Source organism: Clostridium sp. HBUAS56010 (assembly GCF_007115105.1).
Lineage (GTDB): Bacteria > Bacillota > Clostridia > Lachnospirales > Lachnospiraceae > Lacrimispora.
On sequence record NZ_SULJ01000001.1, the window covers coordinates 115,343 to 173,013 of the forward strand.

At 43.0% G+C, this 57,671-nt stretch carries 44 protein-coding genes (2 of these 44 running past the window's edge); 39 read left to right on the plus strand and 5 right to left on the minus strand.

The features are described from left to right. On the plus strand, positions 1-187 hold the 3' portion of the coding sequence (locus FAY33_RS00545; protein WP_143318819.1) for an LTA synthase family protein. 1,730 nt of this gene lie to the left of the window's left edge; the window shows 187 of its 1,917 coding nt (coding positions 1,731-1,917); its start codon lies beyond the left edge, outside the window; the stop codon is at positions 185-187. A gap of 33 nt (positions 188-220) precedes the next feature. Here FAY33_RS00545 and FAY33_RS00550 read toward each other — a convergent pair whose 3' ends face one another. Next, positions 221-1,327 (minus strand): DUF362 domain-containing protein, encoded by a 1,107-nt coding sequence (locus tag FAY33_RS00550; protein ID WP_143318820.1) that lies wholly within the window; start codon positions 1,325-1,327, stop codon positions 221-223. A gap of 161 nt (positions 1,328-1,488) precedes the next feature. On the opposite strand from FAY33_RS00550, the gene cls reads away from it, so the two are divergent. After that, on the plus strand, positions 1,489-3,039 hold the full coding sequence (gene cls, locus FAY33_RS00555; protein WP_143318821.1) for a cardiolipin synthase: 1,551 nt from the start codon (positions 1,489-1,491) through the stop codon (positions 3,037-3,039). Positions 3,040-3,119: 80 nt separating this feature from the next. On the opposite strand, the gene FAY33_RS20030 is transcribed toward cls, so the two are convergent. The 4 genes from FAY33_RS20030 to FAY33_RS00575 all read right to left on the minus strand — a co-directional run bounded on the left by FAY33_RS20030 (position 3,120) and on the right by FAY33_RS00575 (position 10,038). Beyond that, positions 3,120-4,502, minus strand: a complete 1,383-nt coding sequence (locus tag FAY33_RS20030; protein WP_143318822.1) for a hypothetical protein — start codon at positions 4,500-4,502, stop codon at positions 3,120-3,122. Positions 4,503-4,718: 216 nt separating this feature from the next. Further along, positions 4,719-6,527, minus strand: coding sequence for a heparinase II/III family protein (locus FAY33_RS00565; protein WP_143318823.1), 1,809 nt, complete (start codon positions 6,525-6,527; stop codon positions 4,719-4,721). A 12-nt stretch (positions 6,528-6,539) separates the two neighbouring features. Beyond that, positions 6,540-8,156, minus strand: coding sequence for an AraC family transcriptional regulator (locus FAY33_RS00570; RefSeq protein WP_143318824.1), 1,617 nt, complete (start codon positions 8,154-8,156; stop codon positions 6,540-6,542). Positions 8,157-8,160: 4 nt separating this feature from the next. Then, complete coding sequence (locus tag FAY33_RS00575) at positions 8,161-10,038, minus strand: sensor histidine kinase (RefSeq protein WP_143318825.1); 1,878 nt, start codon at positions 10,036-10,038, stop codon at positions 8,161-8,163. A gap of 330 nt (positions 10,039-10,368) precedes the next feature. Between FAY33_RS00575 and FAY33_RS00580 the strand changes: the two genes are divergently transcribed. The 37 genes from FAY33_RS00580 to FAY33_RS00760 all read left to right on the plus strand — a co-directional run. Further along, entirely contained in the window at positions 10,369-11,718 is a 1,350-nt protein-coding gene (locus FAY33_RS00580) for a sugar ABC transporter substrate-binding protein (protein WP_143318826.1), read from the plus strand. 88 nt (positions 11,719-11,806) lie between these two features. Continuing rightward, positions 11,807-12,874 carry a sugar ABC transporter permease gene (locus FAY33_RS00585; RefSeq protein WP_207705986.1) on the plus strand — a complete coding sequence of 356 codons (1,068 nt, stop codon included), beginning with the start codon at positions 11,807-11,809 and terminating at the stop codon, positions 12,872-12,874. Between the two features lie 15 nt (positions 12,875-12,889). Then, positions 12,890-13,726 (plus strand): carbohydrate ABC transporter permease, encoded by an 837-nt coding sequence (locus FAY33_RS00590; protein ID WP_143318827.1) that lies wholly within the window; start codon positions 12,890-12,892, stop codon positions 13,724-13,726. A 178-nt stretch (positions 13,727-13,904) separates the two neighbouring features. Then, entirely contained in the window at positions 13,905-15,086 is a 1,182-nt protein-coding gene (locus FAY33_RS00595) for a glycoside hydrolase family 88 protein (protein ID WP_143318828.1), read from the plus strand. A 26-nt stretch (positions 15,087-15,112) separates the two neighbouring features. Further along, the gene (locus FAY33_RS00600; protein WP_347562635.1) at positions 15,113-16,822 is read left to right on the plus strand and encodes a DUF2264 domain-containing protein; all 1,710 of its coding nucleotides are present in this window, start codon (positions 15,113-15,115) and stop codon (positions 16,820-16,822) included. Positions 16,823-16,896: 74 nt separating this feature from the next. Further along, positions 16,897-19,923: a glycoside hydrolase family 2 TIM barrel-domain containing protein gene (locus FAY33_RS00605; protein ID WP_143318829.1), complete on the plus strand. Its 3,027-nt coding sequence runs from the start codon at positions 16,897-16,899 to the stop codon at positions 19,921-19,923. Between the two features lie 30 nt (positions 19,924-19,953). After that, positions 19,954-20,313, plus strand: coding sequence for an MmcQ/YjbR family DNA-binding protein (locus FAY33_RS00610; protein ID WP_143318830.1), 360 nt, complete (start codon positions 19,954-19,956; stop codon positions 20,311-20,313). 377 nt (positions 20,314-20,690) lie between these two features. Further along, on the plus strand, positions 20,691-22,433 hold the full coding sequence (locus FAY33_RS00615) for an ABC transporter ATP-binding protein (protein WP_143318831.1): 1,743 nt from the start codon (positions 20,691-20,693) through the stop codon (positions 22,431-22,433). After that, positions 22,409-24,232, plus strand: a complete 1,824-nt coding sequence (locus FAY33_RS00620; RefSeq protein WP_143318832.1) for an ABC transporter ATP-binding protein — start codon at positions 22,409-22,411, stop codon at positions 24,230-24,232. The genes FAY33_RS00615 and FAY33_RS00620 overlap by 25 nt, the downstream gene beginning before the upstream one ends. Positions 24,233-24,254: 22 nt before the next feature. After that, entirely contained in the window at positions 24,255-25,136 is an 882-nt protein-coding gene (locus FAY33_RS00625; RefSeq protein ID WP_143318833.1) for a patatin family protein, read from the plus strand. A 3-nt stretch (positions 25,137-25,139) separates the two neighbouring features. Next, positions 25,140-27,416: a DNA helicase PcrA gene (gene pcrA / locus FAY33_RS00630; RefSeq protein WP_143318834.1), complete on the plus strand. Its 2,277-nt coding sequence runs from the start codon at positions 25,140-25,142 to the stop codon at positions 27,414-27,416. Positions 27,417-27,561: 145 nt separating this feature from the next. Then, a complete protein-coding gene (locus FAY33_RS00635) occupies positions 27,562-27,855 on the plus strand; it encodes a DUF4366 domain-containing protein (RefSeq protein WP_143318835.1) in 294 nt (97 codons plus the stop codon). Between the two features lie 90 nt (positions 27,856-27,945). Further along, positions 27,946-29,304, plus strand: coding sequence for a 23S rRNA (uracil(1939)-C(5))-methyltransferase RlmD (gene rlmD / locus FAY33_RS00640; protein ID WP_143318836.1), 1,359 nt, complete (start codon positions 27,946-27,948; stop codon positions 29,302-29,304). A gap of 302 nt (positions 29,305-29,606) precedes the next feature. Then, positions 29,607-31,274, plus strand: coding sequence for a DUF2207 domain-containing protein (locus tag FAY33_RS00645; protein WP_143318837.1), 1,668 nt, complete (start codon positions 29,607-29,609; stop codon positions 31,272-31,274). Beyond that, positions 31,231-31,389: a hypothetical protein gene (locus FAY33_RS19210; RefSeq protein WP_185967444.1), complete on the plus strand. Its 159-nt coding sequence runs from the start codon at positions 31,231-31,233 to the stop codon at positions 31,387-31,389. Before FAY33_RS00645 ends, FAY33_RS19210 begins: the two co-directional genes overlap by 44 nt. A 922-nt stretch (positions 31,390-32,311) precedes the next feature. Further along, positions 32,312-32,770 carry a GNAT family N-acetyltransferase gene (locus FAY33_RS00650; protein ID WP_143318838.1) on the plus strand — a complete coding sequence of 153 codons (459 nt, stop codon included), beginning with the start codon at positions 32,312-32,314 and terminating at the stop codon, positions 32,768-32,770. A gap of 79 nt (positions 32,771-32,849) precedes the next feature. After that, on the plus strand, positions 32,850-33,167 hold the full coding sequence (locus FAY33_RS00655; RefSeq protein WP_143318839.1) for a nuclear transport factor 2 family protein: 318 nt from the start codon (positions 32,850-32,852) through the stop codon (positions 33,165-33,167). A gap of 154 nt (positions 33,168-33,321) precedes the next feature. Then, on the plus strand, positions 33,322-34,020 hold the full coding sequence (locus FAY33_RS00660; RefSeq protein ID WP_143318840.1) for a class I SAM-dependent methyltransferase: 699 nt from the start codon (positions 33,322-33,324) through the stop codon (positions 34,018-34,020). Between the two features lie 30 nt (positions 34,021-34,050). Further along, the gene (locus tag FAY33_RS00665; RefSeq protein WP_143318841.1) at positions 34,051-34,548 is read left to right on the plus strand and encodes a GNAT family N-acetyltransferase; all 498 of its coding nucleotides are present in this window, start codon (positions 34,051-34,053) and stop codon (positions 34,546-34,548) included. Positions 34,549-34,831: 283 nt separating this feature from the next. Next, positions 34,832-35,260 carry a hypothetical protein gene (locus tag FAY33_RS00670; protein ID WP_143318842.1) on the plus strand — a complete coding sequence of 143 codons (429 nt, stop codon included), beginning with the start codon at positions 34,832-34,834 and terminating at the stop codon, positions 35,258-35,260. Positions 35,261-35,527: 267 nt separating this feature from the next. Further along, positions 35,528-37,294, plus strand: coding sequence for a type I phosphomannose isomerase catalytic subunit (locus tag FAY33_RS20115; protein WP_347562636.1), 1,767 nt, complete (start codon positions 35,528-35,530; stop codon positions 37,292-37,294). Between the two features lie 28 nt (positions 37,295-37,322). Continuing rightward, positions 37,323-38,915 carry a response regulator gene (locus FAY33_RS00685; protein WP_185967445.1) on the plus strand — a complete coding sequence of 531 codons (1,593 nt, stop codon included), beginning with the start codon at positions 37,323-37,325 and terminating at the stop codon, positions 38,913-38,915. After that, positions 38,875-40,167 carry an extracellular solute-binding protein gene (locus FAY33_RS00690; protein ID WP_243126508.1) on the plus strand — a complete coding sequence of 431 codons (1,293 nt, stop codon included), beginning with the start codon at positions 38,875-38,877 and terminating at the stop codon, positions 40,165-40,167. Before FAY33_RS00685 ends, FAY33_RS00690 begins: the two co-directional genes overlap by 41 nt. Continuing rightward, positions 40,164-41,963, plus strand: a complete 1,800-nt coding sequence (locus FAY33_RS00695; protein WP_143318845.1) for a sensor histidine kinase — start codon at positions 40,164-40,166, stop codon at positions 41,961-41,963. Before FAY33_RS00690 ends, FAY33_RS00695 begins: the two co-directional genes overlap by 4 nt. Positions 41,964-42,115: 152 nt before the next feature. Further along, positions 42,116-42,610, plus strand: coding sequence for a PTS sugar transporter subunit IIB (locus FAY33_RS00700; protein ID WP_143318846.1), 495 nt, complete (start codon positions 42,116-42,118; stop codon positions 42,608-42,610). Positions 42,611-42,613: 3 nt separating this feature from the next. Continuing rightward, positions 42,614-43,483, plus strand: coding sequence for a PTS sugar transporter subunit IIC (locus tag FAY33_RS00705; protein ID WP_143318847.1), 870 nt, complete (start codon positions 42,614-42,616; stop codon positions 43,481-43,483). Then, positions 43,476-44,345, plus strand: coding sequence for a PTS system mannose/fructose/sorbose family transporter subunit IID (locus tag FAY33_RS00710; RefSeq protein WP_207705987.1), 870 nt, complete (start codon positions 43,476-43,478; stop codon positions 44,343-44,345). The genes FAY33_RS00705 and FAY33_RS00710 overlap by 8 nt, the downstream gene beginning before the upstream one ends. A 71-nt stretch (positions 44,346-44,416) precedes the next feature. Continuing rightward, positions 44,417-45,049: a hypothetical protein gene (locus tag FAY33_RS00715; RefSeq protein WP_143318848.1), complete on the plus strand. Its 633-nt coding sequence runs from the start codon at positions 44,417-44,419 to the stop codon at positions 45,047-45,049. Then, complete coding sequence (locus FAY33_RS00720) at positions 45,033-46,844, plus strand: DUF2264 domain-containing protein (RefSeq protein ID WP_185967446.1); 1,812 nt, start codon at positions 45,033-45,035, stop codon at positions 46,842-46,844. Before FAY33_RS00715 ends, FAY33_RS00720 begins: the two co-directional genes overlap by 17 nt. A 1-nt stretch (position 46,845) precedes the next feature. Beyond that, on the plus strand, positions 46,846-47,982 hold the full coding sequence (locus tag FAY33_RS00725) for a glycoside hydrolase family 88 protein (RefSeq protein WP_143318850.1): 1,137 nt from the start codon (positions 46,846-46,848) through the stop codon (positions 47,980-47,982). Further along, complete coding sequence (locus tag FAY33_RS00730; RefSeq protein ID WP_143318851.1) at positions 47,976-48,809, plus strand: Cof-type HAD-IIB family hydrolase; 834 nt, start codon at positions 47,976-47,978, stop codon at positions 48,807-48,809. Before FAY33_RS00725 ends, FAY33_RS00730 begins: the two co-directional genes overlap by 7 nt. 79 nt (positions 48,810-48,888) lie before the next feature. After that, positions 48,889-50,505, plus strand: a complete 1,617-nt coding sequence (locus FAY33_RS00735; protein WP_143318852.1) for a glycoside hydrolase family 43 protein — start codon at positions 48,889-48,891, stop codon at positions 50,503-50,505. Beyond that, a complete protein-coding gene (locus FAY33_RS00740) occupies positions 50,502-52,721 on the plus strand; it encodes an alpha-galactosidase (RefSeq protein WP_243126510.1) in 2,220 nt (739 codons plus the stop codon). Before FAY33_RS00735 ends, FAY33_RS00740 begins: the two co-directional genes overlap by 4 nt. Next, positions 52,699-53,595, plus strand: coding sequence for a nucleoside hydrolase (locus FAY33_RS00745; RefSeq protein WP_185967447.1), 897 nt, complete (start codon positions 52,699-52,701; stop codon positions 53,593-53,595). Before FAY33_RS00740 ends, FAY33_RS00745 begins: the two co-directional genes overlap by 23 nt. A 512-nt stretch (positions 53,596-54,107) precedes the next feature. After that, a complete protein-coding gene (locus FAY33_RS00750; protein ID WP_143318854.1) occupies positions 54,108-54,791 on the plus strand; it encodes a hydrolase in 684 nt (227 codons plus the stop codon). A gap of 256 nt (positions 54,792-55,047) precedes the next feature. Next, positions 55,048-56,925 carry a beta-glucoside-specific PTS transporter subunit IIABC gene (locus FAY33_RS00755; protein WP_143318855.1) on the plus strand — a complete coding sequence of 626 codons (1,878 nt, stop codon included), beginning with the start codon at positions 55,048-55,050 and terminating at the stop codon, positions 56,923-56,925. Between the two features lie 21 nt (positions 56,926-56,946). Then, positions 56,947-57,671: the 5' portion of a glycoside hydrolase family 1 protein gene (locus FAY33_RS00760; RefSeq protein WP_347562652.1), read on the plus strand. 691 nt of this gene lie beyond the right edge of the window; 725 of the gene's 1,416 nt are visible here — the first part of the coding sequence; it begins with the start codon at positions 56,947-56,949; its stop codon lies beyond the right edge, outside the window.

Sequence of the window (57,671 nt, forward strand, 5' to 3'; positions counted from 1 at the left end):
TACTTATTCGAAGATCTGTCTGGATGGAAAGACGGTGGAGACTACCTTTGTATCTCCGGAATTAATTATAGCCAAAGGTATTTCGGAAAGCAAAGCAGAGGATGCCAAGATATCGGTGTGGCAGATTGGAAAGGACAAAGTCCCATTAAGTGAGGCGGGAACATTCCGGTTTCATGAGAAAGATTAAAAAGGGAAGTGCAGACCAGCACTTCCCTTTTTATCAAAGTGTAATTAATTCATATTCTGAGCTGCCAAGACCGATTTTCACTCCATGCTCAATAGAAGAGAGCCAGTTGGTGTTGGGGTGAGTGTCTTTAAAGTGATCGTGATGATGGCTGCCGTGTTTTTCTAAAATACTTCCTGCCATGACAGGCTGGCGGTTTACTGCATCGGCACAGGCAATATCCAGTGCCACCGGGTCAAAGGATGCAAACATTCCCACGTCAGGAATAATCGGGATATCATTTTCAGAATGGCAGTCACAGTAAGGGGACACATCCATAACCAGACTGATGTGAAAATTAGGGCGGTCTTTGATAACAGCCTGGGTGTATTCTGCTATTTTACAGTTTAAGATGTCGTTGGATTCATCGCAATTGGATTTAACCGCATCTACGGGGCAGACACCGATACAGCGACCGCATCCCACACAGAAGTCATGGTTAATAAATGCTTTTTTCTCCTTAAAGGTAATGGCACTGTGAGCACAGTTCTTTTCACAGGCATGGCAGCTAATGCAGGTGTCTGGCTCCACATAAGGCTTTCCTGCATTGTGCATCTCCATCTTTCCTGCTCTTGATCCGCAGCCCATTCCAATATTTTTAAGGGTCCCTCCGAATCCGGTACTTTCATGCCCTTTAAAATGTGTCAGGGAAATAAAGATATCAGCATCCATAACAGCTCTGCCGATTTTGGCTTCTTTTATGTACTCTCCATTTAAAGGAACAAGAGCTTCGTCCGTTCCTTTCAGTCCATCTGCAATTAAAACATGACAGCCGGTGGAGAAAGGAGAAAATCCATTTTCATAAGCAGTATCCAGATGGTCCAGTGCGTTTTTCCGGCTGCCTACATAGAGGGTATTACAGTCTGTTAAAAAAACTTTTCCTCCCTGGGATTTCACAAGATCAGCTACCACCTTTGCATAGTTGGGGCGAAGAAATGAAAGATTGCCTAATTCACCAAAATGAATCTTAATTGCAGTGTATTTGTTCTGGAAATCAATTTGATCCAGCATCCCTGCTGTTTTTAATAACCGTGCCAGTTTCTGTGGAATGTTTTCCCGAAATGTCGTGTGAAAATTCGTATAATAAACCTTTGATTTCTCCATAAACGGTCTCCTTTTGATAATAATTATTATCTTTTTATTATACTGTAAACAGAATGGTAATTCAAGAAGTAAGTCATTTGGTACTTTATTTCCAATTGTATTTGTGTTAAACTAGAAGAATCACAGTAAGAGATATGGACTTGCCTACGGAGGTTGCAAAGATGAAACAAATCAGGGGAATGATGCGGGTTGTTTTTGGAAGAACCACATTTGGAATTGTGGCACTGATCGCTCAGATTGCCATATTCTTAGCGGCATACCGGTTCTTAAACCGCTATATTACATATTTTTACGGTGCCTTTACCCTTCTTAGTGCATTGATCATTATTTACATTCTTAACAAGGAAGAAAACCCAGCTTTTAAGCTGTCATGGATGATACCGATTGCTGCTTTTCCAGTGTTTGGAATGTTTTTTTATCTTTTTGTTCAGTTTCAGATTATAGGAAAACTCATTGATAAAAAACTAAAAGTTAATCGGGAGAAAACGGAGCCTTATCTGTCCCAATCCCCTCGTGTCATGGAACGTTTGTCGGGAATCAGTGTGCACAATGCAAACCTTGCACGGTTTGTGAAGAATACTTCCCACTATCCGGCTTATGGCAATACCAATGCCTCTTATTTTCCAGTTGGGGAAGTAATGTTTGAAGCGATGAAAAGAGAGTTGGAGCAGGCAGAACGTTTTATTTTTTTGGAATTTTTTATTATTGAACGTGGAGAGATGTGGAACGAAATTCTGGAGATTCTGGAGAGAAAGGTGAAGGAGGGAGTGGAGGTCCGGCTGCTTTATGACGGAATGTGCTCGATTACTCTTCTTCCTCATGGATATACAGGTGAATTGAAAGAAAAGGGAATTCATGCAAAGGAGTTTTCTCCTGTGAAACCTGCACTTACAACGTACCAGAATAACCGGGATCATCGGAAGATTGTGGTGGTGGACGGGCATACCGCCTTCACCGGAGGTATGAATCTGGCGGATGAATATATTAACCGAAAGGTTCGGTTTGGTCATTGGAAAGATACGGGAATTATGTTAAAGGGAGATGCGGCAGTCAGCTTTACCATGATGTTTTTGGAGATGTGGAATATTTCCGAGAAAGAGCCAGACGATTATAGCAGATATTTAAGAGATCCGGAGTATTTTTATCCATTGGAACTGAACATGGATGGATTTGCAGTTCCATATGCCGATAATCCTTTGGATGGGGAGAATGTAGGAGAGCAGGTTTATCTGAATATCATTCATTCTGCCACCCGGTATGTACATATTATGACCCCATATCTGATTTTGGATTATGGTATGGTAAAAGCTCTGACCTTTGCAGCGAAGCGTGGAGTGGAGACCGTTATAATTATGCCGGGGATCCCGGATAAGAGGTATGCGTTCCTTCTGGCAAGATCCCATTACAGAGAATTGATCCGTGCTGGAGTTCATATATACGAGTATATGCCGGGATTTGTTCATGCAAAGGTTTTTAGCAGTGACAACACAAAGGCTGTGGTAGGAACCATTAATATGGACTTTCGCAGTCTGTATCTTCATTTTGAATGTGCGGTGTATCTATATTGCAACGAGGTGGTGAAAGACATTGAACGTGATTTTCAGAATACATTAGCCTGCTGCAGAAAGATTGATGAAGATATTATTTCCAGATTTCCATGGTATGAAAGGTTTGCAGGACGGGCATTAAGGCTGTTTGCACCTTTGATGTGACAGAATAAATAATATGCGCCGGAACTTTAGATTCCGGCGCATATTTTTCTGTGGAATATTTTCGGACGGGTGCGTAGTGGTTATGCCAGTTCTATGATAGAGAGGTTTGCAAGTACCGGAGTTGCACCATAGAAAACGGGTTGACCAGTTGTATTAACAAGCTGAATCGTTGCAGGAGCTACTCCTACGGTGATAAAAGCTGTGCCACTTAACTGACCGCTTACAATTGGTGAACTTGCAGATACGCCGCCGCCGCCATTAACCTGAATAGTAAAGTCTACAAAGGTGGATGGACCAGCACCGTCTGTAGATACCCACCAGGTCACATAGTAGTTGCCAGCAGCACTGATTGTTGCAGTGCCAGTAGCCGGATCATAAACAATGTTAGGACTCTGGTTATTTAAGATAGTGTTAAATAGAACAGGGCTTCCGCTGGCAACCTGGGTTCCAGCAGCAACTGGTGTAAACTGTGCCTGGAATCCGCCAAGAAGAGCAGGTGGTCCAGTTGGTCCAGTAGCACCGGTCGGTCCAGTCGGTCCTGTTTCTCCGGCAAGGCCAGTCGGTCCGATAGGTCCTGTATCGCCGGTCGGTCCAATCGGTCCAGTAGCACCGGTCGGTCCAATCGGTCCGGTAGCGCCGATAGGTCCAATTGGTCCTGTAGAACCAGCAAGACCAGTCGGTCCGATAGGTCCTGTATCACCAGTAGGCCCAATCGGTCCGGTAGCACCGGCAGGTCCAATTGGTCCTGTAGCACCAGCAAGACCAGCGGGTCCAGTTGGTCCAATGAGCCCCTGAGGTCCAGTCGGTCCAATAAGTCCTTGCGGTCCCTGAGGTCCGGTAGGTCCGGCAATTCCCTGAGGCCCCTGAGGTCCGGTAGGTCCGGCAATTCCCTGAGGTCCCTGAGGTCCGGTTGCTCCGGCAGGTCCAGCGATTCCCTGAAGTCCCTGAGGTCCGGTCGGTCCAATAAGACCCTGAGGTCCCTGAGGTCCGGTCGGTCCGATAAGACCCTGTGGTCCCTGAGCGCCTGTTGGTCCAATAAGACCCTGAGGTCCCTGAGCGCCTGTTAGTCCCTGAGGTCCAGTCGGTCCGATAGGTCCCTGTGGCCCCTGGGCACCGGATGGTCCCTGAGGTCCGATAGGTCCAGTTGGTCCCTGGATTCCCTGAGGTCCCTGCTGTCCTTGTAATCCCTGAGGTCCGGTAGGTCCGGTTGGTCCCTGAATTCCCTGAGGTCCCTGAGGTCCGACGGGTCCCTGAGGCCCAACGGGTCCGATTGGTCCCTGTGGTCCGGGAGGTCCCTGAAATCCTCTAGGTCCCATTGGTCCCATTGGTCCGGGACAGCCTCTTGGTCCGGTTGGTCCAGTTGGTCCAGGGCATCCTCTTGGTCCCTGAGGACCTACGCCGCCGCCACCGTTACCGCCGCCACAACCGTAGCGATTACTGTCCCAATCTCTACAATTATTCATTATAACTCCCTCCTGTCAAGGTGTAATATTTCTTGTATGATATTTTGTAGGTGCATAAATCTTTATAAAGGTCTTTTTTCCTTTATAACATATCATATGTATAAAGTCTCAAGTTTGTTAGAGACAAAATAAACTTAAATTACTAAATGGCATAAAAAAAGAGAAGTATTTCTTGTAATGAAGAAGCACTTCTCTTTTTTGAGGCTTGTATTCTGATTAAGATAGGGTAATCGTGAGGTCTTGTTTTTCCATTTTAATTAGCAAACGGTATAAGTCATGTTTCCAGGCAGTCTTTAAACGATTATCGGTAATTGGAATGGTTTCCATTTGAATAGAAGAAAAACCTTCGATTGTAACGTTGCCCAGGGAACCAATTGCAATCGAGCTTCCTGTAATGGCTGGTTCCTCATAACAGAGAAGAGAGAGCACAGGAGGCATAAGCTCCCCATTGTAATGATCGCTTATTACAATACCGTTTCCTTTAGTGATTGTGGCAGTTCGCAGATAAGAATGGATCCGCTTGTCTGGATAAGCAGAAGCTAAATCCATGGAGATGCTGCATTCATCTGATCCCAAATGATAGGAAACGTCTCTTGCATGGTAGTGTGCTCCGTTTTTTTGCATAATTTTTTTCTCACCATCAAAAAAGGTAGGAAGATTATGATATTGAGACTGCATCGTCCAGATCTCATAACGCTGCGGGGAAAACGTTTTTTTGGTATAGGTTTCGACACCTACATCAATAAGAAGAGGAAGCCCCTGTTTATATACGGTAAAACTTCCGGTATCGTTGTGATTGTGGCTGTCATTGTTATTGCCTGCCTTTACTGCGAGACATAGGCGGTCATCTCTGGCAATGAAGATACCGACGCTTTCATACCAGATATCTTTATGGAAAATGGCAGGATTCTTCTCATAAGACATCATCTCCTTATGGGTAAATATGGTTTGAAGGCGGTAAAAAAGATTGTGTTCGTCAAGAGTTAAGGGATCTTCACTATTTTGATAATCGGATGCAGCGAAACGCATCAAGTCTTTGTTCCTGGTTCTTTTTCCGAACAAAAATTCTCTTGCTCCGCATCTTCCGGCTACGGGAGAACAGTCAGCGAAATTCACATAATAAATATCATCCACATGAACATTTAAAATAAAGGAAGCAATATTTTTAATCTTTTCATCCTCATAAGCAGAAACAAATGCCTGATTTCCTACTTCATTAAGTATCTCCAGACAGTTAAACAAACACAGACCTGCATGGCGGTAATAATGGGCACCTTCATCGCAGCAGCCATCCTGACCGTATTCAGCCAGGAAATAATCAATGCTTTTTGCGGCTTTTTTAAGAATTTCTTCTTTTACTTTCTCTGGAAGATCTCTGGAAAGGGCAGAAAGAAGAATGTTCTGGGTGCACCACACGGTCCAGTTATTTAGTTTGCTGATTCCATCCCCCATCCACCAGAAATGCTCTTGCATATAAGGCGTGAAGATTCGTTCTTCCAGATTTTTATTGATCATTTTTGAAAGAAACGGACTGATTTCACAGAGTTCCTGACGCAGGAGATATTCAGCGATGGAAAGCACGGAAGCGGTTTCCGCGGCAAATAAATCAATCACAGGTTTTGTAACATCTGGAAGAATGAATTGGGGCGTGTCCCGGATATAGGAATTATGAGGTGGGAGCTGCCACGCATTTTCTTCACAGATCAGATAGAGGCCATTAATAATATCATCCAGAAAACGACCTTTATATTCTACACATTCAGCCAGAACAAGCGCATTAAGAGCGATTCTCCTTAAAAACTGTTTTTCCTCAAACTGCTGACGGTTTCCCGTTCTGGAAAATTCCATAAAATCAGTGGCAGTGAGAGAGGGATATTCAAAATGAAGGTATTTTTCCCCGGATTTTATCAGTTGTTCTTTCAACTCGCCAGAGAGCTGTTCCCATTCCATGCGGTCAGAGGCAGTGGGATAAGGGGTAAAACAGGATCTTGTTAGGTTCACATTGTTAGCCAGTTCTGTAATCATGATACATGCTCCTTATTCTTTTTCGTAAGTTGTGATTGTATTCTGATGGATGAATTCACGAGGGGATATTCCAGTGACTTTTTTAAAGACTTTACTGAAATAGAAGGCACTTTCAAATCCAAGCTGGTCAGCCGCCTCGTAAATCTTCATATCCTGTTCCAAAAGCAGATTTTTTGCTTTTTGTATCTTTGCCTGAGCAATATACTCAGAAAAGCCAAGTTCACAGTTTTTCTTAAAAAGGATGCTCAAATAGTTGGGACTTAATCCAAATATTCCTGCGACTTCATTTAAACTTAGTTTTTCATCAATATGATTGTTGATATATTTCTGTACATTGGTGATTACGTGGGCTTTATAAGTCTTTCGCTTGGATTTCAGTACATTGCACAGACCATCCCGGAATAAAGTCATCCATTCCGCTATTTGTGTCACATTGGTAAAACGGTAAATGGAACGATATCCATCATTATAAGAGGAAAATATCTCTGTCATGTTCTTTTCTCCATCGGGCAGAAGAGAAAGGGCAAGATATAGAATGTTACATGCTCCATCGGCTGCCTGGGAAAACCGCATAGGGTTGGATTCGAACAATTCAATGATTTCATTCAGAGTTCTGTAGAGCACATCTGTATCAAACTCGTTAAAAGCTTTTGTGATCTCATTTTTAAAGACAGAGATATTAAAGGCATTGCGCATGGAAGCGATGTCAGCGGGAGTAAAGATCACAGCAGGGGTCTGTACGGAAGCTTTAAAAAATGCCTGCCGCGCTTCCTGATAGGAATCACTGATTTTTAAAGGCTGTGACACCGGACTGCCAACGCCTGTAAACAGTGTCACGTTAAAATAGTTATGCACCATTTCTGCCGTATTGCGAAAACAATTAGAAATCATATCTTCTTTAAAATCCGTTGATTCCGGCAGATGGAATACGGCTGCAAAGTGTTTCATATCCAGAGAAATCACATAGGCAGGAAGGTGTTTTCCTATGATTTCTTTTGCCATCTGTAAGGTACTGTTATAAAGATTCATTAACTTGGCATAATCCAGATCCCGGTTCCCGTCTTCCCGTATCTCACAAAATGCAACAAAATAGCAATGTTCCTGAAAATTCAGTTTTAAATCTTTGGATTGAAGCCAGAACTGTTCATCGCTTTCAAACAGATTATGTAAAAGACGCATAAAAAACTTTTCGTAATAACTCTGCAAAAGGGGACGCCCTGAATTCTTATATTCCTGGGATACCTGCAGAGTATCCAGACGGGAAAGGGCTTTCTTTATTGCTACCGATAAGGATTCGGCATTCAGTTCCAACTTGATCAGATAATCCACTGCTTCATAAGCCATGGCTTCTTTAATAAGCTGGAACTCTTCGTAACTGGTTAAAAAGATAAAAAGAGGAATCTTTCCATAAGTTTCCCTGCTGGTTTTTGCCAGTTCCAGGCCGTTCATAATGGGCATTCGGATATCCGAAATGATAATCTCCGGCGAATATTCAGCAATCATTTCAAGTGCGTTCTTTCCATTCATGGCAGTTCCACAGATCTCGATCCCGTAATCTGCCCAATTTAACATGGATTTTATTCCAATCTGAACCAGAGGTTCATCATCTGCAATTAATAATTTCTTCATAAGCTCACCTTTCTGCTGACTGGTTATCTGAATGAAGTACATATGGAATGCGAATCGTCATGGTAGTAAATGATCCTGGTTTGCTTGTTATGGTTATACCGTATTCAGAACCAAAATCATATTGAATCCGTTTATTTACATTGCTGATACCGACATGTTGGAAGAATTCGGTCCGGCTGTCATTACCGGCATCGCTGCATAATACCTGCCGGATCATTTCCTCACTCATTCCTACCCCATTATCTGTAATATCAACTCTGAGAATTTTTTCCCCGGCAATGCCTTCTGTTTTGGCAGAAACTTTAATCTGACCTGCAGTCTTTGTCGGCTCAATTCCATGGAACAGAGCATTTTCAATAATAGGCTGTAGGGAAAAACGGTGTATCTCACATTCATATAAGTCTTCGGATTCTATGTCGTATTCAATGGAGACACTGCCTCCGTAGCGGTACTGCTGAATAAGAAAATAGTCTTTTACAAGCGCAAGCTCTTCCCGCAGAGGAATGAGAGAGGCGGTTCCTTTTGATACATTTTTAAGAAGCCTTGCCAGAGCCGTGGTCATATCTGCAATTCCGGATGCATTTTGTATGGTCGCCATCCATTTGATGGAATTGAGTGTATTGTATAAAAAGTGAGGATTGATCTGACTTTGGAGAATCTGATATTCCAAATCCTTTTTCTGTTTCTCATCAGCCAGTTTCTTGTCCAGTAAATGGAGAATATTCCCGGACATCTGGTTAATTCCGCTTCCAATCTGCCCAAGTTCATGATCCCATTCAATTGTAAAATCCCTTGAAAAGTCTCCCCCGGAGATTTTGTCAATCTTATTACTTAATTTGCGAATCGGTCCCATAATAATCCGGTTCAAAAGAAACGTTAACAAAATTCCTAAAGAAACAATAATCAGGCATATTCCAAGAATCAGAAGCATGTACAGTTTTTTCTGCTGTTGAAACTGCTGTTCAGACAGGATCTGTGACAGATGCAGACCATTCATCCCGTCTATCTGCCGTTCTACAATGATCCGTTTTCTTCCGTCTTCACCTGTAGCAGAAAATACCCGGGTACCTTCAGAGAGGGATTCATTTTCCGACATGGGAATCGGATCCTTGTAGGGAATTTGGGTTTCCTCCCATCTTCCGGAATGAAAATCATAGGTTTTATTTCCCATAGTCAAAAGGAGCACACTGTCGCCTGCAAGAGGATAGGAAGACAGATAATCAGTAAAAAGTTTGGAGGAGACCTCCACATAGTTCCAGCCAATGATCTTGGAATTAAATTTATTATAAATAGGGCGCACAATCGGCAGAAACGTATCTTTGCTGATTTTAGAAAATGGATCTTCAATCATGCCTTCCCATAGAAAATCCCCTGACTCATACAAGTGGGAATAAAAGGGTTGTTCTTTGATGATCGTTGCAGCATAGCCAGAAGAGTTGTTGGCGGAAGCGGACATCTGTAGGAAGTTATTTTTATTGGTAGAGGAAATGATCACTCTGGAGATGTATTCGTTAGACCGGGTATTATAGTACTCTTCTTTTAAGCGGTTGTGGGTGGAGAGTGCCAGCGGCCGGAGGTTTTCTGTATCTTTATCCGCAGTAGGAAGTCTTGATTCATCTTTAAATGCTTCCAGATAGTCAAGAATTGCTTCGTTGGAACAGCACCATTTACTAAAGTAAATGATGTCTTTCATGTCGGCTGCTATGTTATTATTTGCCACTTGAAGGCTGAATTCGGCAGATTGGATCTGGTTTTTCCTTAAAAAGGACTGGAAAACTGAGAAGCAGACCGATGTGGTCAGAATGGTAATAAGCAGGGTCAGAGAGGCGGTAAGTGCCATGAGTTTTCCCCGGATGGTTTTTGGAATGAACTTATTTAACATGATAAAGACAGGTACCTTCTTTCCTATTACAGTATTATGGTATAGGTTCACCTACAAAGTTAGCCTATTTCTTGTAAAATGTCAATGAAAAAGCAGGGGTGTTTTTTTATAATACAGGGTATAACATACGAGAGAGAGAAATATTACCGTTTATCGTAAGAAATTACATGTTTAGAAAAGTTTAAAAAAGCCGATGAATAAATAGTGAATCTTTTCCAAGAGAAATTCCATTCTTAATGGGAGAGATATCATTTATAATTTTAGTATAGTAAATTTCTGCAATTTATGTGGTTTTTACTTTTTCATCAATACAAATCAGGAGGGATTACAATGAAAAAAAGAAAGCTAAGTTTGTTACTGGCCTGTGCCATGGTAATAACCAGTCTTGCTGGTTGCGCCGGAAGCACGAAAGAGACTACCGCAGGTTCTCCAGATGGAGCAAAGGAAGAAACGAAAAAGCAGGAGGCAGCAAAATCAGCAGATGGCAGAACAACTTTAAAGTGGTCTGTATGGGATATCAGCACAACGACTTACTATCAACCGCTGATTGACGCATATGAAAAAGCGCATCCAGATGTGAAGATTGAAATGGTAGATTTAGGCTCCACCGATTATTCGACTGTTCTCGCCACCGAGTTAACCGGAAGCGGCTCTGATTTTGATATTGTAATGGTAAAAGATGTTCCTGGATACATGACACTGGTCAACAAAGGAGTATTAGAGCCTCTGGATGCCTATATCCAGTCATCGAATGTAGATCTGACCCAGTATAAAGGACTTACTGATCAGATAACGGTAAAAGATCAGCTTTATGAGCTTCCATTCCGGAATGATTTCTGGGTAATGTTCTATAACAAAGATTTATTTGACAAAGCAGGCGTTGCTTATCCAACCAATGATATGACATTTGAGGAATATGATAAATTAGTAAGAAGTGTCACAGTTGAAACACCAGGGCAGGAAGTTTACGGTGCCCATTACCATACATGGAGATCAGCAGTTCAGCTCTTTGGTATTTTAGACGGAAAAAATACGATTTTAGACGGAAAGTATGAATTTTTAAAACCATATTATGACATGGTGTTAAAAGAGCAGGAAGACGGCGTTACTCAGGATTATGCAACACTTAAAACCAGTGGTTTACATTATTCCGGTGCTTTTGCACAGGGAAATATTGCTACCATGAACATGGGAACATGGTTTATCTCAACTCTTATGGAGAAGATCCGTATTGGTGAATATACAGACTGTACCAATTGGGGAATTGCAAAATATCCTCACGCAGAAGGGGTTGAACCAGGGGCTACTCTTGCAACAATTACGTCTCTTGCCATTCCTTCCAATGCACCTCATAAAGATCTTGCATGGGAATTCATCAACTTTGCCAGCGGCAAGGAAGGTGCAGAGATTCTGGCTGCTACAGGAACCATTCCAGCAGTTATGAATGATACTGTTGCTGATCTGGTTTCCAGTGCAGACGGATTCCCTAAAGATGATTCCACCAGCACAGAAGCACTGAACACTTCAAAGCTTTACCTGGAGATGCCTGTGAATGAAAAGAGTTCTGAAATTGAAATTGTATTGAATGAAGCACATGATGCCATTATGACGGGAAGTATGTCCGTTGACGATGGAATTGCTGAAATGAATGAAAAAGTCAGTGCGATCTTAGGTCAGTAAAGATCTGAAATGATAAAACAGGCGGGCAGCAAAAGCCCGCCTTATTTAAAAAACTTCTGATGCACATAGAAAAAGGAGGAAGAGTAAAATGGCGAAGACAATAACAGAATCGCAAAAACAGGAAAAAATCGCTGCTTTGCAAAAACGGCGGGATTCGTTAAGTCTATTGCTTTCGGATACTGGAAGCAATAGAAGACGTGACAGCCTGATTGCGAAGATCGAAAAAATAGATGAAAATATTAAAAAAATCCGTACCGGACAGCGCTTTACAAGACAGGAGAAGAGGAATCTGGTTGCTTACTCCTTCATAGCCCCCAACTTTATTGGATTTGCAGTCTTTACGCTGGGACCGATTATTTTTGCTTTTGTTCTGGCTTTTATGGAATGGGATGGAAACAGCTCTATGAAGTTTGCAGGACTTAGTAATTTTGTTGCTATGTTTGTGAATGCGAGATTTCAGGCATCTTTCATTAACACCATTGTTTATTGTGCAGCCACGGTTCCTTTAACGCTTGTGTGTGCTCTTTTATTAGCGGTTGTTTTAAACCAGAAGATAAAAGGGAGAAACTTTTTCCGTACGGTCAGTTTCTTTCCTTATGTTGCATCATTAGTTGCGGTGGCGGCCGTATGGAACATGTTATTCAGCCCCATGAAGAGCGGACCGGTTAATATGATTCTTTATAATCTGGGTGTCCATGCGAAAAGTCTTCCCAAGTGGGCAGCCGATCCCCACTGGGTCATGTTTACCATTATATTATTCAGTGTCTGGAAAAACATGGGATATTATATGATTATATATCTGGCAGGTTTGCAGGGAATTAACGGCGAGCTTTATGAGGCGGCAGGCCTTGACGGCTGTAACACATGGCAAAAATTCCGGTACATTACCTGGCCCCAGCTTCAGCCTACAACGTTCTTTGTAACCATTATCCTGACGATCAACTGCTTTAAGGTATACGATATTGTTTATATGCTGGCAGGAGGTTCCAATGGTATTGTAAGTTCCCAGGCGATGGTACTTGTTTATCACATTTATGAAGAAGCATTCCGTAACTGGAATCTGGGATATGCAAGTGCGGTAGCAATGGTATTATTCTTAATGGTTCTTGCTGTAACACTGGTTCAGTTCCGTGGCGAAAGAAAATATGCAAACTAAAAAGGAGGATTCGTTATGAGAAATAAAAGTACAAATTCAGCAATAAGCAAATGCCTCCTTTACGTGGTTTTGATCATTTTGACATTTGCCATGCTGGTTCCGTTTGCCTGGATGCTTTCCGCTTCCTTAAAATTTGATAAGGATGTTTTTATCTTCCCAATTAAGTGGATTCCCCAAAATCCAAAATGGAGAAATTATCTGGATATCTGGACGAAGATTCCTCTTATGACCTTTGTATTAAATACTGTAAAAATTACGTTGATTGTTACCTTTTTGCAGCTTTTGACCAGCAGTTTTGCTGCATATGCGTTTGCAAAATTAAAATTCCGTTATAAAAACTTTTTATTCATGGCATATATTGCAACCATTGCGGTGCCCTGGCAGGTATATATGGTTCCTCAGTTTATGATGATGAGAAACTTTGGACTGAATAATTCCCATCTTGCAATTATTTTTCTTCAGGCGTTTTCTGCTTTTGGTGTGTTTATGATGCGGCAGTTTTATCAGGGAATTCCGGATGAACTTTGTGAAGCAGCAAGAATTGATGGGATGAGTGAGTATCAGATCTATGCAAAGATTATGCTCCCTCTGTCTAAACCCGCACTTTCTACATTAACCATCTTTACCTTTGTAAATACCTGGAACGATTTTTTGGGACCGTTAATCTATTTAAAAACAGAAGCGAAAAAGACCCTGCAATTAGGATTAAAGATGTTTATCAGCCAGTATAGTTCGGAATATGGATTAATCATGGCAGCATCGGTTCTTTCTCTTGTTCCTGTGCTGATTGTATTCCTGTCTCTTCAGAAACACTTTGTAGAAGGGGTGGCAGCAACTGGAGTGAAAGGATAATCAATGAAGATGATAAAGAATTTTGTGGACCAGTATGATAACTGTCTGAGAGCAAACTGGTTTTTAAAAGAGTAAAACCGGAATATTTTTATTGAGGGACCGGCGGTATATAGCCGTCGGTTCCTTTTTGAGAAAATAGAAAGGGATAGATTTTAGTTTCATGAGGAGGAAAAAAACAATGAACAGACAAGTTGAGCAATTGCTGAAAGAAAAGCCGGAATTGTCAGAAGAAATGTGCCAAAAAGCTATGGATTTTGCCGTTGACCAGGTGAGCAGCAATTTAAAAGAATTTACGCATTCTTTTAAGAAGGCATTTAGCGAAGACGGTTTTTATAAACCAACCCCCAATGTAAACTGGACGACAGGTTTCTGGACCGGGCAGATATGGCTTGCCTATGAATGGAAACAATCAGAAGAATTGAAAAATGCAGGGCAGATTCAGATTGAAAGCTTTTTAGACCGGATTAACAGAAAAGTAGAAGTAGATCATCATGACATGGGATTTTTATATTCACCTTCCTGCGTGGCTGGTTACAAGCTGATAGGGGATGAAAAGGGCAGGGAAGCAGCAATAAAGGCGGCGGATCAACTCATAAGCCGTTTTCAGCCGGTCGGAGGATTTATTCAGGCATGGGGACCTATGAACCAGCCGGAAAATTACCGGTTTATCATTGATTGTCTTTTAAATCTTCCGTTATTATATTGGGCAACCGGGGAGACAACAGATGAAAAGTACCGGGAAGTGGCAGAAAAGCATATTCACACCGCAATTGCAAATGTGATCAGAGATGACTATTCTACCTGGCATACTTTTTTCATGAATATGGAAACGGGAGCACCGGATCATGGAGCAACCTGCCAGGGATACCGGGATGGCTCTGCCTGGGCAAGAGGCCAGGCATGGGGCGTGTATGGCTGTGCAATGGCTTACCGCTATACCCGTCGTTTAGAGTATCTGGAAGATTTTAAACATGTTACAGATTATTATCTGGAGCATCTTCCTTCGGATCTGGTTCCTTACTGGGATCTGGAATTCGGAGAAGGTTCAGATGAACCAAGGGATTCCTCCTCTGCCTCTATTGCTGCCTGTGGAATGCTTGAGATGGCAAAATACTTAGAAAAAGAGGATGCTGCCCGCTATCGCTCCATAGCAAAGAAAATCATGGCATCGGTTGTGGAATATTATGCAGTAAAAGATGAAAAGGAATCCAACGGACTGGTTCTTCACAGTACCTATTCAAAAAAGTCCCCTTATAACACCTGCACACCGGAAGGGGTGGATGAATGCAACATCTGGGGTGACTATTTTTATATGGAGGCACTGACCCGTTTGTCTAAGGATTGGAATCCATACTGGTAAAGGAATGATAACAGGAAAAGAGGCGAATGAATGTGAAACTTGAATCAAAAGAGGATTATCGCCAGTGGATGCATCAGGTGCTGGACCCTTTAAAACCATTGTACAGCAAGGGGGGAGCAAGACTTCATCTGGGAGACAGCGGAGTGACTTACCCGAAAACAAGTATCGAAATGGAGGCATTTTCCCGGCCTTTGTGGGCTTTGGTCCCATACTGGCTTGGAGGAGGCAGCGGATTTGAAGAGATATACCAAAAGGGGCTGCTTCATGGAACTGATCCGGAGCATCCGGAATACTGGGGAGGGTTTGGAGATTATGACCAGAAGTTTGTGGAAATGGCAGCGATTGCATGCAGTCTGATTTTTACTCCCCAGATAACCTGGGAGCCGTTAGGAGAAAAAGGAAGAGCGAATCTTGCTGACTGGCTTTATGGGATTAATGAACATATAATACCAGACTGCAACTGGCAGTTTTTTATGATTTTAGTTAATGTGGCGCTGAAAAAAAGAGGATGCCGCTACAGCAGGGAATGTCTGGATAAGGGGCTTTCAAAAATTGAAAGCTATTATATCGGAGAGGGCTGGTATCGGGATGGAGGTTCCAGTCAAAAGGATTATTATATTTCTTTTGCGCTTCACTATTATGGACTGGTCTATGCAAAGGCGATGAGAGAAGAGGACCCTGACCGGTGTCAGCGGTTTTTAGAACGTGCCGTATTATTTGCAAGGGATTTTATCTATTGGTTTGATGAAAATGGTGCTGCGCTTCCCTTTGGAAGAAGTCTTTCTTACCGTTTTGGAGAGGCTGCTTTCTGGTCTGCGTATTTATTCGCAGGTCTTGATGATATTCCGGTCGGGGTAGTAAAAGGTTTGATTTCCCGCCATTTAAACTGGTGGCTGGACCAAAAGATGTTTGACCGGGATGGTGTGCTGACGATTGGTTATAGCTATCCAAACCTGATTATGGCGGAACGGTACAATGCCCCTGGTTCTCCTTACTGGGGAATGAAGACACTTTTGTGTCTGGGACTTGCGGACGATCACCCATTTTGGAGTGAAAAGGCAGAACCCCTCCCCCGGCTGTCTGACATAAAGATGCTTAAACAGGCAGATATGCTTATGCACCGTCATGGAAACGATGTGGTTGCTTATCCGGCAGGTGTGTGTGAAAAATATGGACATGGACACGTACCGGAAAAGTATTCAAAATTTGCTTATTCAACCAGATTCGGTTTTTCTGTTGCAAGAAGCCAGATTGTGCTTCATGAAAATGCTCCCGATTCAGCGCTTGCTTTTGTCATTGACGGGGATGATTATGTATTTGTGAGAAAATACAGTGACTCGTATGAGGTGTTGGAGGATAAGGTAATCAGCACATGGCAGCCATTTCCTGGAATTAAGGTTACAACTACTATTATTCCAAAGGAAGAGGGGCATTTAAGGATTCATGAGATTGAAAGCCAATATGACTGCAGGGCATATGACTGTGGTTTTTCTGTTGAGAAGTTTACAGAAGGCTATGAACAGAACTCTGAGGGAGAAGAAGCTGTTGTTTTCCATAAAAAGCAGGGGTGTAAAGTACGGGGGAAAGGTCCGGGAGCATCTGGAATTGTTATAGAAGCAGATCCTAATACCAATGTACTTTATCCCAATGCTTCGATTCCGGCAGTCTGCTACAGGGTGAAAAAAGAAGAACGGGTTTGCTTAGAAACCATGGTGACAAGTTTTTTATGGAATTAGGCAATCTGTAATTCTTGCTTCTTTTGATCAGGCGGATTATAATGAAGCCATAGTTTTTATAAAAGGAGGGTTTTATGGAACTAAAATCAGCAAAATCAGAATGGCTGGAAGATCCCAGAGTGTTTGCAGTAAACAGGATTCCGGCTCATTCTGATCATTGTTACTATGAAACAGCAGGTGAAGCTTTAACGGGCAAAATGAAGCTTCGCCAGTCGTTAAATGGAAGGTGGAAGTTTTCCTATGCAGAATGTCCCGATAAGCGGATCCGTCAATTCTTTGAAGAGGGGTTTGATGACTCTGGATTTGGAGAGATTGAGGTTCCAGGGCATATAGAACGCAATGGATATGGGAGGTGCCAGTATATTAATACCATGTATCCATGGGATGGTCTGGCAGACATTCGCCCTCCTTTTACTGACCGGGAGAACAATCCGGTAGGAAGCTATATCCGGGAATTTAAGCTGGAAGAGCCTCTTTTGGGCAAACGCCAGTACATATCCTTTCAAGGTGTTGAAACCGCTTTTTATGTGTGGCTCAATGGGAGTTTTATCGGCTATTCAGAAGATTCCTTCACTCCTTCTGAATTTGAGATTACTCATGCAGTTAAGGAAGGAATCAACCGGCTGGCAGTGGAAGTGTACAAAAGAAGCAGTGCCAGTTGGATCGAAGATCAGGATTTTTTCCGCTTTTCTGGTATTTTCCGTGATGTATACTTGTATGCAACTCCAGAATATCATGTACAGGATCTGTTCATTCATGGTGATATTACCGATGATTACGAAGATGGTCAGTTTTGTGCGGAACTAACCCTTACGCCTGAGACAAAAGGAAGTATTTCTGCCCAATTAAGAGACAGAGACGGGAAGCATGTGGCTGTGTGGGAATCTGTTCCAGCCGGTGAGAAAGTAAAACTTTCTGCGGATATTTCCGGAATCCACAAGTGGAGCGGTGAAGACCCATATCGCTATGAACTGACGATTACCCTTTCTGATGAACAGGGAAATATCATTGAAATCATTCCCCAGAAGGTTGGTTTTCGGAGATTTGAAATCAAAGACGGTATCATGATTTTAAATGGAAAGCGGATCGTATTCAGGGGAATCAACCGGCATGAATTTAATGTGAGACGGGGACGCGCCATCACAAAGGAAGACATGATGTGGGATATCTGTTTTCTAAAACGTCATAATATCAATGCGGTGAGAACTTCCCATTATCCCAATCAGAGCCTGTGGTATGAGCTTTGTGATGAATATGGTATTTATCTGATTGATGAGACCAATCTGGAAAGCCATGGTTCCTGGCAGAAGATGGGCGCTGTGGAACCTTCCTGGAACGTTCCGGGGAACCTCCCTGAATGGAAGGAATGTGTTCTGGACCGTGCAGAGTCCATGCTTGAACGGGATAAGAATCACCCCAGCATTCTGATCTGGTCCTGCGGCAATGAATCCTATGCAGGGGAAGACATTCTTGCCATGGCGGATTTTTTCCGTCGAAAAGATTCATCAAGGCTGGTGCACTATGAAGGGGTATTTCACAATCGGGCATATGATCAGACCAGTGATATGGAAAGCCGTATGTATGCCAAGCCGGCGGAGATTGAAGATTATTTAACAAACAGTCCGAAAAAGCCTTTTATCCTGTGTGAATACATGCACGCCATGGGCAATTCATTAGGTGGCATGAATCATTATACAGATCTGGAAGATCGTTATGAATTATACCAGGGAGGCTTTATCTGGGATTACATGGATCAGTCCCTGATGAAAGAGGATGGGTACGGGCAGGAGCATATGACCTATGGGGGAGACTTCGGTGACCGTCCGACAGATTATAGTTTTTGCGGCAATGGAATCGTGTATGCGGACCGGACTGTTTCCCCGAAAGCACAGGAAGTTAAATTCCTATATCAGGATATTCGTCTAAAACCTGATTTAAAGGGGGTAACCATTGATAACAGAAGAATGTTTACGGATACCTCGGATCTGGAATTTGTCTATACCGCTTTAAAGGATGGGGAACCTGTGTTCCAGAAAAGCTTTTTGGCAGATGTGGCTCCCTTAGACAGCCTTTATGTCTCCCTGGAAATTCCGGATTTTAACGATTACGGGGAATATGTGATCCAGGTTTCCGCACTTTTAAAACAGGATACGCTTTGGGCTGATTCCGGATTTGAGATTGCTTACGGAGAGCATGTGGAAACAAAAGAGGGTGCTCCCATACAGCAATCGGAAAAACCTCTTAACATTATTTACGGAGATGTAAATATCGGCGTAAAGGGAGAGGGCTTTCAGATTTTGTTTTCCAGACAGGAGGGAAGTATTGTTTCTATTGTCTACGACGGAAAAGAATGGGTGGGAAGACCTGTTATGCCTGTATACTGGCGAGCCGTTACGGATAATGATAAAGGAAACAAATTCCCGGTCGAGAGTTCTGTCTGGTATGGTGCAGGTCGTTTTCCCCGCTATGATAAAGGAAATTGCCTTGTAAAAGATTTTGATGGAAAAATTTGTGTGTCGTTTACTTATGAATTATCCACCAATCCCAGGACTGAGACAACCGTTACTTATGAAGTCCGGGGAGACGGCAGCATTGCGGTACGCGCCGTATATCACGGAAAAAAGGGTGTTCCTGAGTTACCTGCATTTGGCATGAGGCTGATTACTCCGGAAGCTGTCCGCAGTTTCACATGGTATGGAAGAGGACCGGAGGAAAATTACAGTGACCGCTGCCAGGGAGCGAGACTTGGAATCTATAAGGATACGCCGGAAAATAACCTTTCCCGTTATCTGGTTCCTCAGGAATGTGGAAACAGAACTGGAGTCCGTTGGTTGAAGATCTCTGATCTCGATGGTCATTCTATTGAATTTCGGGCAGTGAAACAGCCCTTTGACGCATCTGTGCTTCCTTTTACGGCAGAAGAACTGGAATCAGCCACACATAGAGAAGAGCTTCCGGTAGTTCGTAATACAGTTGTGAATATTTTTGGAGCCATGCGAGGTGTTGGTGGTGATGATAGCTGGGGCGCACCGGTTTATCCGGAATACTGTATCAGCGGAGAAAAAGAAGTGGTAACAGAATTTATAATTGAAAAAAGGTAAAGAAACAAACGAGAAAAATGGGGGCGAAGTATGGAATATCAGTGGATTGATGAATACTTGAAATCAATGAAAGGCGTGACCAGTGATTATAAAAAGGAAAGGAACTGGGTTCGGTACTTTATAGGAGGCAAAATGTTTGCGGCAGTTTGCATGACAGAAAAAGGGGTAACCGATTTCGTCACTTTGAAGCTGGAACCGGCAGAAGGTGAATTTTTAAGACGGAGATATGAAGATATTATTCCCGGGCATTATTTGAATAAGCTCTATTGGAACTCCGTGAAAGCCAATGGGAATATTCCCAAAAACCTCTTAAGTGATTTACTTGAGAAATCCTATTACCTGGTGTTGTCAAAGATATCCAAAAAGCAGAAGGAGGAACTTTTTTGTTGAATTTCCATAATTTACTTGACAAATCAAATTATGGGCAGTATTCTAATTATTAGAAATATTCAAAAAATATAGAAAAGGAGGCAGTTATCATGAGAAGCATAATTGGAATGATTGGAAGCAGTAGAAGAAAGAACAAAAATTTAATTAGATATCATGTTCAGTCTGCCTCATGGAATATAGAATCCTTTTTTCTTGCCGAATAAGGGTGGCTTCTGTTTTTACGGAAGTATTTTATGAGAATAAACCGCAGTCTGAATAGACTGCGGTTATTTTTTTCTATGTTGCTGGAAAAGACCGCCTTTTGCTGTCTTTTCCAGCTTTTTTATGTGTCAGGGGGCAGCAGACTGTGGTTTTAGAATTATTTTAAGGAGAAGAGTATGAAAAATCTATGGAAGTATGCAAAAAAATACTGGCATATGTATCTGTTTGCTTTAGGTGCCATGGTAATCAGTATTTTGCTGGATGCAGCAGCACCTCAGATCACCAAACGTATCATTGATGACGTAATTGTAGGCGGAGAAATGAAAATTCTCATGAATCTGCTTTTGGGCCTTCTTGGAATTGGGCTTTTAAGGGCTGTATTCCAGTATGCCAAGGAATTTGTTTTTGATTATGCCTCATCCGGAATTGGAAGCGGACTGAGGAAAGACCTTTTTGACCATATCCAGACTTTATCCATGGGGTATTTCGACCGTCACAATACAGGAGAGCTGATGGCAAGAATCAAGGATGATGCCGAAAAAATATGGAACGCTTTTGGATTCGTTGGCATGTTAGTGATTGAGTGTACCATACACACTCTTGTAGTTCTTTTTTGTATGTATCGGATCAGTCCTGTTTTAACCTTAATTCCCCTTGCTGTTCTGCCGATCATTGCCTGGTATGCCATCAAGATGGAAAATGGGCTGGGAGAAGTTTATGATAAAATCAGCGAACAGACGGCGGAGTTAAATACAGTTGCCCAGGAAAATCTTGCGGGAGTGCGTACAGTAAAGGCTTTTGCAAGAGAAGACTATGAAATGGAAAAGTTTAAAAAGCACAACAAGAGTTTTTATGACTTAAATATGAAGCAGGCAAGGCTGGTTGTCCGCTATCAGCCCAACATCTCCTTTTTGTCCAAGGTACTTTTGATCGCAGTGATTGTAATCGGCGGGATTTTAGTTATTATGGAAAAAATGACGGTAGGAGAACTTGGTGCATTTTCTGAATATGCCAATAATATTATCTGGCCTATGGAAATGGTTGGCTGGCTCAGCAATGATCTGGCTGCGGCAATGGCTTCCAATAAGAAGATCAAGGCGATTATGGCGGAAGAGCCTGTGATTAAAGATACAGAACAGCCTGTTTACCCAGAGAAAATCAAGGGGGAACTGGTGTTTGACCAGGTTGGTTTCTCCATTGATGGAAAGTCTGTTTTAAACGATATTAATTTTACATTAAAGCCTGGGCAGACCATTGGGATTATGGGAGTAACCGGTTCCGGGAAAAGTTCTGTGGTTAATCTGATCAAGCGGTTTTACGATGTAACGGAAGGAAGAATACTGCTTGATGGAATCAATATCAAAGAACTTCCTCTCTCTGTTTTAAGAAAAGAAATCTCAGTGGTCATGCAGGATGTATTCCTGTTTTCCGACAGCATTACGGAAAATATAAAAACCGGAAACCGGGAGAGGGCAAAATGGGAAAGCGTGCAGCAGGCTTCTATTTCAGCGGAAGCCCACAGCTTTATCTCAAAACTGACCGATCAGTACGACACGGTAATAGGAGAACGTGGAGTAGGACTTTCGGGAGGACAGAAACAGCGGATCAGCATCGCAAGAGCCATTGCCAAAGAAAGTCCGATTCTGATCTTTGATGATTCCACCTCGGCTCTTGATATGGAAACGGAGAAGAAAATTGAACATCATCTGTGGAATCAGAAACAGAGTTCTAAGATCATCATTGCCCACCGCATATCGGCAGTCCGTAATGCGGATGAAATTCTGATTTTTTCAGATGGAAAGATTATAGAGCGGGGAACCCACAAAGATCTGATGGAAAAACGGGGGGAATATTACAAAACCTATCAGGTGCAGTATGGAGAGGAGGAAACAACATGGCAGTCAATTCCAGCAGAGTAGATGAAGATCAAAAAGAAGTGTTAAAAAAGGATACCATAATACGTTTGTTTGCATATCTTCTTGGTTTTAAAAAGCAGATTACAATTGTTTTATTGATTATGGCTGGAACCATAACAATCAGTATGCTGGCACCCCTTATCATGGAGTATGCCATTAATGTATGTGTGGCTCAAAAGGATATCAGGGGTCTTTTGATATTGGGAGGAGGAGCAGTGTTTTTGTTTGTGTTATTTTTGATTGGAACAAAGGTTCGGATGGTTCTTATGGCAGAAGTATCCAATCAGGTTTTACTGGAAATCAGGGAAGAACTGTACAAACATATTCAAAGCCTTGGTTTCGGATTTTTTGACAGCCGGCCAACGGGAAAGATTCTCGCCAGAGTGATTGGTGATGTGAATTCTCTGAAAAATGTTTTGTCAGACAGCGTCACTCAGTTAATTCCTGATCTTCTTACGGTTATATGCGTAGCCGTTATTATGGTGGTGAAGAATTACCGTCTGGCTATGGCTGCACTTTTAACCCTTCCGATTCTGGCTGTTGGTATGTTTCTGATTGAAACAACCGTCCACAGAAGATGGCAGATTTACCGTAAAAAGACTTCTAATTTAAATGCGTATGTTCATGAAGATTTATCGGGAATCAGAATTATTCAAAGCTTTGCCGCAGAACGGGAGACAAAACAGGTGTTTCACAGTCTGGTTGACCAGCATTATCAATCTTTTATCAATGCGGTGGCTGTGGCGGACGGGTTTGGACCTCTGGTTGAGGTCACCTGGGGGCTTGGAGTTTTTTTGCTTTATTTTATCGGCATTCGCATGATAGGGGTGGAACAGGTAGGAATTGGTACATTCCTGGCATTTTCAACTTATCTTTCCATGTTCTGGAGTCCCATCCGCAATCTTGCCAACTTTTATAATAAACTGACCACCAATCTTTCGGCTGCGGAGCGGATCTTTGACCTGATTGATACAGAGGCAGAGATAAAGGATCAGGAAGGGGCGAAAGAATTATTTGGATTAAAGGGAGAAGTGGTTTTTGAAAATGTATCATTTGCTTACAGTGACGAACCGGACCGCTTGATTTTAAAAGAGGTTAATTTTGCTATCAAGCCAGGTGAAACTATAGCACTTGTAGGTCCTACGGGAGCAGGCAAAACGACAATTGTAAATCTGATCAGCCGGTTTTATGAAACAACAAAGGGGAATATCTGGATTGATGGTCATGAAATCAAGGATTTTACCTTAAACAGTTTAAGAAGCCAGCTTGGCATTATGACACAGGATAACTTTCTTTTTTCCGGCACAATTGGAGATAACATTCGGTATGGACGGTTAGATGCCACTCAGGAGGAGATTATAGAAGCCGCGAAAGCGGTCAGTGCCCACGATTTTATTATGAAACTGGAAAATGGCTATGATACAGTCATCAGTGAACGCGGAGCAGGATTATCCATAGGACAGAGACAGCTTCTGGCATTTGCCCGGACCATGGTTTCAAGACCAGGAATTTTAATTCTTGATGAAGCCACCTCAAGCATTGATACCCACACAGAACTTCTGGTGCAGAAAGGGATTGACGCATTGTTAAAGGGCAGGACTTCTTTTATCATTGCCCATCGTCTTTCCACCATACGAAAAGCAGACAGGATCTTTGTCATTGACAATGGAATGGTTATGGAAGAAGGAACCCATGAGGAACTTTTAAAACGGAAAGGTGCTTATTATCAGTTGTATCAGAGCCAGTTTTCAGAGGCAGCCCCATTTGGAAAAGGGATTGACCGGATCGGGGAAATGCAATAGAATAGAAGACGAGGTGAGAAGAATGACAGAAGGAGCATTAGTTTTAGAAGGCGGTTCTCTCCGGGGAGTTTTTACTGCCGGAGTTTTGGATGTATTTATGGAGAAAGGAATTGAGTTTTCTTATGTAAATGGGGTGTCTGCCGGTTCCATGGCTGGAATGAGCTACATCAGCAAACAGGTTGGACGTTCCATCCGGGTGAATTTGGATTATGTAAGGGACAAACGTTTTTTAAGCTTCAGGAATATGGTTAAGAACCGTTCTGTTTTTAATTTTGATTTTTTATTTGGGGAATTAAGCAATAATCTTGTTCCTTTTGACTATGATACATTTTACAGTTCCAGACAGACCTTTGAGGTGGTTGCAACCCGTTGTAAGACCGGGAAGCCGGAATATTTCGAGAAGAGTGCCTGCAAGGATTTTGTCAATGCAGTCAAGGCATCAAGCAGCATACCGATTTTATCCAGCATGATTCCTGTCAATGGAAAAAAATATCTTGATGGCGGCTGTTCCATGCCTGTTGCATACCAGAGAGCGATTGACCTTGGATATGAAAAGACAGTGGTAGTTCTTACAAGGGAAAAAGGCTATCGGAAGCCGCCCCTTGATAAATGGACGAAAAAAGGCTATGAACGGTATTTTGGTCCGTTACCCAGGCTTTTGGAAGCATTGGAGGAGGTTCCGGACCGCTATAACCGGATGCAGGATGAATTGGATCGTCTGGAGGAATCAGGCAGGGTCTATATCATTCGCCCGGATAAGCATGTGACCGTTCAGAGAACGGAACAGGATAAGCGCAAGCTGGAAGCACTCTATGAAGATGGAAGAAGGCTGGCGGAGACAAAACTGGAAGAGATGAAAGATTACCTTGGAATAAATGGAGAAGGAAAGGAAATAACGGTATAATTTATGAGTATTTATGACACATTGAACCCCATGCAGAAGAAAGCGGTGCTCCATACGGAGGGACCGCTTCTTGTACTGGCAGGAGCCGGTTCAGGAAAAACCAGGGTGCTTACTCATAGAATTGCATACCTGATTGAAGAAAAAGGGATTAATCCCTGGAATATTCTTGCCATTACCTTTACCAATAAGGCAGCAGGAGAGATGAGGGAAAGGGTAGATCGTCTGGTGGAATTTGGTGCTGACAGCATCTGGGTTTCCACATTCCATTCTTCCTGCGTGCGTATTTTAAGGCGTCATATTGAAAGTCTTGGATATACAACTAATTTTACAATTTATGATTCTGACGATCAGAAGACTTTAATGCGGCATGTCCTTAAGGATCTGGAACTGGACCCTAAGATTTATAAAGACAGGGTTATGCTTTCTGTGATTTCTACAGCGAAAAATGAACTGATATCTGCGGTAGAATTCGAAGAAGCATCGGCAGGAGATTTTCGGCAGAAGAAAGTGGCACAGGTCTATAAAGAGTATCAAAGGCAGCTGAAAAAGAATAATGCTCTGGATTTTGATGATCTGATTATGAAGACCGTGCAGCTTTTTGAAACCAATGCAGATGTTCTCAATTATTATCAGGAACGTTTTAAGTACATATTAGTGGACGAATATCAGGATACCAACACAGCTCAGTTTAAGCTGGTCAGTCTGTTGGCTGGTAAATATAAGAATCTCTGTGTGGTAGGGGACGATGACCAGTCGATCTACAAATTTCGTGGAGCAAATATTGAGAATATCCTGAATTTTGAAAAATCTTATCCTGGTGCTGTTGTTATAAAACTGGAGCAGAATTACCGTTCCAGCCAAAGCATCTTAAATGCAGCAAACGAAGTCATACGCCATAACAGAGGAAGAAAAGACAAAACCCTTTGGACTGCCAACGAAGAAGGACCTCTGGTTCAGTTTAAACAATTTGATAATGCTGCTGAGGAAGCGGATGCCATTGTCCGTGATATTTTAAACAGTCCGTCAGAATACCAGGACTGTGCTGTGCTTTACCGGACCAATGCCCAGTCCCGTCTGATTGAAGAAAAATGTCTTCAGCACAATGTTCCTTACCGAATGGTAGGCGGAGTGAACTTTTACCAGAGAAAAGAAATTAAGGATATTCTGGCTTATTTAAAGACCATTGCCAATGGACAGGATGATCTGGCGGCACTTCGTGTTATTAATGTGCCAAAACGGGGAATTGGTGCTACCAGCCTGGCAAGAATCCAGGCATTTGCTTCGGAACGGGAATTCGGGATTTATGATGCGTTCTGCCGGGCAAAGGCTGTTCCAAGTCTTGGAAAAGCAGCAGATAAAGTGTTGAAATTTACGGAATTAATTGAAGATTTCCGCAGCAGGTTAGAAGAAGAGACTTATACCATTCACCAATTGATTGAAGATGTTCTTGATGAAACCGGTTATCTGAAAGAGCTGGAAGCAGAAGGGGAGATTGAATACCAGACCCGTCTGGAGAATATGGAAGAGCTGATTAACAAAGCAGTCAGCTTTGAGCGGGATCATGAGCAATGGGATTTAAGTGAGTTTCTGGAAGAAGTTGCCCTTGTAGCAGATGTGGACCGGATGGATGACTCGGAAAACAGGGTGACACTTATGACGCTTCATAGCGCAAAGGGACTGGAATTTCCAAGGGTCTATTTAACGGGAATGGAAGATGGTCTTTTCCCCAGCATGATGTCCATATCTTCTGACGACAGGGAAGCGGTAGAAGAGGAACGCAGGCTTTGCTATGTTGGAATTACCAGAGCCCAGAATTATCTGATGATGACAGCAGCAAGACAGCGTATGGTAAACGGGGAAACCCGGTATGCCAAGATAAGTCGTTTTGTTGAAGAGATTCCGTCGGACCTTCTGGACTCTGATAAGCTGGAGCCACGTCTTTCATCGACCCGCAGCCAGAGTGATTTTGATGACAGTGCTCTGCCTTGGGGAAAAGCCTCTAAATCTGCCGGGGTCAGCAGTTTTGGACCTGGAAACAATTCTTATGCCTCCAAAACAGTACAGCCTGTATCAAAGCCTGGATTTGGGAAAGCGTTTACCGTGGAAAAGGCTGGTTCTTTGGATTATAAAGCAGGGGACAGGGTCAGCCATATCAAGTTTGGGCAGGGACAGGTCATGGAAATTAAAGATGGAGGAAGAGACTACGAAGTTACGGTTCATTTTGATACGGCTGGTGTGAAAAAGATGTTTGCATCCTTTGCAAAACTGAAACTTTTATAAATTTAATAATCAATACATAAAATTTAAAAAAAATGTGAAAATGATAGTAAAAGGATCAATATAATGGTATAATAACTGCGATAAGCAAAGAGATGAACCCTTTGCATAATTAGGAAAGCAAGGCTCTCAGAAAGGACGTGGAGACATGAACAGATTTGATGCAATGAGCAAAGAGGCTATGAGCAGACTGGAAGATCTTATGAACTCAAGCAGAGTGAATGAATTGCTTCATAAAAGAGAACAGGAAGAAAAAAAGAAAAATTGTATCCTCTGGATACTGGCTATTGTAGGTGCAGTAGCAGCGGTGGCAGGGATTGCTTATACAGTATATCGTTTCTTCACACCAGATTATCTGGAAGATTTTGAAGATGATTTTGATGACGATTTCGACGATGACTTCTTTGAAGATGATCAGCCCGCTGAAAGTTCTGAAAATTAAGAATGGCATTATAATAGAGAGAGCGTGCCTCAATGAATGAGACACGCTTTTTGCTCGATTAGATATAATAAAAGGATAGGAGTCAACATAGTGAAAAAGGGTGAGATATACGAAGGAATTATCGGATGTTTTGATTTTCCGGATAAAGGAACCATTGAACTGCCGGAGGGGAGAATCACGGTAAAGCATGCGCTTCCAGGGCAGAAACTCCGTGTTATGATTAACAAGAAACGTGGAGGTAAGGCAGAAGGCCGTATTCTTGAGGTGCTGGAACCTTCCAGTCTGGAGACGGCAGCGGATCCCTGCCGCCATTTTGGAATCTGCGGAGGCTGCACGTATCAGACGATTCCTTATGAAGAGCAGTTAAAAATCAAAGAAAAACAAGTAAAGGATTTAATTGACGGTGTCTGTGAGTCCTATGAGTTTGAGGGAATTAAGGCTAGTCCCATAGAAGATGGATACCGGAATAAGATGGAGTTCTCTTTTGGAGACGAATATAAAGATGGTCCTCTTTCTCTTGGAATGCACAAGAGGGGCAGTTTTTATGATGTGGTTACCACCACAGACTGTAAGATTGTTAATTCTGATTTCTGTGATATATTAAAAGCTGTCAAAGAATATTTTGAAGCACGTGGAACGAGATTTTATAAGAAGATGCAGCATACCGGGTATCTGCGCCATCTTCTGGTTCGCCGTGCCATTAAGACCGGTGAGATTTTAATCGACCTGGTTACGACTACGCAGGAAGATATGGATTTGGCTCCTTTTACGGAGCGGTTATTGGAGCTTAAGTTAAATGGCAGGATTGTTGGAATCCTACATACTTTAAATGACAGCCTTGCAGATGTGGTGAAAAGTGACAGAACCGATATCTTGTACGGACAGGATTTTTTCTACGAAGAACTTTTAGGGTTAAGATTCAAAATTTCTCCGTTTTCTTTTTTTCAGACCAATTCTCTGGGAGCAGAAGTGCTTTATGAGACTACAAGAAGGTATGTAGGAGAGACGAAGGACAAGGTGGTATTTGACTTATACAGCGGTACAGGTACCATTGCCCAGATTATTGCACCGGTTGCCAGGAAAGTCGTGGGAGTGGAGATTGTCTCCGAAGCAGTAGATGCGGCAAGGGAGAATGCAGAACTTAATGGTCTGGACAATTGCGAATTCATTGCTGGAGATGTATTGAAGGTCATTGATGAGTTGAAAGACAAACCTGACCTTATCATCCTCGATCCTCCCAGAGATGGTATCCATCCAAAGGCTCTTATGAAGATTATTAATTTCGGTGTGGACCGGCTGGTGTATGTGTCTTGTAAACCAACAAGCCTTACCAGGGATTTAGTTGTGCTGCAGGAGAATGGGTATCAGGTGGAGAAGGTTTGTTGCGTGGATATGTTTCCTTCTACGGCGAATGTGGAAACGGTTTGTTTGTTATCCCGCATAAAATAAGCCTTTAAGAAGTTTTGAATACCAGAAATAGTGCTCGTGACAACTATTTGGCAACCATTCATCAGATTACTCAGCAAATCGTTTTATAGCAATTCGATTTATTGAGTGTTGTAAAAGATATTAAAAAAAGTGTAATTTTCCCAAATGGAGAATTATACTTTTTTTATATAAGAAAGTATGATATCATGGAAGTTAAAAGAAATTTATCCAAATAGATCAATAAAAAGATTCTCAATTATAGATTATTTTTATAATGAGAGTTTTGTGACTTTTACTTCATAGAACAAGGCAGGAGAAAATGAATGAAATTTAAGCAAAAAAGAATTTTCACTTTTTTTATATTGTTGGCTGTATTGTTAATTCTTGGTACAGTTCCGAGCTTTGCAGAGGAGGATGCCATTCCGTCAATTAAGATGGAGGTGAATCTGCAAAGGGACGGCTCTGCAGTAATAACTGAGGTGTGGGATGTGCGTGGTGTATCCAGTGGTACGGAATATTACAAGGCCTTGAATAATATGGAGGGGATGAAAGTGCACTCCCTGACTGTAGCGGACGAATCGGGAGTGCAATACAAAACCCTGGCTGACTGGAATCCCAAAAGAACCAGAGAAGAAAAGTCCGGTACCTGTGGGATAATAAAAACCTCCGATGGCTATGAACTCTGTTGGGGAATCGGCAGTTATGGCAGCCATCAGTATACCATCCAATATACCATAGATGGGTTGGTGAAAAATTATGGTGACTATGCAGGATTCTATCACCAGTTTGTGTCAGAGCTTTCAAGTGCTCCGGAATCGGCTTATATTACAATTCGGGTGTCGGATGCAAGCCTGACTGAAAATAATGCCCGTATCTGGGCATATGGTTTTCCAGGAGAAGTCAGGATTGGAGGCGATGACAGTCTTCATGTTTTTTCTTCTAAAGCACTGGATGATGGTGATTATGTAAATGTGCTTTGTCGTTTTGACAAAAGCTTGTTTCCGCTGGCAGCCTCATCTGATATGTCTTTTGAGAAGCTACAGGAATATGCAGAGAATAAGAACTCTGATACAGCTTTGTATATTACTCTTGCTGTTATAGGAACAATTGGTGTTGGGACCGCCTTTTTGATTACATTTCTTTCTTCTCGTTATAAATTAGCAGACGGCACAGTGATGCGGGTTCCCAGACAGAAAAAAATAGAATCCAACTGGTCTGTTCCTTTTGGAGGCAGCATTCCTGCTGTATATTCCGCCATGCTTTTGCTGCGCAAGGGAGTTTCCCTTGAAATGCTAATGAGTGGGTATCTTATCCGCTGGCAGAAGGCAGGGTATGTTCACATAGAAAAGAGGGAAAACCCGCGGACCAGAAAAAAGGCTCAAGAAGAAGTTATCGTATTTAACCCGGTTAATCCACTGGGGCAAGGAGTGGAGTGGAAGCTTTATGAAATCTTAAATGAGAACACGGATCATGACGGCATTCTTTGGGCTTCTGACATAGAAGAAGGGGCGGAAACACTTCATGAGAAGCTGACCGGCTGGCAAGAAGAACTAAAGGAGGAAGGCGATCAGGAATTAATCCTGTTAAGCATGGCGGCAATGGATATAAAGGGTACGGTACGTTTTACCGCATCGGGGTTTGAACATGCGGTCAGACTGCTTGGATTTCGGAAATATCTGATAGAGCTGCGCAGTCAAAGTAAGGGCAGTTCTGTTCGTGGAGAACTTTGGGGAGATTATCTTGTAATGGCTATCTTATTTGGATTGGGAGAACATGTCCTCAAAAGCCTGAAAAACCTGGATCCTGCCTTTTTTGATACATTCGCAGGAATGTATGGCTGCAATGCCTATAATATGATATTTCTTATGAATATGACAAATCATATTTCCAGTTCTGCGTCGCCAGGGAATAATACAAACGGAATGGGCGGCGGAGCAGGTTCTGTTGGTGGAGGAGGTTTTTCCGGAGGCGGTGGAGGCGGCAGCCGGTAATGGAATCATGCCTGTAAATCGAAGAATTAGAATGATTCCTTCTGTTGACATTACGTTTAAACAAGCGTTTTCTACTGCCTTTACGGCTAGTTCTTCTGTAATGGAAGTATCATAGGAATATCCGATTACTAAGTTGCACCTTATGGATTTTAGGGGCTCTATAGCGGGCTTTGCTTTCTAGCCAGATCTTTTTAATATTAGCTTTCAGTCTTTCTGCAGCTAATTGCTGATTTGATGGAACATGAACAAGAGCCTTATAATAGATACTTCTGGGGAAACGTAAGGCTTTGCATATAAGTTTTATAGTACAGATTGATTTTAAATCTGTCAATGAAGGTAACGATTTCTGCTATCGTTTTCTTGCGAATATGGCGGTAGCTTTTTTTAATATCTCATTTTTCATTTAAAGTTCAGCAATACGTTTTTTCATGTTCTCGTATTCCTTAGAAGTGACTTCTTCCTTTTGAGATACTTTGACTGGGGAGAACTCCTTGATCCATTTATAAATTTTACGTTTGAGACACCATACTCGCGACTGAGGTAGGTGACAGAACTACCTGCTTGATACAAATCTTCTAATTGCTTTTAAATTCATCCGTATATCGGATACCGTTTTAGGACATTGATTAACACGCACCTTTGATATTGATATTTTAACGTGTTAAACTTTTCGCGTTTACACTTATATACTAACACCAATATCGTAATTACGTATAATATCGCACTTTCTCTTAATGCTAAGAAAAAGACCAACAATTTGCTGCTTGAATTCAGGTGAAAATGTACGACGGGTTTTAAGTTCATTGTTCTGAGACATAGGGCATCATCTTTTCTTTATTAAGAATATCATATATGACCTTAAAAAATCTGTCTAGTTAATTATAGCTAATCCAATACCTGACTCCGGTGAAGTATAGAATAAATACCCTTAAAAAAACTGTCTAAAAAACTGTTGACAATCCATTTTTTTATAATACTATAAAACGTGTAACTTACTGGAAACAAGCAGTTTTCAGACACGCTATGGGAGGATATTAATGGTGTTCATAAATACAGAATTTCTAAAAAGTGATGAAATATATCTTAAATTAGAAAAAACGGTGGAAGGCAACCCAGTTAAAGAGTGGCTTCCAACCTATCATTTTGCCATTTGTGATAAAAGCGGAACTAAAATGGGAGAATGTGATCTGCGTATCGGCTACAATGAAAAAGCATACTATGGGGGCAATATTGGTTACCTTATGGAAGAGAAATACAGGGGACACCATTTTGCAGGGAAAGCGTGTAAGCTGCTCTTTGAACTTGCAGGAAAACACAAGATGGAATATTTGATAATTACCTGTAATCCGGATAACTATGCTTCAAAAAAGACGTGCGAATTTGCCGGTGGTATTTTAGAAAAAGTGGTTCCATTGCCAGATGAAAATGATATGAGGTTAAATGGAGAAACGGAAAAGTGTATATATAGATTCGACTTACATGAATATCTGGACTAGTTGATTATTAAAAAAAGTATATATAATATCATCAATTATAAATGCTGTATATGAGTAAGCGTTTGAGGGGGTAGATTAATTGGATATTAAAGAATTTCAGAATGCGGTGCTTAAACAAGATGCAGAAAAACTGAGAACGTTCTTTCATGATTCTGCATATGTAAATTGTGAATATTCTGGTGACTGGGACGGGACCAGTGAACGGATTGAAAAGGTAGGTAATTTAATAATTACAGCAGTAAAAGTTTTTCCTGTTACGAAGGAAGTGTCTTTTCATATTATTCCATTTATGGAAATTGAGAATGATAAAATCATTGCAATGAATGAATACTGGGGTGACGATGGAAGTGCACCGCAATGGAGATTGGATAAGCATATTGGAACAACGATTTGTTAACTGCTAATATAGTTGTGAGTTGAAGTAATACATAATTTTTGTAAGGCTTTGGATACAGGGGAGTGGGAGTATTTCCAGGCAGGTTGATATGACACATTCCTGATAGTATTTATTTAAACTTATTTGTAATCCATGGAGTAAGGGGGGACATGTATTGAAAAATCAGTTAGAATTAGTTTCCAGATCTTATGATAAAGCCATTGATTTGGGGCGGAGGGGGATTGATTTATACAAAGAATTACCGGAGTTTATTACAAATCATCCAAACTTCTCTTTGTTTCAGAACATGCAAACGGATGAAAGTTGTTCAGATAGCGGGCGGCAGGAAGTGTTAGATTATTTATCGCCGACGAAAAATATGAATTTTGTTGATCTTGGCTGCTGCCTAAACCTGATGTTTCAAGGATATGATCAGTGGCCGTCACTGTATTATGGGGTGGATATAAGCAGCAAAACAATTGAGCTGCTTCATGAATTTGCTGCCAGAAATAAACTGGTCATTGGTTCTTTGTATTGCGGCAGTATGCACGATACCCCATATGAGACGGACTTTTTTGACATTGGAGCATGTATTGGTTCTTTGGAATATTTTGAAAAAGATTTTGTAGAAGAAGCAATTATGGAAGCCCATCGGATTATGAAGCCGAAGGGAAGGTTTGTCCTTGATATTCCCCATCTGGGAAGTCCGGAATGTGAAATTGCAATGATGATTGAGGAGTATTTGGGAAGAACCGATCAATTCAATCTGTCATCTTTGGAATTTGAAAATATTCTGATGGGTTACTTTGAAATAGAAAAGAAGGAAAAAGTGGGGCCTATGATTCAATATTTTTTAAAATGCAATAAGGCTTGATTTAAATCTTGTTTTTGAATGGAGAATGAAATGAATATAAAATATCGCATTCCGAATCATGAAGAAATAAAAAAAATCAGCGAGCAAATAATGGTCAGTTACATATCCGCATATAAAGGGCTTATGGATCATGAATATTTATCTTCTCTGAAAGCGGATCATTGGGTTCCAATTTTGCAGGAAAGTGCAGAAAATGGAGATATTTGTCTCATAGCAGAACATGACGGAAGGATTATTGGAAGCACTGTATTTGGCGTAGTCAATCAGGTGGAAAATACTTATGCAGAGTGGCATGCATTTTATTTGCTGCCCCAATATACAGGTCTTGGAATCGGCCATTCATTTTTTCAGAATATTGAAGAGGAAATGGTGGCACGTGGCTGTCACTATTGTACTTTGGAAGTTTTATCATCAAATGAGCGTGCAGTCCAATTTTATATTTCTCATGGTTTTCATAGAATGGAAACTTTTGAAATTGAGGAAAATGGGATGACGCTAGTGTGTGATAAAATGAAGAAAATATTGTAAAATAATCATGAAATATATAATGAATTAAATAATGGTGCAGCCATACCACTCAAGAAACGGAGAAATTATATGCCTCGAAAAAAAATCTAACCATAGACAGGAACGTGTGAGTTTAGAAAACGCCCCCAAATACTGAAAAGCAAATCGTATTAGTAGAGCTTTTTTCAGAGAAAATGGGGGATTTTTAAGAAATGTTCTGTGTCTCCTTGCCCATTTGCCACTACTCATGATACATTAAAATAGAAAGTAATCAACAGCAAAATGAAAGGTAAGGATTTACAGGATGGATAAAAAGAAGATCATTTTAGTATCACACGGAAAATTATCAGCGGGTATGATTCATTCCATACAGATGATCATAGGAGAGAATGAGGACATATCGTCTATGGGAATGCTTCCGGGAGAACATTATCAGCCGATGGTGGATGCGGTGGAAGAGAAACTGAAAGAAAATCCGGATACCCAGTATGTGGTGGTGGCTGATCTTATGGGCGGCAGTGTATGTAATGGAATGACATCGTTGTTACATTATCCCAATATGAAACTGGTGGCAGGCATGAATATGGGACTGGTCATCAATCTTGTACTTTCACCAGGCGTTTTGTCGGATGAAGAAATAGATGCTAAGGTAGCAGAAGCAAATGCAGTAAACCAGAGAATTCAGCCAGAGGCACTGACGGAAGGCGGAAGTGGAGAGGACGACTTTTTTTAATAGGTATATGGGGTTTTTATTTTAATCTGAGTTAGGACATGCATTTCTAAGGTAAAGGGAGACTAAGAAATGTTAAAAAATAAACAATTCTATCAGACTCATAAAATATTCTTCGAATTTGCAAAAGAATATGGGAGAGCAGGCTGAAAAGCCGGTAAGATACAGACAATAAAATGGGAGTATTACTGATAAATAATTAGCAATTGTAACAAGCAAAAGACCACTGAAATGAGTGCAGAAAAAATGTAAGGAAGGTGCGGACATCGTATGGCTGAATTATTATTTTTACAGCCGGTATTTAAGCAAGCTGTATGGGGAGGAAAGAAACTGGAGGAATGCTTTGGATATCAGATTCCCAGCGCTGCCACCGGGGAGTGCTGGGCTGTCAGCGCTCATCCCAATGGAGACTGCAGGGTCAGCGGTGGCATTTATGAAGGAGAATCACTATCCGGTTTGTGGAGCAGTCATCCGGAGCTTTTCGGCAATGAAGATGGAAGGCTGGGGAACCAGTTTCCTCTTCTGGTAAAGATCATAGATGCGCAGGAAGATTTAAGCATACAGGTTCATCCTGACGATGCCTATGCAAAAGAGCATGAGAATGGCTCTCTGGGTAAGACTGAATGCTGGTATGTTCTGGACTGTACCCCTGACGCGTCCATTGTGATTGGACATCATGCAGAAAGCCGGGAAGAATTAGAACAGATGACAGAGGAAAAGCGCTGGAAGGATCTGATACGGGAAGTGCCTGTAAAAAAAGGAGACTTTTTTCAGATTTCTCCAGGCTGTGTTCATGCCATTAAAGCCGGTACACTGATTTTGGAGACCCAGCAGTCCAGTGACATTACCTACCGTATGTATGATTATGACAGAATGTGGAATGGATCGCTGAGAGATCTGCATACCAGACAGTGTATGGATGTGATCAATGTTCCTTTTGTTCCTGTGCAGGATCAGACAAACAGATTGGAAACCAGGGATGTGGATAAGGAGCATCTGGTGACTTGTGATTATTATACCGTGGAAAAATACGATATCCATGGAACCTGGAATCACAAATTCCAGGGAGCATTTACCAATGTGAGCGTGTTGGAAGGGGAAGGAACCATAGATGGCATTCCGCTGAAAAAGGGTACCCATTTTATCATTCCGTTTGGATATAATATCTGCGAAATAAAAGGGCAGCTTTCTCTGATCTGTTCCTGGGTGCCGGATCAAACTCCTGTTAGTGAATGTAAAGAGGATTCCATGAGTCTTGGAGTCTATGACTGGATGGGACGGTTAAAAGCCAGAGAAGAAGATGAGGAACAGGCGGTTCTGGCATTTGAAGATATTTATGAGGAGGGGGATTTTATAAAGCTGACATTTCCCAGGACAGAAGCTCATTATGTGGTAAGAATTGATGATACCATGGATGAATCTTTGGTATATATGACAAAGAAAAGTCTGAATTTTGAGATTCCATTTGAGGAGCGGAAAAAGTCCTGTAATCCCAAGTCATTTACCGGAAGGCGTCACTATCTGACCTGCCGCCCGGCGGAAGATTATGAGATATACGGTTACCGGAATCTTGCTAAGAATGTGATGGACCAGCATGGGGACAGGGGATGCTATCCTCACGCTTCCGCCAATGTTGAGACACGGGGAGAGTCTGTATTTGCTGCCAGAAATGCCATTGACGGTGTGCTGGCCAATCGCTCCCACGGGTCCTGGCCTTATGAATCCTGGGGAATCAACAAAAGGCAGGATGCGCAGATGCTTCTGGAATTTGGCCGCCCTGTGGATATCGACCGGATTGTGCTTTGGACCAGAGCTGATTTTCCTCATGATAATTGGTGGGTGGAGGCAGAACTTTTATTTTCTGATGGAACCAGGGAAATTGTTAAGATGGAAAAGAGCAGGAAACCTCATGGGTTTCAGATGGAAAAGAAGAACATAACCTGGATCCGTCTGGGAAATCTGATTCAGTCCGATGATCCTTCTCCGTTTCCTGCTTTGACCCAGCTTGAAGTATATGGAAGAGAGCCGCGGATCTAAATACAGATCCGGGAAAGGAGAACGGGTGATGCTGCGTGCAATTATTGCAGACGATGAAGCAGTCATATTAAAGGGACTCAGGAAACTGATTGATTGGAAGAAGATGGGAATCGAGATTGTAGGTGAGGCCGGCAACGGCAGAGAGGCTCTTGAACTGATTCAGAAGAAAAAACCTGATCTGGCGGTATCGGATATTGCCATGCCTGAACTGAATGGGCTGGAGATGCTGAAACGTATCAATGAACTGGGACTTGAAACAAAGGTGATCTTCATCAGCGGATATCAGGAGTTCTCCTATGCAAAGAAGGCAGTAACCTACGGGGCGGTGGATTATATTCTAAAACCCATCGAGCAGGATGAAATGGAAGCGGCCATTAAAAAGGCCGTAAGCCTGGTGGGCGAACAAAGCAGTTTAAAGCTGCTTAGTCTGGAGCAGGATGAGAATGAGTTGTCCCGTATCTTTCATAAAATTAACGGCAATCAGGAATATGCAAGACAGGATCTCTACGAACAGTTTGAGGCCCTTCACATTGATGTGGCCTGTAAGGAATTCATTGGTGCTGCCTTCCGGCTGTACTTTACCAGATCGGCTCCCACCAATATTAAGATGCAGGAACTGCAGAAATTCTCTGCCTATAACCGGCTTCAGAAAAAACTGGAGGAGGAAAAGTGGGGATTTGTCATTAAAAAGGATTTGAATAACTGCTATGTGATCTTTACTCTTTTGCCCTCTGAGGATGACCGTATGATCCGTTACCGCACCCGCAAACTGGCAGAGGTGATGACAAACGGACAGCCCATTATGGTAAAGACCGGAATCGGAGAACGGATAAAGGAAATAGGGACGCTCCAGCTTGCTTATAAGACCAGCCGGTTTGCCCTGGAGCTATATTACTTTACCGAAGAAGATGAGATCTGGTATGCCAATGTGGAACGCCAGTTTATGGATTCCTTTGATGATTATCAGGCCTGTTATAAAAGGCTGATGCAGGGGTTTTTGTCCAGAAAGTCCTCCATTGATCAGGAGATTCGGGAAATCCTTTTCATAATCCGCAATCTCCATTTTGGAAACCGTTTTGCAGCGGTGAACCGGTGTATCCTTTTGGTGACTGATATTACCAAGGAACTGATGGACAACTATCTGGTGGATGAATCTTATCGGGAAAAGGGAGAGCGGGCAGCAGAAGAAATTCGTATAAAGCCGCTGTACCAGCAGGCCTGTGATGTGATTGCGGCTTATTTGACAGAGCTGTTTGAGATTATAAAGGAAGGAACCGGAAACAGCGGACTGAATGAAATTGCAAGGATTAAGCGCTACATCGGAGAACATTACCGGGAGAATCTTACTTTGGAATCCCTTGCTTCTTTTGCCAATATGAATCTTTATTATTTCAGCAGTTATTTCAAAAAGAATACGGGTCAGAACTTTAAGAACTATCTGACGGATATCCGTATGGAGGAGGCAAGAAGGCTTCTGGCTAATACGGATTATAAAGCTTATGAGGTAGCAGAAGCGGTAGGCTACCGGAATGTCCGTCAGTTTAATGAAAATTTCAAAGGGAAGTATGGGAAGAGTCCGAATGAATACAGAAAGGAATACAGGTCAGAGGGACATGTTTAAAAAACGGGATAGATTCCCCATAAAAACAGCAGGAAAAAGGGTGCTGGCCAGCATCCTTTTTCCTGCTGTTTTTCTTATGGGCTGTTCGTTCACTCCTTCCGCCCCCAAAGAAGAACCGGTATCCATAAGAGTGGCTTGCTCGGCCGGAGATCTTAAATGGAAGAGCGGAATGGAAGATGCGGCAGAGAAATTCATGGAACAGAATAAGGACATTAAAGTGGATATTTATTTTGTACCTGAGGTTAAGAACCAGACCTATGCGGAACGGCTGAAGGTCCTGGCAGCTCAGAAGGAGTTTTACGATATTGTGGAACTGCGTGAGACAGGAACTCTTGTACAGGCCGGGCTTCTTGCACCTATGCCACAGGAGGTATCTTCTCTGGTGGTGAATCCGCGGTTTTATGATGGGGTGTGTTACGGAGTGCCCAGGTATACAACCACTCTCGGAATCATTTATAACCGGGATATTTTTGATGAAATGGGACTTTCTGTACCGGAGACCTATGATGAGTTTTTAAATATCTGCGAAAAGTTAAAGACAGCCAGATATGATGCCCTGGCTTTGGGGGCTGCGGATATCTGGCATATGAAGTTCTGGGGAAACTATCTGTTTCGGAATTATATTGCCACAGAAGACGGGGAGGTCCAGATGACAAAAGAAAATCTGGTGGAGATGCTGACGGATTTTCGGTATCTGGCAGACAAGGGTTATATTAATTCCCATTACCGGGGGATTTTGGACAGCCAGACCGCCCAGGCATTGTCTTCCGGGCAGGCTGCCATGGTTTATACAGGTCCCTGGATGCTGTCCCAGATTGAGAATTTGAATCCTCAGATCAGGCTCGGCTTCTTTTTCCTTCCTGGCAGAGATGGAACTACTTATGCAATGGATGACAGCAATGTGGAATGGGGCATCTCAGCAGCAACAGCCGGGGATCAGGCAAAGATGGAGGCAGCGGTCAAGTTTCTTCAGTTCTTTTATTCAGAAGATGTTTATGAAACCATATTGGAACTGATGAATGCAGACTCCGTGACGGTCCGGACGGTCCGTATGCCGGATACCAGGAATCAAAGGATTATGAAGGCAGCCTATGAACGGGGACCGGTGCATACAAAACTTCTGGTAGAGGATGCCAATTCACCCGACGGATTTATCGCATATTATGACCAGGTGCTTATTAGTGCCCTCTGGGGAGACAAACCGGTTTCTTCCCTGGCGTCAAGCCTGCTCAAACGATGGGAGGAGCCATGACACAGAAAAGAAAGAGCATTTTCTTTAACCTGACCATATCCTTTACGGTTCTTGGCCTGGTCCCTCTTCTCATTGCCGGTACCGTACTGTTTTTTCAATTCAGGAACAATATGGAACGGGTGGTTCTTGATGATATGAACCGAATGGTCCGTTACTCTGGAAATAACGTGCAGGAAATGGTGGACGAGTGCAGTGAGCTGACCAAACGTATTTATGATATTTCCACGGACGATGGTTTGTTCCTGTATCAGATTTTAAATAACAAAAACCTTCGCCAGGAGGTAAGGGAAATGAAGGTCATGGTGATTCTCAATGAAATGCTTGATGGAGACAGCCGGATCAGGACCGCTTATTTTGCGGATAATCAGGGGAGGATTTATTACGCCACAAAAAATACCCAGAAGGTGCTTGACAAAGAGGCCTTTTTAAAATGGACCGGACAGGAGGACAGCAGCTCCAACTTTTCTGTTCTCTATACTCATGTGGATAATTATTTTCCGGATTCCAGAAATCAGGTGGTCACTTTTCGCCGCAGTTATCAGGATATCACTTCTTTTAAGACGATAGAAAACAATCTGGGAAACTTCTATTTAGATATGGATTTAAGCAAGTTGTCCTCCATGCTGTCCGATGTGAGTATGGATATCAACGAATCTTTCCGTATTGTGGATGACAGGGGCAGATGTATTTTCAGCATGGATCCCTCGGAGACAGGAAACATGGTGCCGGAGATGGTTCCACTTCTTCGGGCAATGTCTGAAGGAAGGGGAAATCTGGTGGAAGGGGATAAGTATCTGGTATACAACCGGCTGGAGAACTGCGGCTGGACAGTGGCTGCCCAGGCCGGCAAGGATCGGGTCCTTCGGAATCTGGAGAGCACCAAGCAGTATATTCTGGCTTTCTTAGGGGGGACCTTTTTCTTACTGCTTTGTCTGTATTTCAATTTTCTCAAGCAGATCAGAAAGCCTGTGAAGCTCTTGGAGAGCGGCATGGCTGAGATACAAAAAGGAAATTTAGAGACCCGGATCGATGTGGGCAGCAGGGAGGATGAAATAGGAGTTCTGGCGTCAGGCTTAAATTCCATGGCTAAGGAGCTTGATGAATACATCAAAAAGGTCTATGTGGCGGAAATCGGCCAGCGTGAGGCAGAACTGGATGCCCTTAAATCCCAGATTAAGCCCCATTACCTTTATAACACACTGGAAGTGATCCGGATGACGGCTCTGGAACATGAGGACAGGGAAACTGCAAGAATGGTGGAGAGTTTATCCAGACAGCTGAAATATCTGATGGGTCACAGCGGGGATATGGTACCCCTTCGAATGGAGATTGAAAATATCCGGGAATATTTTTATATCATGCGGATCCGGTATGAGAACCGGATTCAGCTGGAAGTCAGTGTGGATGAGGATGTAATGGAAACACCAATCATCAAGCTGAGCCTTCAGCCCATTGTAGAAAATGCTGTAAAACACGGTCTGCGGCCCAAGAAAGGGAACGGAACCGTACGAATTGAGGCCCACAGAAAGGCAGACTGTCTGGAGGTGACCGTAATGGATGATGGAGTGGGGATGACGGATGAAGTGTTAAGCGCTCTTTATGCCGGACTTGTTCAGGATGAGAAGGGAATGCAGACCATGGACGGGGGAAAACATGTAGGAATTAAGAATGTTTATGACAGAATACAGAAAAACTTCGGACCAGAATACAGTCTGGAGATTATCAGTACAGAGGGGACTGGAACCATTGTTGTGTATACACTTCCGGTAAATGCAGAGAAGTCCGGGAAAAGATAGAGGATTTTTTGGGAAAACAGGAGAGGTTTTTAGATGGTCGGTCCAAATGGTTGAGACAGGCAAACGCATATGATACCATATACCTATCTTGAAGAGGTTACATGAAAGATGGACCTTTTTCACGTTTGTAAGATATTCCAGGAGGTAGAGAGATGATTAAGATGATGCGGGTAGATGACCGCCTGATCCATGGCCAGGTGGCGGTCATGTGGTCAAAAGAGCTGGGAATACAAAGAATCATTGTAGCCAGCGACACCATTGCTGCCAATGACATTCAGGTCAGTGCCCTTAAAATGGCAGCACCGGCAGGAGTAAAGGCAGCCATACTGCCCATTGATAAGGCAGTAGAGATATTAAGTGATCCAAGGGCACAGGAGATGAAGATCCTGGTGATCTCCAATAATCCGGAGGATTTATTAAAGGTAGCAGAAAAGATTGAAGAAAGACCGGTTCTCAATGTGGCCAATTACGGAAGAATCGGAGGAGGCGCTCTGTCTTCCAAAACCAAGATTTCTGAATCCGTTTACGTAACAGATCACGACCGGGACGTATTGGAAAAGATTCATGCGTTGGGAATTGAAATCATTCATCAGCCCCTTCCCAGTGATGGAAGGCAAGACTTTATGAAGCTGTTAGGAGGAAAATAAGCCATGATCATGAACGCTTTAATTGTGGGACTTGTACTCATGTTTACGAAATTTTTTGACTGGTGGGGCAACACCATGTTCCAGAGACCTATATTCTGTGTGGCAATTTTAGGAGCTCTGCTTGGACATCCAAAGGAAGGCATTATTTTAGCAGCACAGCTGGAACTGGTATTCCTTGGAAATGTAAGTCTGGGCGGTGTAATGCCTTCTGACTTTACCCTGGGTTCTATTTTCGGTGCCGCATTTGCACTTTTACTAGGGAAAGACTTAGCGACAGCGGTTACCCTGGCTCTTCCCCTGGCTGCACTTGGAACTCTTCTTTATTCCTCGATGAAAATTGTGGTAACTTCTCTTGTACCAAGATTCGAAAAGCTTTTGGCAGAACGTAACATAAAGGGATTTAAGAAACTGTGGATTTTCCAGTTTTCTATTTTCCACCTCTGCTATTTCCTTCTTGGCTTTATCTGTATCTGGGCGGGTACAGACGCAGTAAAGGCATTTGTTGACATCATTCCGGCGTGGGTACAGAAATCCATGACCGTTGCCTCCACCATGCTCCCTGCACTTGGTATGGCGCTTCTTTTAAAGTCCTTATGGACCAAAGAAATATGCCCCTATTATTTCCTGGGATTTGGTCTTGGAGCATTCTTCTTTTACAACAACGTAACAGGTGCAGCTCTGGCAGACAGTGCGGTAAAGTTAACCAGCGCTCCTACAAAAATGTTATCTTTGGTGCAGATTTCCTTTATTGGAGCAGCGGTTGCAGCACTTATCATTTTCCGGGAACTGCAAAAGATTAAGGACGAACGGAGGCTTCAAAGCGTGTCCTCCGGCGCAAAAATAGATGAAAGTGAGGATTTCTTCAATGACTAATACCACCACAGGCAATGATACAGCCGTTACAATGAAGACAAAACTGAATCCTCAGCAGAAGAAAATAGTAGGCTCCGTGTTCTGGAGATCCATGTGGCTGATGTTCTGTACTTCTTATACCAAACAGCAGGGTACTACTTTTGGCTGGACCATGATTCCTTATCTGGAGGATATCTACGGAAAAGAGACAGATGAATTCTATGAAGCAATGTCCAGACATCAGGATTTTTTCAATACTACACCCGGCATGTCGCCTTTTATCTTCTCTCTGGTTATTTCCATGGAGCAGGAAAGAAAATCCGCCAAGGACATAGGAAGAGAATTTGATGATTCATCCATTGAGGCACTTAAGGTTGCTCTTATGGGACCTTTTGCAGGAATTGGTGATTCCATTTATTCAGGAGCACTGCGTATTATCGCAACAGGAATTGCCCTGGGCTTTTCTCAGATGGGCTCTTGGCTGGGACCTATATTATTTGCATTGATCTACAACGTTCCTAATGTGCTGATCCGTTATTTTGGGGCCAGTTATGGTTTGAAGCTTGGCAGTACATACATTGCCAATGCTCTGGCTTCCGGCGCATTGAAGGCGTTTACAAAAGGTTTTGCTGTTTTGGGACTTATTATGACAGGTGCCATGACGGCGCAGTATGTAAGCTTTAAGACCACGTATGTGGCTGACTTTGGCGGAGCTACCTTTAATTTGCAGGGAGTGCTGGACCAGATCATGCCTGGACTTCTTCCGCTTGCGCTCACCATGGCTTCCTTCTTCTATTTAAGAAAGAAGAATAAGCCGGTCACCGTGCTGCTGGTTATGTTTGCAGCCGCTTTGGTGCTTACTGTGCTGGGAATCTGCGGTTAGTAGTTATGGCTTTGAAGGGCTGGCAGACATTGGTTTGCCGGCCTTTGGTCGTCTACAGAAAAGGAGAGAATATGAATGGTTTGGCAATGGTGGCTGTAATAATAGGGATTATGGCGGTTTCAGCCGCGGCAATGGGTCTTATAAAAAAACGTGTATTTACCGGCATCTATACGGCACTCCAAACCAGGAATTACAATTCTTTTTTCAAGCAGGTGGATGCAGGACTGGCCCGTGCTGTTTTACCTGGGTATACCAGAGAAAATATGAAACTAAGCGCATATATCAGCCTTGATGATGTGAACCAGGTAAAGGGGCAGTTTAATGCCATGATGAAGCAGCCCATGAATTCTTTTCAGCTTACAGGACTTTTGGTTCGGGGATATGAGTATTTTGCCCGCAGGCAGGAGGGGGAAAGATGCAAAAAGATTCTGGAAAAGATGGAGACGGTTCTGCCCCCTGAACGGCTGGAAAAATATCGGATGCATTATGAGATTGTATTTTGCGGTTCTGAGGCTTATACGGACTGGCTGAAAGCAGAGGCAGGAGCTCACAGAGGAAAAATGAAGGGGTATCTGGAATTTCTGCTTGCCAGATCCTATGAATCCATGGGCAGGAAAACAGATGGAAGGTTTTACCGGCAGCGGGCGGCAAAGGAGTTTAAAACGAGGGCAGAGGATATTGAAAGATATGTTGAAATCATGTAAGGACTTAAAAAACCGCAGAGATCTGGTGGAATGGCTTTCCGCCATGCTTCCGGATCCTTTTTCCTACAGCGGATCAACCGGTGCAGCCTACGATGCAGAGATCAGGGGATTTGAATATTGTTCCAGACCTTTGTGGGCGGTATTTTCCCTGATTGCCAGCGGTGATTATGAAGAGGATATGGTTGCTCCATTTATAAAAAGAATAAAAGCAGGATTAAACCCGGGAACTCCTCTGGTATTTCCCGAGCCGTCTACAGCAAGGCGGCAGACGGCGGTGGAGATGGCAGTCTTCGGTTATGGACTGCTGTGTTGCAAGGAGCGGCTTTTAAGCTATCTGGATCAGAAAGAAAGAAGCCGTCTGGCTGTTTGGCTGAATCAGGTGAATGAAATCGAATTTCCTAGAGGGAACTGGTATTTTTTCCTGTTGATCATCAATTATGGGCTGAAGGAGAATGGTTTTCCCTACAGCAGGGAAAACATTGATTTTGCATGCAGAGAGATTGACAGTCTCTATATCGGAGGCGGGTGGTACAAAGACGGTCATGATTCCCAGAGGGATTATTACATTCCCTTTGCGTTTCACTTTTACAGCCTGATTCTTGACCGTTACTGCCCGGAACATAAGCTTTCCAGTGTCAGGGAGAGGAGTCTGGAATTTGAACCGGATTTTCTTTACTGGCTGGACCAACAGGGACGGAGCCTGCCTTTTGGAAGGAGCCTTACCTACCGTTTTGCCCATGTATGCTACTGGTGTGCATGTGCGGTCAGCGGTGTTTCCGGAGTCAGTGCCGGAGAAGTGAAGGATATGATTTTCAGAAACTTCAATTATTGGGCGGGACAGGACATTCTCTCAGAGAAAATGCTCTCCATCGGCTATGGATATCCCAACCTGATTTTAAGTGAGGACTATAATGCTCCCGGTTCGCCTATGTGGGCGTTTAAAGCCTTTGTTATTTTGTCTCTCCCTCAGGAACATGATTTTTGGAGAGAGGACAGGAAAACGGTGGTTTTAAAGGAATCCATCAAAGAACAGCGGGGCCCCGGATTTTTGATGGTGGCAGGCAAAAGGCACCATTATGCCCTTTCGGCCTGTCAGTACAGCAGTGCAGCTATTTTCCAGCATATGTCCAAGTATGGAAAGTTCTGTTACTCCACTGCATTTGGGTTTAACTGTTCCAGAGATGTGCAGGGAATCAGCCAGTTTGCAGTGGACAGCACTCTGGCACTGTCCGTCAAGGGAACGGGACAGTTTGCAGGACGGGGAAAGATCGAGGAATGGGATTCTTTCGGAGAGTATGTATACAGCAGATGGGGGTATGGTGAGGCCGCAATGATTGAGAGCTGGCTGGTTCCGGTTGACGAAGAATTCCACGTAAGGATACACCGGATACGCACCAGCCTGGAACTGGAAACCTATGAAGGCGCATTCCCGGTCTTTGGGTGGAGCCCCAAGTTCTGTACTCCTGTGATGGAAAACGAAGGGGCGGTTCTCCGTCATGGTCTTATGTCCAGCGGGATATGGGATCTTTGCCATAACCGTCAGCCCCAGGTTGTCCTTCAGGGACCAAACACCAACATCTATGACTGTGAAAGAAATGGGGTTCCCGCTCTTAAGGGAGTAATCTCCCCATCAGAGGAGGGGCAGATTACCGCTTGTCTGGTCTATGGGAATCCGCAGATAGATAAGGATGAGACAGGTCCCGGACGAAAGCCGGAGATAAGCCTTAGAGGAAACTGTCTTATGGCAGACGGCAAAAAAATAATATTAGAAAAATTACATGCCAGGGAGGATTAAGATGAAATATCAATTAACAGATGCTGACCGCTTATGGGCGGAAGAAACTTATAAAAAAATACGGAAAAAGATTTTGGCAGAATGCGGCAGAGTGGGAGACCGTATTCCCTATATTGCAGAAGACGGAGTTTATAAAGAGGATAAAGCCGAGACCGATATTGTCTGGTGGACCAACGGCTTCTGGCCGGGAATTCTCTGGCAGATGTATCACGCAGAGGGAGAAGAAGCTTTCCGAAAGGCGGCTGAGGGCGTAGAGGATAAGCTTGACAAAGCATTCGAGACGTATACGGGACTTCATCATGATGTAGGATTTATGTGGCTTCATTCCGCATCGGCCAATTACCGTATTACGAAAAATGAACGCGCCAAAGCAAGAGCCCTTCATGCGGCGCATCTGCTGGCAGGAAGGTACAATCCAAGAGGAAAGTTTCTCCGATCCTGGAACCGGGACCGGTCCGGCTGGGTGATCGTGGACAGTATGATGAACATCCCATTGCTTTACTGGGCCAGAGATGAGATCAAGGATCCCAGATTTGAATATGTGGCCATGGATCATGCAGATACGGTTATGAAGTATACGGTGCGGGAGGACGGTTCCTGCAATCATATTATTGTCCTTGATCCCGAGACTGGAGAACTTTTAGAAACTCCCGGAGGACAGGGCTATGGTTCCGGCTCCTCCTGGTCCAGAGGTCAGGCATGGGCCATCTATGGATTTGCTCTTAGTTTTCTTCACACAGGCAAAAAGGAATATCTGGATACGGCAAAAAAGGTGGCACATTATTTCATTGCACAGACCGACCGGACCGGGGGGGTGGCTTTGGTAGATTTCCGGGCACCTAAGGAGCCGGAATACTGGGACAGCACTGCTGGTGTCTGCGCTGCCTGCGGAATGCTTGAGATCGCGGCTCATGTGCCGGAAATGGAAAAGGAATTTTATATCAGTGCCGCACTGCGGATTCTTAAAGCAACGGATGAAAGGTTCTGCAACTGGGACCTGGCATATGATTCCATTGTACAGATGGGCTCCGGTTCCTATGAAACGGAGCATGACAGGCATGTACCCATTATTTACGGAGATTACTTCTTTATTGAAGCAGTTTTACGACTTTTAGACAAGGATATATTGATATGGTAAATACGGAAATAATCAATACAAATATGATTGGTTTGCTGTGCATTGATATCGACGGGACGCTCCTTGACAGCCGCAAGGAGCTGCCCCGGGAAAATGTAGAAGCAGTCCATTATGCTCTTGAAAAAGGCGTTATTGTGGCAATTGCTTCCGGCCGGTCTGTTCCTGGCATTGAGCCGCTTTTTTCCCAGCTTGGCATTAAAAGGAATGGGGTCTGCCTAAACGGCGGACTGATCCTTTCGGAACGGATTATTCAAAAAACCATTATGGAAGAGGAACTGGTAATGAAAATTATCGGTCAGGCAGAGATTTATAACAGCCAGATTTTCCTTTCCACTGCAGAGCTGAACCTTACCAACAGAGAGATGTCAGGGGAGGTAAAGGAATTGGTGGAGAAAGGGAGTCTTCGTTCCGATTACGTTTATTGTCGTGATTTTAACGAACTTCGCACTCAGGCACACCGATACAGGAATGAGATCATTAAGGCGGCTATTAAGGAATTTGATGAAGACAATTATGGCTTATTAAAGCAGTCCTTGATAGATATGAATCTTTTCCATGTTGCAAAATCAGATACTTTTTTTGTGGACATTAATCCAAAGGGAAACAATAAGGGGAATGGTGTTGCTGCTCTTGCAAGACACCTTGCCATTCCCCTGGAAAATGTCATGTGCATCGGAGATAATGAGAATGATCTGGAAATGGTAGAGTTGGCAGGCGTAGGCGTAGCCATGGGAAATGCAGTGGAACCGGTAAAAGGGGCTGCTGTTTATGTAACGGGCGATCATGACCATGCAGGAGTGGCAGAGGCAATCTACCGGTTCCTATAACAATGCGCCATAGGCGTAGATAAAAGGCGGGCTGACAGAATACTGGCTGACAGTAAGGGAAAACATAAGGAGGCGCATTATGAATACAGAGACTGCACATACAAATCTTCCTGAGAGAGCCGTGATTCATAATCCGGTTTTAAGAGGGTTTCACCCCGATCCCTGCATCTGCAGGGCAGAGGGAAAGTACTATATGATTACATCCACGTTTGAATGGCTTCCCGGCGTATCCCTTTATGAATCCGAGGATCTGGTCAACTGGACTTCCAAAGGAGGAATATTAAAGGATCTGGATTTAAGGGGGATTCCCGATTCAGCTGGGATCTGGGCGCCTGCCCTTTCCTATGATAACGGGATTTTCTATCTTATTTATACCGTAAGCAGGCAGATTGACGGCTATTTTAAAGATGTGGAAAATTATGTTACAACCTCCCCTTCCATAGAGGGACCGTGGAGCACTCCTGTCTTTATCAATGCTTCCGGCTTTGATCCTTCCATGTTTCATGAAAATGGAAAACATTATGTGTTAAATCCCCAGTGGGATTCCAGACCTTTAAAAGGGCACCAGAAGTTCAACGGACTGATTCTTCAGGAATTTGACATGGAGAAAGGAATGGTGGGCCGGTCAGAAGTGGTATTCCGGGGAAGCGGTACAGGCGGAACGGAAGGTCCTCATCTGATGAAGAAGGACCAATATTACTACATCCTTGCAGCCGAGGGCGGTACCGGTCGGCATCATTCCATCTGTGTGGCCCGGTCTGAGAACTTATGGGGGCCTTATGAAATATCCCCTTACCATCCGCTGATTACATCCTGGGAAAAGGATACGGTGTTAAAGAAATCGGGACACGGCAATTTTGTGGAAACTCCCGATGGAAGCTGGTACATGACCCATCTGTGCGCCCGGTATCTGAAAGAGGAACCGGTCTGTGTTCTGGGCAGGGAAACAGCGCTGCAGAAGATTGTATGGATCGACGGCTGGCCTAGAATGGTACAGGGGGACTGTGTGCCTCATTTAGAAGTGGAAGCACCAGAGGGAGCTGTAAAAAAGGAAACCTTCAAAGAGTACCGGACATTCTTTTCTAAGGACACGGATCTGGAACAGGAGGAGTGGCTGTCACTGCGCCGTCCCTTGGGTCATAAGACTCTGATTACAGACCAGGGGCTTTTGTTAAAAGGGAACGATTCCCTTACTTCTTTGTTTGACCAGTCTGTTATTGCAAGAAGATGGGAGAGCTTTTGCTTTACGGCAGGAACCAGTGTGAAATTTAATCCCTATCATTATTCCCAGTCCGCAGGGTTGGTTTGCTATTACAACACAAAGGTGTTTCATTACCTCTATATAGGATATGATGAGAAAAAACAGTGTCCCATGGTCAATCTTTTAACCAACGATAATTTCCAGTTCCAGGAACCATTGGAAGGGCAGTATGAATATCTGCCAAAAACAGTGGAATGGGTACGGCTGAAAGTCTGTGTTAACCAAAAAAACCTGCAGTTTTATTACGCAGCAGGGGATGAGGAATTTAAAAAGATCGGACCGGTTCTGGACGCTTCCATATTAAGCGATGAACATGCAGATGGCTGGGCTTATACAGGAGCGGTAGTAGGAATTACGGCCGTTGATAATTTTAATAAGGATACATCGGCTCTGTTTAAAGAGTTTTACCAGACAGAAGGGGAGGAAAAACTGTGATTCGTGTATTGGAGCAGGAAAGGACGTTTCATCTCGTCACGGCACGTACCTCCATGATTTTTCATGTAATGCCAAGCGGTCACCTGATAAGCCTTTACTGGGGCAGCAGGGTTGAGGAGGAGGCGTTCAGCCTTATTGCAAAGGATATAAAAAAGGCAAGCTATTTATGCGGCACAGACGGAATCAAGGATTTCAGGCTGGAACAGTATCCGGTGCTCTATCCTTCCTGGGGAAATCCGGATTTGAGAAAGCCGGCCTTTCAGTTTTCCTATGAAGACGGTTCACAAATGACAGATCTTCGGTTTTTTGGATACCGGCAGTATCAGGGGAAAAAGAAACTGGAAGGGCTGCCTTCGGTCTTAACGGAAGAAGCCCAGTGTCTGGAACTAATATTGAGAGACAGTATAAGCGGAGTGGAAGTAACCCTGACCTATGGAGTTTTTGAAGCCTATGATGCCATAACCCAAAGCGTAAAGGTAACAAATGGAAATCAGGGAGCCATGCAGATCGAACGGCTGATGTCTGGGTGCTTTTCCTTTCTGGATGACCAGTATGATGCCATTACTCTAAATGGAGCCTGGGCCAGGGAATGTCATGAGAACAGGCAGAGAATCAGACAGGGTAGTTTCTGCGTGGAAAGCTTAAGAGGAGCCAGCGGCCATGGCCAGAACCCGTTTCTGGCACTGGCAGAGCCTGGAGCAGAGGAAGATAAGGGCAATGTATGGGCCATGAATCTGATCTACAGCGGAAGTTTTGAGGCAGGCGTTGAAGTGGATATGCACCAGAATACCCGGTTTATGATGGGAATCCAGTCCTTTGGATTTTCCTGGCGGCTGGAAAAGGGAGAATCCTTTGTAAGTCCTGAGGTGGTAATGATCCATTCCGGACAGGGGCTTGGGGCCATGTCAAGAAGCTTTCACCGGCTCTACCGGGAATGTCTGCTTCCAGAAGCCTTTCGGGAAGGGACAGGCAGAAAAAGACCGATCCTGATTAATAACTGGGAAGCCACCTATTTTGATTTTGATAAGAAAAAGCTTTTGGAGCTGGCAGATGAAGCGGTCAAACTGGGAATGGAATGCTTTGTACTGGATGACGGCTGGTTTGGAAAACGAAACAGCGATGAAAGCTCCCTGGGTGACTGGACGGAGAACCGGGAGAAGCTGGGAGGAAGCCTGAGAGAACTGGCGGAAGAAATCCGCAGCCGGGGACTTTTATTTGGTCTGTGGTTTGAACCGGAGATGGTGTCACCGGACAGCGGCTTATATAGAAGCCATCCGGAGTGGGCCATTCAGGTCCAGGGGCGTCCCATGCAGCTTGCCAGGAACCAACTGGTGTTAGATATAAGCTGCAAAGAGGTGCAGGATTATATCATTGAATCCGTTGACCGGATTCTTAGGGAGGTTCCTGTGTCCTATGTAAAGTGGGATATGAATCGCAATATAACGGAATGGAATTCCTGTTTTCTTCAAGGGGACCGGCAAAAGGAACTGGGACACCGGTATATTCTTGGGCTTTACCGGATTTTAGAGGAACTGACCCGGCGTCATAAAGATGTGCTGTTTGAAGGCTGCGCGGGAGGCGGAGGACGTTTTGATCCTGGAATGCTTTATTACATGCCTCAGATCTGGACTAGCGACGATACGGATGCCGTGGAGCGGCTGGACATTCAGCTTGGGACCTCCTATGTATATCCCTCGGTGACCATGGGCTGCCATGTATCGGCCTGTCCAAACCACATGATAGGAAGAATTACGCCTCTTTCCACCAGAGGTCTGGTTGCCATGCAGGGCAATCTGGGGTATGAACTGGATCTGACGTCACTGAGAGAAGAAGAAAAACAGGAAATCCACAGGCAGACGGATTTTTACAAACAAATCCGGGAAATTGTCTGGAACGGGGAACTGTACAGGCTGAAAAAAGAAGGAAATGAACGGGCTTTTCTGTATATTTCAGAGGACGGAAGCAAAGGAATGGTAAGCTTTGTTCAGATTCTTGCAAAGGCCAATACCGTTCCCAAAAGGTTGAAGCTGAAAGGATTAAAAGCAGAAGCCTTATACCGGGTGGAACGGGTGGGAGAAGCTGACCGCATGGTTGTGCATGGAAGTTTTCTTATGAACATAGGCCTGGATTTAAAACGGTCCCAGGGAGATTTCCATGGGGAACAGTGGTTGCTTTACAGAGAGGAGAATTCCAATGCTTTCCATACCGGAGAATAGAAAAGTCCGTGTCATTATATGCAGCGATGCAAAGAATGAGGCCGATGACCAGTATGCCATTGTCCATGCTCTTTTGACCGGAAGCTTTGAGATAAAGGGAATGGTTGCAGTTCATTTCCGGGAGGAAGGCACAAATCGGCTTTCTTATGAAGAGATGAAGAAGCTGGCTGTGCTTACAGGAACAAAGGGGCAGTACCCTGTTTTATTAGGTGCAGATAAAAGGCTGGAGAGCAGGGAAACCTATGAATACAGCCAGGGAGCTCAGTTGATCGTTAAGGAAGCGTTAAAGGAGGATGAGCGTCCTCTCTATATACTGAACCTGGGGGCACTGACGGATATAGCTGCGGCAATACTCAGACACCCGGAGATCCAGAACCGCCTGACAGCGGTCTGGGTGGGAGGAGGACGCTATCCCCAGGGAGGGAATGAATGCAATCTCAACAATGATATGCTGGCAGCCAGAGTCCTTTTTTCTTCGTCTGCGGCATTGTGGCAGATTCCAAGCAATGCCTATAAGACCACTCTTGTTTCCGTTGCAGAATTGAAGCTCCGGGTAGGACCCATGGGAGAACTGGGAGCCTACCTTTACCGTCAGCTCATAGAGTTTGCGTCTGCCAATATGGAACACAAGTCCTGGATCAATCCCGAATGCTGGGTTATGGGAGATTCTGGTGCAGTGGGAGTCCTTTTGGACCCTCAGAAGGGATATTACCGGGAGGAAGAAGCTCCTGATTTTGATGATAACAGCAGATATGTGAAAAAACCGGGCAACCGGAAGATCAGAATCTATGACAGGCTCAATAATCGTATGATTATAGAAGATATGTTCAGTAAGATACAGCTGTATTATTTATCCTTACAGAAAAAAGTTTAAAAATTTTTGTAAGGATAAAGCTTACACAAAGGTTCACATGAGAAGTAAAGGGAACGGACCCTTGATCGAGAGATTTGTGGAGTTAAAATAACAATAAGAATTCATGAAAAGAAATATTGACAAATTCTGACATATGTAGTAAAATACATATATACAAAAGAAGATGTTACATATAATTTAAAATACAAATGATTGCTTTCAAAAGATAAAACAAACCCGAAGTCTTAATTGATTTCGGGTTTGTTGTGTTTAGAAAAATATAAAAGTGATTTCTCAAAATTTAGAATGACATTGATTCCAGGTGTATGTTATAATGTGAAAAATGGTTTAAAATAATTGTGGTAGTGTAAAGTAGAGTATGAAAAAATATGTCTCTTTCAATTCTCTGAATTCATTTATTATGGGGCATGAGCACCTGTAAGCCTAAAATTGATGGGCATTCAGCCTGAACTTGTTAGGAATCCACAAGTAAAATAACTGGTCATCCGGAGTATTAAAGAGGGGGCAAACATATGAAGGAAAGATTTGTGCCAAGAATTAACACACAGTTAAGAAGCCATACCGTAATTGTGCCGGATGCCATTAATCGGGCAACGGGAATTATTATCAATGGACATCGGATTAAATCACTGTTATTTTCTACAGATGTTGCGATCATAGCAAACAGCAATGCGGATGCAATTATTGCCTTATATCCCTTTACTCCAACCATGCAGATTACAAAAGCTATTATAGATGTAGCACAGAAGCCTGTTTTTGCCGGTGTGGGTGGCGGAACCACTTCTGGGGCGAGAGTCCGGGACATCGCTCTTGATGCGGAGTTACATGGAGCCACAGCCGTTGTGTTAAATGCGCCTACGAAGACGGACTTTGTTCGGCAGCTAACCGAATATGTTGATATTCCAATTGTATTGTCTGTTATCTCCATCAATGAAAATCTGGAAGAGCGAATGCTTCTCTCAGGCGCCAGGATTATGAATGTCTCAGGAGGCAAGAATACAGTAGAGATTGTTAAGGCTTTGCGCAGGATTGATGAGACATTTCCGATTATTGCTACGGGAGGACCCAATAGAGAGACGATTGAGGCAGTGATTGAAGCTGGAGCAAATGCAGTAACCTATACGCCGCCAACCAATGGTGAGATATTTAGAAATCTTATGAATGAGTATCGTAATCGCTGTAAAGAGCAGGATTAATGGTATAGAATGCTGAAAAGCTTAAAATGTAGTTGCATGGCGGTTATAATCGTGTTATATTTAATTTGTATCAAATACAACTGAATAAGTTTGAGAGAAGACGTGTTACTGGTAATGCAGGCAAGATCGGATTAAACGAATGGGAATAAGACAGATGGGGTATTTTGTCTTATGAGGAAGTCGTTTGATTGGGTCTTTTTATTTTGTCAATCTAAAGGGAAGAGAAAATAAAAAATACTTGAAAGGGGTTTTGAACATGAATTATAATCAAATAGCCAAAGATATTATTAAGAATGTTGGCGGGTCCGGAAATGTAAAAGCATTGACCCACTGTTTTACAAGATTGCGATTTCAGTTAAAAGATTCAAAAAAAGCGAATAAAGAAATGATTGAACATCTGGAAGGTGTTATTTCTGTAGTAGAAAGCGGTGGGCAGTTCCAGGTGGTGCTGGGAACAAAAGTGAACAATGTTTACGATGCAATGGTTCCTTTGCTGTCTGTGGAGGAAAGCACAGAACTTGGCGAAGAGAAGGTTTCCATCTGGAACCGGATTCTGATTGCGGTTTCTGCCATGTTCACACCTATGGTTCCGGCAATTGCAGCATCAGGACTTTTAAAGGGATTTCTTACCATAGCCAAAATTATCGCTGCGAAGCATGGAGTGGATATTACTTTAAATCAGACCTATACACTTTTGATGGCAGGTACGGATGCGCTGTTTTATTTTATGCCGATTATTTTAGCTTATACCAGTGCAAAAGTATTTAAAGCCAATGAGTTTATTGCCATGGCACTTGGAGGAACGATGTGTTATCCTTCGGTCGTGGCATTGATGACGGGGCAGGATGTAGTAAGTATGTTTGGGGTAACAATTACAAAAGCAAGCTATGCCTCTTCCGTAATTCCTATTATCATCGGAGTTTTTATTCTGTCCTATGTACAAAAGTTCTTAGAAAAGATAATACCGGAAGTTTTAAAGATTATTCTTGTGCCTGGTCTTTCTCTTTTAGTTATGATACCTGCTACTTTTATGGTATTTGGTCCTATCGGTATTTATATTGGCAATGCGATTAATTTTATCTATAGCGGAATGATGAATTTAAGTCCGGCAATCTGCGGAGCCTTTATTGGAGGAATGTGGTGTGTGTTTGTTATATTTGGAGCCCACAGAGCCCTTCTTCCTATTGGAATTAATGACGTAGCACAGTTTGGACATCAAAATCTTCTTGCATTTGCAGGCGCTGCTAACTTTTCCCAGGGTGGGGCCGCTCTTGGAGTAATGTTAAAAAGCAGAAATAAAGATTTAAAAACAGTAGCAGCATCAGCCGCTATTTCTGCTTCCGTCTGTGGAATTACAGAACCCGCTATCTATGGCTGCAATCTACGTTTAAAACGTCCCATGATTTATGCCATCATCTGTGGGGCAATTGGTGGAGCAATTATGGGAATTGGCGGTGTGTATGGAGATTCTTTTGCCAATAATGGTATTCTTACCTTTGCAACGTATGCCGCATTTGGAATGAGAAAATTTGCGTATTATCTGATTGGTGTAGGAGTTTCTTTCTTTGGGGCAATGATACTTACTTACCTGTTTGGTTTTGATGAAACGGAAGGTAAGAAAAAGAAAGAAGAAATATCAGTTCCTGTTAAAGCGAATACCAATGTTTCAGAAGCAGATATTTTAATTGATTCTCCTATTGAGGGAGAAGCGGTTTCCATGACGGAAGTAAACGATGAAGTTTTCTCATCTTTAGCGCTTGGCAATGGAATTGCGATTATTCCTGAAAAAGGAGAGGTAGTTGCACCAGAAGACTGTACGGTAACCTTAATCTATCCAACCCTTCATGCTCTTGGTCTTATGTTGGATAATGGTGTTGAAATGATTATACATGTTGGTATTAATACGGTTCAGTTGGAAGGAAAACATTTTAAAAAGTTTGTAGAAGAAGGAACACATATTGCAAAGGGAACAAAGATTCTGGAATTTGATATAGATGCGCTAAAGAAAGATGGTTACGATACCATCGTTCCTGTAATCGTAAGCAACACCTCTGTGTTTAAGGAGGTTTCCGGTATCGCTGGTATAAATGCAGCATTCAATAAGCCGGTAATTGCAATCCAGAAGAATCAGTAAAGGAGGTTTGAGATGAAAAAAATAAATACAAAATTCCCGGAAGGCTTTTTGTGGGGAGCATCATCTTCCGCATTCCAGATCGAAGGTGGCTGGGATGAAGGCGGCAAAGGCCCCAGCGTTGCTGATATCAATTCTTTTAAACGTTCTCATTTACAGGCGGACAGTAAAGTTGCCAGTGATTTTTTTCATCACTGGCCTGAGGATATCGGGCTGATGAAAGAATTGGGACTGGATATATACCGTTTTTCCATAGCGTGGTCCAGAATTATACCGGATGGAGACGGGGAGATGAATCAGGCTGGAATTGATTTTTACAACGATGTGATAAATTGTCTGTTGGAGAATGGGATTAAGCCATTTATCACCTTGTACCACTTTGATCTTCCTTATGCCCTTGTTGAGAAATACAATGGCTGGGAGTCAAGGGAATGTGTCAAAGCTTTTGAGCGTTATGCCAGAATATGTTTTGAAGAATTCGGCGACAGAGTCACTTACTGGCAGGTCCACAATGAACAAAACCTCATGGTTCGTGTGGATGAAAGAGTAAATATTAATTCAGACGATAAGTGGGAAGCGGATCGACAGCGGGCACAGATGGATTATCACATGTTTCTGGCTCATGCCCTGGCAGTAAAAGCATGTCATGCCATAATTCCGGAAGGAAAGATTGGTCCTGCAATATCTTCTACCTGTACTTATCCAAGCAGTAATCGTCCTGAGGATGTATGGGCAGCCCGTTTAAATGA

Bases quoted from the DNA above. Each gene is read 5' to 3' on its own strand.
- FAY33_RS00550 (WP_143318820.1), bottom strand. From the start codon at position 1,327: ATGGAGAAATCAAAGGTTTATTATACGAATTTTCACACGACATTTCGG.
- cls (WP_143318821.1), top strand. From the start codon at position 1,489: ATGAAACAAATCAGGGGAATGATGCGGGTTGTTTTTGGAAGAACCACA.
- FAY33_RS20030 (WP_143318822.1), bottom strand. From the start codon at position 4,502: ATGAATAATTGTAGAGATTGGGACAGTAATCGCTACGGTTGTGGCGGC.
- FAY33_RS00565 (WP_143318823.1), bottom strand. From the start codon at position 6,527: ATGATTACAGAACTGGCTAACAATGTGAACCTAACAAGATCCTGTTTT.
- FAY33_RS00570 (WP_143318824.1), bottom strand. From the start codon at position 8,156: ATGAAGAAATTATTAATTGCAGATGATGAACCTCTGGTTCAGATTGGA.
- FAY33_RS00575 (WP_143318825.1), bottom strand. From the start codon at position 10,038: ATGTTAAATAAGTTCATTCCAAAAACCATCCGGGGAAAACTCATGGCA.
- FAY33_RS00580 (WP_143318826.1), top strand. From the start codon at position 10,369: ATGAAAAAAAGAAAGCTAAGTTTGTTACTGGCCTGTGCCATGGTAATA.
- FAY33_RS00585 (WP_207705986.1), top strand. From the start codon at position 11,807: ATGGCGAAGACAATAACAGAATCGCAAAAACAGGAAAAAATCGCTGCT.
- FAY33_RS00590 (WP_143318827.1), top strand. From the start codon at position 12,890: ATGAGAAATAAAAGTACAAATTCAGCAATAAGCAAATGCCTCCTTTAC.
- FAY33_RS00595 (WP_143318828.1), top strand. From the start codon at position 13,905: ATGAACAGACAAGTTGAGCAATTGCTGAAAGAAAAGCCGGAATTGTCA.
- FAY33_RS00600 (WP_347562635.1), top strand. From the start codon at position 15,113: ATGAATGTGAAACTTGAATCAAAAGAGGATTATCGCCAGTGGATGCAT.
- FAY33_RS00605 (WP_143318829.1), top strand. From the start codon at position 16,897: ATGGAACTAAAATCAGCAAAATCAGAATGGCTGGAAGATCCCAGAGTG.
- FAY33_RS00610 (WP_143318830.1), top strand. From the start codon at position 19,954: ATGGAATATCAGTGGATTGATGAATACTTGAAATCAATGAAAGGCGTG.
- FAY33_RS00615 (WP_143318831.1), top strand. From the start codon at position 20,691: ATGAAAAATCTATGGAAGTATGCAAAAAAATACTGGCATATGTATCTG.
- FAY33_RS00620 (WP_143318832.1), top strand. From the start codon at position 22,409: ATGGCAGTCAATTCCAGCAGAGTAGATGAAGATCAAAAAGAAGTGTTA.
- FAY33_RS00625 (WP_143318833.1), top strand. From the start codon at position 24,255: ATGACAGAAGGAGCATTAGTTTTAGAAGGCGGTTCTCTCCGGGGAGTT.
- pcrA (WP_143318834.1), top strand. From the start codon at position 25,140: ATGAGTATTTATGACACATTGAACCCCATGCAGAAGAAAGCGGTGCTC.
- FAY33_RS00635 (WP_143318835.1), top strand. From the start codon at position 27,562: ATGAACAGATTTGATGCAATGAGCAAAGAGGCTATGAGCAGACTGGAA.
- FAY33_RS00645 (WP_143318837.1), top strand. From the start codon at position 29,607: ATGAAATTTAAGCAAAAAAGAATTTTCACTTTTTTTATATTGTTGGCT.
- FAY33_RS00650 (WP_143318838.1), top strand. From the start codon at position 32,312: ATGGTGTTCATAAATACAGAATTTCTAAAAAGTGATGAAATATATCTT.
- FAY33_RS00665 (WP_143318841.1), top strand. From the start codon at position 34,051: ATGAATATAAAATATCGCATTCCGAATCATGAAGAAATAAAAAAAATC.
- FAY33_RS00670 (WP_143318842.1), top strand. From the start codon at position 34,832: ATGGATAAAAAGAAGATCATTTTAGTATCACACGGAAAATTATCAGCG.
- FAY33_RS20115 (WP_347562636.1), top strand. From the start codon at position 35,528: ATGGCTGAATTATTATTTTTACAGCCGGTATTTAAGCAAGCTGTATGG.
- FAY33_RS00685 (WP_185967445.1), top strand. From the start codon at position 37,323: ATGCTGCGTGCAATTATTGCAGACGATGAAGCAGTCATATTAAAGGGA.
- FAY33_RS00690 (WP_243126508.1), top strand. From the start codon at position 38,875: ATGAATACAGAAAGGAATACAGGTCAGAGGGACATGTTTAAAAAACGG.
- FAY33_RS00695 (WP_143318845.1), top strand. From the start codon at position 40,164: ATGACACAGAAAAGAAAGAGCATTTTCTTTAACCTGACCATATCCTTT.
- FAY33_RS00700 (WP_143318846.1), top strand. From the start codon at position 42,116: ATGATTAAGATGATGCGGGTAGATGACCGCCTGATCCATGGCCAGGTG.
- FAY33_RS00705 (WP_143318847.1), top strand. From the start codon at position 42,614: ATGATCATGAACGCTTTAATTGTGGGACTTGTACTCATGTTTACGAAA.
- FAY33_RS00710 (WP_207705987.1), top strand. From the start codon at position 43,476: ATGACTAATACCACCACAGGCAATGATACAGCCGTTACAATGAAGACA.
- FAY33_RS00715 (WP_143318848.1), top strand. From the start codon at position 44,417: ATGAATGGTTTGGCAATGGTGGCTGTAATAATAGGGATTATGGCGGTT.
- FAY33_RS00720 (WP_185967446.1), top strand. From the start codon at position 45,033: ATGTTGAAATCATGTAAGGACTTAAAAAACCGCAGAGATCTGGTGGAA.
- FAY33_RS00725 (WP_143318850.1), top strand. From the start codon at position 46,846: ATGAAATATCAATTAACAGATGCTGACCGCTTATGGGCGGAAGAAACT.
- FAY33_RS00730 (WP_143318851.1), top strand. From the start codon at position 47,976: ATGGTAAATACGGAAATAATCAATACAAATATGATTGGTTTGCTGTGC.
- FAY33_RS00735 (WP_143318852.1), top strand. From the start codon at position 48,889: ATGAATACAGAGACTGCACATACAAATCTTCCTGAGAGAGCCGTGATT.
- FAY33_RS00745 (WP_185967447.1), top strand. From the start codon at position 52,699: ATGCTTTCCATACCGGAGAATAGAAAAGTCCGTGTCATTATATGCAGC.
- FAY33_RS00750 (WP_143318854.1), top strand. From the start codon at position 54,108: ATGAAGGAAAGATTTGTGCCAAGAATTAACACACAGTTAAGAAGCCAT.
- FAY33_RS00755 (WP_143318855.1), top strand. From the start codon at position 55,048: ATGAATTATAATCAAATAGCCAAAGATATTATTAAGAATGTTGGCGGG.